Origin of the sequence: Streptomyces sp. NPDC048270, assembly GCF_040652335.1 — a bacterium.
In the GTDB taxonomy this organism is placed as follows: domain Bacteria; phylum Actinomycetota; class Actinomycetes; order Streptomycetales; family Streptomycetaceae; genus Streptomyces.
Window position 1 is genome coordinate 171767 of the sequence record NZ_JBEZLV010000004.1, and the last position, 55775, is coordinate 227541.

The 55775-nt window shown below is 72.7% G+C and carries 50 protein-coding genes, 4 tRNA genes and 1 pseudogene (2 of these 55 running past the window's edge); 31 read left to right on the forward strand and 24 right to left on the reverse strand.

Going from position 1 to position 55775, the window contains the following annotated elements; genetic code table 11:
* The 7 genes from AB0D66_RS05765 to AB0D66_RS05795 form a co-directional block, all read left to right on the forward strand.
* Positions 1–1089, forward strand: partial view of an acyl-CoA dehydrogenase family protein gene (locus AB0D66_RS05765; RefSeq protein WP_362297165.1) — the 3' portion only. Its footprint begins 72 nt before the window's first position; 1089 of the gene's 1161 nt are visible here — the last part of the coding sequence; its start codon lies off the left edge, out of view; its stop codon occupies positions 1087–1089.
* A 155-nt stretch (positions 1090–1244) separates the two neighbouring features.
* Positions 1245–2282 (forward strand): ABC transporter substrate-binding protein, encoded by a 1038-nt coding sequence (locus AB0D66_RS05770; RefSeq protein ID WP_362297168.1) that lies wholly within the window; start codon positions 1245–1247, stop codon positions 2280–2282.
* A gap of 41 nt (positions 2283–2323) precedes the next feature.
* Entirely contained in the window at positions 2324–3223 is a 900-nt protein-coding gene (locus AB0D66_RS05775; RefSeq protein ID WP_362297171.1) for a siderophore-interacting protein, read from the forward strand.
* 145 nt (positions 3224–3368) lie between these two features.
* Entirely contained in the window at positions 3369–4859 is a 1491-nt protein-coding gene (locus AB0D66_RS05780; protein WP_362297174.1) for an aspartate aminotransferase family protein, read from the forward strand.
* Positions 4843–6144, forward strand: coding sequence for a SidA/IucD/PvdA family monooxygenase (locus tag AB0D66_RS05785; RefSeq protein WP_362297177.1), 1302 nt, complete (start codon positions 4843–4845; stop codon positions 6142–6144). Before AB0D66_RS05780 ends, AB0D66_RS05785 begins: the two co-directional genes overlap by 17 nt.
* Positions 6141–6737 carry a GNAT family N-acetyltransferase gene (locus tag AB0D66_RS05790; RefSeq protein WP_362297180.1) on the forward strand — a complete coding sequence of 199 codons (597 nt, stop codon included), beginning with the start codon at positions 6141–6143 and terminating at the stop codon, positions 6735–6737. Before AB0D66_RS05785 ends, AB0D66_RS05790 begins: the two co-directional genes overlap by 4 nt.
* Positions 6734–8518, forward strand: a complete 1785-nt coding sequence (locus tag AB0D66_RS05795) for an IucA/IucC family siderophore biosynthesis protein (RefSeq protein ID WP_362297183.1) — start codon at positions 6734–6736, stop codon at positions 8516–8518. The genes AB0D66_RS05790 and AB0D66_RS05795 overlap by 4 nt, the downstream gene beginning before the upstream one ends.
* Positions 8519–8659: 141 nt before the next feature.
* Here the strand turns inward: AB0D66_RS05795 and AB0D66_RS05800 are convergent, their stop codons facing one another.
* Positions 8660–10246 (reverse strand): beta-N-acetylhexosaminidase, encoded by a 1587-nt coding sequence (locus AB0D66_RS05800; protein WP_362297186.1) that lies wholly within the window; start codon positions 10244–10246, stop codon positions 8660–8662.
* 51 nt (positions 10247–10297) lie between these two features.
* Between AB0D66_RS05800 and AB0D66_RS05805 the strand changes: the two genes are divergently transcribed.
* From AB0D66_RS05805 to glmS, 3 genes are all read left to right on the forward strand, one after another.
* Positions 10298–11230 carry a DUF4429 domain-containing protein gene (locus AB0D66_RS05805; protein ID WP_362297188.1) on the forward strand — a complete coding sequence of 311 codons (933 nt, stop codon included), beginning with the start codon at positions 10298–10300 and terminating at the stop codon, positions 11228–11230.
* Positions 11231–11327: 97 nt separating this feature from the next.
* Positions 11328–11603, forward strand: coding sequence for a hypothetical protein (locus AB0D66_RS05810; RefSeq protein ID WP_069920372.1), 276 nt, complete (start codon positions 11328–11330; stop codon positions 11601–11603).
* 72 nt (positions 11604–11675) lie between these two features.
* Complete coding sequence (glmS, locus tag AB0D66_RS05815; RefSeq protein WP_362297193.1) at positions 11676–13493, forward strand: glutamine--fructose-6-phosphate transaminase (isomerizing); 1818 nt, start codon at positions 11676–11678, stop codon at positions 13491–13493.
* Positions 13494–13565: 72 nt separating this feature from the next.
* Here the strand turns inward: glmS and AB0D66_RS05820 are convergent, their stop codons facing one another.
* On the reverse strand, positions 13566–14135 hold the full coding sequence (locus tag AB0D66_RS05820; RefSeq protein WP_362297196.1) for an acetate uptake transporter: 570 nt from the start codon (positions 14133–14135) through the stop codon (positions 13566–13568).
* Positions 14136–14233: 98 nt separating this feature from the next.
* Positions 14234–14767: a universal stress protein gene (locus tag AB0D66_RS05825; protein WP_215147414.1), complete on the reverse strand. Its 534-nt coding sequence runs from the start codon at positions 14765–14767 to the stop codon at positions 14234–14236.
* A gap of 440 nt (positions 14768–15207) precedes the next feature.
* Here AB0D66_RS05825 and AB0D66_RS05830 point away from each other — a divergent pair, with 440 nt between their 5' ends.
* The 4 genes from AB0D66_RS05830 to AB0D66_RS05845 all read left to right on the forward strand — a co-directional run bounded on the left by AB0D66_RS05830 (position 15208) and on the right by AB0D66_RS05845 (position 17982).
* Positions 15208–15546, forward strand: coding sequence for a hypothetical protein (locus AB0D66_RS05830; RefSeq protein WP_362297635.1), 339 nt, complete (start codon positions 15208–15210; stop codon positions 15544–15546).
* A 376-nt stretch (positions 15547–15922) separates the two neighbouring features.
* On the forward strand, positions 15923–17095 hold the full coding sequence (locus AB0D66_RS05835) for a helix-turn-helix domain-containing protein (RefSeq protein WP_069920377.1): 1173 nt from the start codon (positions 15923–15925) through the stop codon (positions 17093–17095).
* 105 nt (positions 17096–17200) lie between these two features.
* A complete protein-coding gene (orn, locus tag AB0D66_RS05840) occupies positions 17201–17812 on the forward strand; it encodes an oligoribonuclease (protein WP_362297201.1) in 612 nt (203 codons plus the stop codon).
* A gap of 97 nt (positions 17813–17909) precedes the next feature.
* Positions 17910–17982, forward strand: a tRNA-His gene (locus AB0D66_RS05845).
* Between the two features lie 92 nt (positions 17983–18074).
* On the opposite strand, the gene AB0D66_RS05850 is transcribed toward AB0D66_RS05845, so the two are convergent.
* Positions 18075–19103 (reverse strand): LacI family DNA-binding transcriptional regulator, encoded by a 1029-nt coding sequence (locus AB0D66_RS05850; protein WP_362297204.1) that lies wholly within the window; start codon positions 19101–19103, stop codon positions 18075–18077.
* A 102-nt stretch (positions 19104–19205) separates the two neighbouring features.
* On the opposite strand from AB0D66_RS05850, the gene AB0D66_RS05855 reads away from it, so the two are divergent.
* From AB0D66_RS05855 to AB0D66_RS05875, 5 genes are all read left to right on the forward strand, one after another.
* Positions 19206–20543, forward strand: coding sequence for an extracellular solute-binding protein (locus AB0D66_RS05855; protein ID WP_362297207.1), 1338 nt, complete (start codon positions 19206–19208; stop codon positions 20541–20543).
* 88 nt (positions 20544–20631) lie between these two features.
* Positions 20632–21537 (forward strand): sugar ABC transporter permease, encoded by a 906-nt coding sequence (locus tag AB0D66_RS05860; protein WP_362297637.1) that lies wholly within the window; start codon positions 20632–20634, stop codon positions 21535–21537.
* Positions 21534–22358, forward strand: a complete 825-nt coding sequence (locus tag AB0D66_RS05865; protein ID WP_069920382.1) for a carbohydrate ABC transporter permease — start codon at positions 21534–21536, stop codon at positions 22356–22358. Before AB0D66_RS05860 ends, AB0D66_RS05865 begins: the two co-directional genes overlap by 4 nt.
* Entirely contained in the window at positions 22355–23704 is a 1350-nt protein-coding gene (locus AB0D66_RS05870; RefSeq protein WP_362297211.1) for a GH1 family beta-glucosidase, read from the forward strand. The genes AB0D66_RS05865 and AB0D66_RS05870 overlap by 4 nt, the downstream gene beginning before the upstream one ends.
* 139 nt (positions 23705–23843) lie before the next feature.
* A complete protein-coding gene (locus AB0D66_RS05875) occupies positions 23844–24344 on the forward strand; it encodes a MarR family transcriptional regulator (RefSeq protein ID WP_362297213.1) in 501 nt (166 codons plus the stop codon).
* A gap of 302 nt (positions 24345–24646) precedes the next feature.
* On the opposite strand, the gene AB0D66_RS05880 is transcribed toward AB0D66_RS05875, so the two are convergent.
* The 5 genes from AB0D66_RS05880 to AB0D66_RS05900 all read right to left on the reverse strand — a co-directional run bounded on the left by AB0D66_RS05880 (position 24647) and on the right by AB0D66_RS05900 (position 28000).
* On the reverse strand, positions 24647–24946 hold the full coding sequence (locus AB0D66_RS05880; RefSeq protein ID WP_362297216.1) for a hypothetical protein: 300 nt from the start codon (positions 24944–24946) through the stop codon (positions 24647–24649).
* Positions 24947–25049: 103 nt separating this feature from the next.
* Positions 25050–25691 carry a disulfide bond formation protein B gene (locus AB0D66_RS05885; protein ID WP_362297219.1) on the reverse strand — a complete coding sequence of 214 codons (642 nt, stop codon included), beginning with the start codon at positions 25689–25691 and terminating at the stop codon, positions 25050–25052.
* A gap of 11 nt (positions 25692–25702) precedes the next feature.
* Positions 25703–25867: a DUF5993 family protein gene (locus tag AB0D66_RS05890; RefSeq protein WP_362297222.1), complete on the reverse strand. Its 165-nt coding sequence runs from the start codon at positions 25865–25867 to the stop codon at positions 25703–25705.
* A 67-nt stretch (positions 25868–25934) separates the two neighbouring features.
* Positions 25935–27314: a HAMP domain-containing sensor histidine kinase gene (locus tag AB0D66_RS05895; RefSeq protein ID WP_362297225.1), complete on the reverse strand. Its 1380-nt coding sequence runs from the start codon at positions 27312–27314 to the stop codon at positions 25935–25937.
* A complete protein-coding gene (locus AB0D66_RS05900) occupies positions 27311–28000 on the reverse strand; it encodes a response regulator transcription factor (RefSeq protein ID WP_079154168.1) in 690 nt (229 codons plus the stop codon). The genes AB0D66_RS05895 and AB0D66_RS05900 overlap by 4 nt, the downstream gene beginning before the upstream one ends.
* Positions 28001–28079: 79 nt before the next feature.
* Here AB0D66_RS05900 and AB0D66_RS05905 point away from each other — a divergent pair, with 79 nt between their 5' ends.
* Positions 28080–28607: a hypothetical protein gene (locus AB0D66_RS05905; protein ID WP_362297229.1), complete on the forward strand. Its 528-nt coding sequence runs from the start codon at positions 28080–28082 to the stop codon at positions 28605–28607.
* 4 nt (positions 28608–28611) lie between these two features.
* Here the strand turns inward: AB0D66_RS05905 and AB0D66_RS05910 are convergent, their stop codons facing one another.
* The 3 genes from AB0D66_RS05910 to AB0D66_RS05920 all read right to left on the reverse strand — a co-directional run bounded on the left by AB0D66_RS05910 (position 28612) and on the right by AB0D66_RS05920 (position 30961).
* On the reverse strand, positions 28612–29247 hold the full coding sequence (locus AB0D66_RS05910; RefSeq protein WP_362297232.1) for a class I SAM-dependent methyltransferase: 636 nt from the start codon (positions 29245–29247) through the stop codon (positions 28612–28614).
* Positions 29248–29597: 350 nt separating this feature from the next.
* On the reverse strand, positions 29598–30491 hold the full coding sequence (locus AB0D66_RS05915) for a fused MFS/spermidine synthase (RefSeq protein ID WP_362297235.1): 894 nt from the start codon (positions 30489–30491) through the stop codon (positions 29598–29600).
* A 17-nt stretch (positions 30492–30508) separates the two neighbouring features.
* A complete protein-coding gene (locus AB0D66_RS05920; RefSeq protein ID WP_362297238.1) occupies positions 30509–30961 on the reverse strand; it encodes a hypothetical protein in 453 nt (150 codons plus the stop codon).
* Between the two features lie 282 nt (positions 30962–31243).
* Here AB0D66_RS05920 and AB0D66_RS05925 point away from each other — a divergent pair, with 282 nt between their 5' ends.
* Positions 31244–32569 carry a tetratricopeptide repeat protein gene (locus tag AB0D66_RS05925; RefSeq protein ID WP_362297240.1) on the forward strand — a complete coding sequence of 442 codons (1326 nt, stop codon included), beginning with the start codon at positions 31244–31246 and terminating at the stop codon, positions 32567–32569.
* Between the two features lie 36 nt (positions 32570–32605).
* Here the strand turns inward: AB0D66_RS05925 and AB0D66_RS05930 are convergent, their stop codons facing one another.
* Entirely contained in the window at positions 32606–32947 is a 342-nt protein-coding gene (locus AB0D66_RS05930) for a VOC family protein (protein WP_362297242.1), read from the reverse strand.
* 278 nt (positions 32948–33225) lie between these two features.
* Positions 33226–33822: a histidine phosphatase family protein gene (locus AB0D66_RS05935; protein WP_362297245.1), complete on the reverse strand. Its 597-nt coding sequence runs from the start codon at positions 33820–33822 to the stop codon at positions 33226–33228.
* A gap of 158 nt (positions 33823–33980) precedes the next feature.
* Between AB0D66_RS05935 and AB0D66_RS05940 the strand changes: the two genes are divergently transcribed.
* From AB0D66_RS05940 to AB0D66_RS05950, 3 genes are read left to right on the forward strand one after another with little or no spacing between them, the layout of a single operon-like run.
* Positions 33981–35159, forward strand: a complete 1179-nt coding sequence (locus tag AB0D66_RS05940; RefSeq protein WP_362297248.1) for a hypothetical protein — start codon at positions 33981–33983, stop codon at positions 35157–35159.
* Positions 35147–36730 carry a hypothetical protein gene (locus tag AB0D66_RS05945; RefSeq protein WP_362297251.1) on the forward strand — a complete coding sequence of 528 codons (1584 nt, stop codon included), beginning with the start codon at positions 35147–35149 and terminating at the stop codon, positions 36728–36730. The genes AB0D66_RS05940 and AB0D66_RS05945 overlap by 13 nt, the downstream gene beginning before the upstream one ends.
* On the forward strand, positions 36727–38058 hold the full coding sequence (locus AB0D66_RS05950; protein ID WP_362297254.1) for an AAA domain-containing protein: 1332 nt from the start codon (positions 36727–36729) through the stop codon (positions 38056–38058). The genes AB0D66_RS05945 and AB0D66_RS05950 overlap by 4 nt, the downstream gene beginning before the upstream one ends.
* Positions 38059–38116: 58 nt before the next feature.
* Here AB0D66_RS05950 and AB0D66_RS05955 read toward each other — a convergent pair whose 3' ends face one another.
* A complete protein-coding gene (locus AB0D66_RS05955) occupies positions 38117–38596 on the reverse strand; it encodes a MarR family transcriptional regulator (RefSeq protein ID WP_362297257.1) in 480 nt (159 codons plus the stop codon).
* Between the two features lie 119 nt (positions 38597–38715).
* Between AB0D66_RS05955 and AB0D66_RS05960 the strand changes: the two genes are divergently transcribed.
* The 4 genes and pseudogenes from AB0D66_RS05960 to AB0D66_RS05975 all read left to right on the forward strand — a co-directional run bounded on the left by AB0D66_RS05960 (position 38716) and on the right by AB0D66_RS05975 (position 40514).
* A complete protein-coding gene (locus AB0D66_RS05960) occupies positions 38716–39285 on the forward strand; it encodes an NAD(P)H-dependent oxidoreductase (RefSeq protein ID WP_362297260.1) in 570 nt (189 codons plus the stop codon).
* 84 nt (positions 39286–39369) lie between these two features.
* Complete coding sequence (locus tag AB0D66_RS05965) at positions 39370–39717, forward strand: hypothetical protein (protein WP_362297262.1); 348 nt, start codon at positions 39370–39372, stop codon at positions 39715–39717.
* 111 nt (positions 39718–39828) lie between these two features.
* Positions 39829–40450, forward strand: a pseudogene (locus AB0D66_RS05970) (hypothetical protein).
* A tRNA-Lys gene (locus tag AB0D66_RS05975) sits at positions 40441–40514 on the forward strand. The pseudogene AB0D66_RS05970 and the gene AB0D66_RS05975 overlap by 10 nt, the downstream one beginning before the upstream one ends.
* 60 nt (positions 40515–40574) lie before the next feature.
* Here AB0D66_RS05975 and AB0D66_RS05980 read toward each other — a convergent pair.
* Positions 40575–41783, reverse strand: coding sequence for a M6 family metalloprotease domain-containing protein (locus tag AB0D66_RS05980; protein WP_362297265.1), 1209 nt, complete (start codon positions 41781–41783; stop codon positions 40575–40577).
* A 448-nt stretch (positions 41784–42231) separates the two neighbouring features.
* Between AB0D66_RS05980 and AB0D66_RS05985 the strand changes: the two genes are divergently transcribed.
* Positions 42232–44082 carry an EAL domain-containing protein gene (locus AB0D66_RS05985; protein ID WP_362297268.1) on the forward strand — a complete coding sequence of 617 codons (1851 nt, stop codon included), beginning with the start codon at positions 42232–42234 and terminating at the stop codon, positions 44080–44082.
* Positions 44083–44127: 45 nt separating this feature from the next.
* On the opposite strand, the gene AB0D66_RS05990 is transcribed toward AB0D66_RS05985, so the two are convergent.
* Complete coding sequence (locus tag AB0D66_RS05990) at positions 44128–45813, reverse strand: glycosyl hydrolase family 18 protein (protein WP_362297271.1); 1686 nt, start codon at positions 45811–45813, stop codon at positions 44128–44130.
* A 254-nt stretch (positions 45814–46067) separates the two neighbouring features.
* On the reverse strand, positions 46068–47180 hold the full coding sequence (locus AB0D66_RS05995) for an LLM class flavin-dependent oxidoreductase (protein ID WP_362297274.1): 1113 nt from the start codon (positions 47178–47180) through the stop codon (positions 46068–46070).
* A 229-nt stretch (positions 47181–47409) separates the two neighbouring features.
* On the opposite strand from AB0D66_RS05995, the gene AB0D66_RS06000 reads away from it, so the two are divergent.
* Positions 47410–48168, forward strand: a complete 759-nt coding sequence (locus AB0D66_RS06000) for an IclR family transcriptional regulator C-terminal domain-containing protein (RefSeq protein ID WP_266609609.1) — start codon at positions 47410–47412, stop codon at positions 48166–48168.
* 91 nt (positions 48169–48259) lie between these two features.
* Here AB0D66_RS06000 and AB0D66_RS06005 read toward each other — a convergent pair.
* The 5 genes from AB0D66_RS06005 to AB0D66_RS06025 form a co-directional block, all read right to left on the reverse strand.
* A tRNA-Lys gene (locus AB0D66_RS06005) sits at positions 48260–48333 on the reverse strand.
* Between the two features lie 58 nt (positions 48334–48391).
* Positions 48392–50071, reverse strand: coding sequence for an AMP-binding protein (locus AB0D66_RS06010; RefSeq protein ID WP_362297278.1), 1680 nt, complete (start codon positions 50069–50071; stop codon positions 48392–48394).
* Positions 50072–50097: 26 nt separating this feature from the next.
* Entirely contained in the window at positions 50098–50691 is a 594-nt protein-coding gene (locus AB0D66_RS06015) for a lytic polysaccharide monooxygenase (protein WP_362297640.1), read from the reverse strand.
* Positions 50692–50878: 187 nt separating this feature from the next.
* A complete protein-coding gene (locus tag AB0D66_RS06020; RefSeq protein WP_362297281.1) occupies positions 50879–53461 on the reverse strand; it encodes an SPFH domain-containing protein in 2583 nt (860 codons plus the stop codon).
* Positions 53458–54786 (reverse strand): peptidoglycan-binding protein, encoded by a 1329-nt coding sequence (locus AB0D66_RS06025; RefSeq protein ID WP_362297643.1) that lies wholly within the window; start codon positions 54784–54786, stop codon positions 53458–53460. The genes AB0D66_RS06020 and AB0D66_RS06025 overlap by 4 nt, the downstream gene beginning before the upstream one ends.
* Positions 54787–55014: 228 nt before the next feature.
* On the opposite strand from AB0D66_RS06025, the gene AB0D66_RS06030 reads away from it, so the two are divergent.
* A tRNA-Lys gene (locus AB0D66_RS06030) sits at positions 55015–55088 on the forward strand.
* Positions 55089–55163: 75 nt separating this feature from the next.
* On the opposite strand, the gene AB0D66_RS06035 is transcribed toward AB0D66_RS06030, so the two are convergent.
* Positions 55164–55775, reverse strand: the 3' portion of a protein-coding gene (locus AB0D66_RS06035) for a class F sortase (RefSeq protein WP_362297284.1). It continues 48 nt past the right edge of the window; the window shows 612 of its 660 coding nt (coding positions 49–660); its start codon lies off the right edge, out of view; it ends in the stop codon at positions 55164–55166.

The following is a 55775-nucleotide window of genomic DNA, read 5'->3' on the forward strand; positions in this document are numbered from 1 at the left end:
GTGATCGCGCCCAAGATCGGCGACCTGTACGAGCGCCACGAGTTCCCGTACGAGATCGTCGCCGAGATGGGCCGCATGGGCCTGTTCGGCCTGCCCTTCCCCGAGGAGTACGGCGGCATGGGCGGCGACTACCTCGCCCTCGGCATCGCCCTGGAGGAGCTGGCCCGCGTCGACTCCTCGGTCGCCATCACCCTGGAGGCCGGCGTCTCCCTGGGCGCCATGCCCCTCTACCTCTTCGGAACCGAGGAGCAGAAGCGCGAGTGGCTGCCGAAGATGTGCTCCGGCGAGGTCCTGGGCGCGTTCGGCCTGACCGAGCCGGGCGCGGGCAGCGACGCCGGCGGCACCCGCACCACCGCCGTCCGCGAGGGCGACGAGTGGGTGATCAACGGTTCGAAGTGCTTCATCACCAACTCCGGTACGGACATCACCGGCCTGGTCACGGTCACCGCCGTGACGGGCCGCAAGGCGGACGGCCGCCCGGAGATCTCCTCGATCATCGTCCCGTCCGGCACCCCGGGCTTCACGGTGGCCGCGCCCTACTCCAAGGTCGGCTGGAACGCCTCGGACACCCGCGAGCTGTCCTTCGACGGCGTACGGGTCCCGCTGGCCAACCTGGTCGGCGAGGAGGGCCGCGGCTACGCGCAGTTCCTCCGCATCCTGGACGAGGGCCGGATCGCCATCTCCGCGCTCGCGACGGGCCTGGCCCAGGGCTGTGTGGACGAGTCGGTGAAGTACGCCAGGGAGCGGCACGCCTTCGGCAAGGCGATCGGCGACAACCAGGCCATCCAGTTCAAGCTGGCGGACATGGAGATGCGCGCCCACATGGCCCGCATCGGCTGGCGCGACGCCGCTTCCCGGCTGGTGGCCGGGGAGCCGTTCAAGAAGGAGGCGGCGATCGCCAAGCTGTACTCCTCCACGGTGGCCGTGGACAACGCCCGGGACGCCACGCAGATCCACGGCGGCTACGGGTTCATGAACGAGTACCCGGTGGCGCGCATGTGGCGGGACTCGAAGATCCTGGAGATCGGCGAGGGCACCAGCGAGGTCCAGCGCATGCTCATCGCGCGCGAACTGGGCTTCTCCGCCTAGGCGCAGCGCCGGAGGCGGTACGGCACGCGGTTCGCCGGTGTGTCGGGGGTCCTAAAAAAACTTAGGGCCCCCTTACCGTTTCAGGCCAAGGTTAGGCTAACCTTCCCACCGAACGGCTCAGGCGCCGCCCGGCACGCACGAAATCGGACAACGACATGCCCAAGTCCCGCACCTCCTCCTTCACCCGCCGCGGCTTCATAGCGGCCGGCGGCGCCCTCGGCCTCGTCGCGGCGCTGGCCGCCTGCGGTGGCACCGACTCGGCGAAGGGCGACGGCGGCGCGGACAAGGGCGCCGCGGCGTCGGGCCCCTGGACCTTCAAGGACGACCTCGGCAAGGACGTCAGCACCAAGGCCAAGCCGAAGAACATCGTCGCGTTCACCGGCACCGCCGCCGCGCTGTACGACTACGGCGTCCCGGTCAAGGGCGTCTTCGGCCCGACCAAGACCGCCGACGGCAAGCCCGACGTCCAGGCCGGTTCGATGGACATCTCCAAGGTCGAGATCATCGGCAACGTCTACGACGAGTTCAACGTCGAGAAGTACGCGGCCCTCCAGCCCGACCTGCTCGTCACCAACACGTGGGACGGCAGCTACTGGTACGTGCCCGAGGCCTCCAAGGACAAGATCCTGCAGCTGGCCCCGGCCGCCGCGATCTCCGTGGGCGGCGACGCCACCCTGGACAAGGCGCTGGAGCGCACCGCCGAGCTCGCCAAGTCCCTCGGCGCCGACATGAACGACAAGAAGGCCGTCGACGCCAAGGCCCGCTTCGAGGCGGCCGCCGCGAAGGTCCGCGAGGCCACGAAGGCCAACCCGGGCATCAAGGTCCTCGTCGGCTCCGGCTCCGCCGACCTGTTCTACGTCTCCACCCCGGACACCTCGGCCGACCTGAAGTACTTCAAGTCCCTCGGCGTCGAGTTCGTCACCCCGGAGAAGCTGGACGAGGGCGGCTTCTTCGAGTCCCTCAGCTGGGAGAACGCCGGCAAGTACAAGGCCGACCTCGTCTTCCTCGACAACCGCACCGGCACCCTGCAGCCGGAGGACCTGAAGGCGAAGGCCACCTGGGCCGAGCTGCCCGCCGTCAAGGCCGGCCAGATCACCCCGCGCGTCACCGAGCCGATCTACTCGTACGACAAGTGCGCCACGATCCTCGAGGACCTCGCGAAGGCCATCCAGGGCGCCAAGAAGGTCGGCTGACCACCTTTCGTTCCGGCCGAATCCCAGGGGGGACTCTCCGCATGGCCGTCACCGCGTCCGACGTTCCGGCCGCCCTGCACTTCCGGTTCTTCGCACTGGACGTGCTGCGCACGCGCCGGCTCGGCCACTCGTTCCTGCGGGTGACGTTCGGCGGCGAGTCCCTCGCGGACTTCCGCTCGGGCGGCTTCGACCAGAGCCTGTCGCTCTTCCTGCCGCCGGCCGGCCAGGAGCACACCGTGCTCCCGTCCACCGACGCGGACACCTGGTTCGCCGCCTGGCGCGCGATGCCCGACGCGGAGCGGCCGGTGATGCGCTCCTACACGGTGCGCGAACAGCGCCGTACCGCCGGGGGTGTGGACGAGGTCGACATCGACTTCGTCCTGCACGGCTACGCGAGCCCCGCCTCCCACTGGGCGGGCCGGGCGGTGACCGGCCGCCGGATCCTGGCGATCGGCCCGGCCGTCGCCGAGAACAAGTCCGTCCGGTTCCAGCCGCCGGCCGGGGCCGACGCGGTCTGGATGTACGCGGACGAGACCGCCCTGCCGGCCGCGGCCGCGATCCTGGACCGGCTGCCGGCCGGGACCCGGGTCCGGGCCTGGTTCGAGGTCCCGCACGAGGACGACCGACTCGCGCTGTCGGCGCCCGCGGGAGCGGACATCACCTGGATCGTCCGCGAGGGCGACGGCCGGGAGCGCACGGAGCGGGTGCCGAGCGTGTTGCGCGCGGCGGGGCCGCTCGCCGCCGAAGCCCCGTACGTGTGGCTGGCCGGCGAGGCGGGCACGGTGCGCGCCGTACGCCGCCACTTCGTGCAGGAACGATCCGTCGACCGCCGCTCGGTGCGTTTCACCGGCTACTGGCGGCTCGGCGCGAGCGAGGAGCAGCTCCTCGCCGAGGCGTACGCGGGGCAGGCGCCGAGCGAGGATCCCGCATCCGAGCTCTAGTCAGATTGCTTACTCCGTACGGCAGTTGAGATGGGTCCTGGTTCCGGCCAGGGCCCATCTTCATTTGGCGTATTAGTTTAGGTTAGGCTAACCTAAGACTCACACACCCCACCCTCCCCTTCTCCCCCTGCCCGGAGGAAAGTTGATGCGCTCGCATCTGCTGAACGAGACGACCGCGGACCTCTACCGGCGTTCCGTCACCGAGGGCGTCGCACGCGTCGCCGCCAAACTCGCGACCACGGAGCGGCCCCACACCGGTATATCCGTCGACGAACTCGCCCCGGTCATCAACGGGATCGACCTGGACCGGCCGCTCGGAGACGCCGCAGCCGTCCTGGACGAGCTGGAGGAGGTGTACCTGCGCGACGCCGTGTACTTCCACCACCCGCGCTACCTCGGCCACCTCAACTGCCCGGTCGTCATCCCGGCGGTGCTCGGCGAGGCGGTCCTCGCGGCCGTCAACTCCTCCCTCGACACCTGGGACCAGTCCATCGGCGGCACGCTCATCGAGCGCCGCCTCGTCGACTGGACCGCGCAGCGCATCGGACTCGGCCCCGCCGCCGACGGCATCTTCACCTCCGGCGGCAGCCAGTCCAACTTCCACGCGCTGCTGCTCGCCCGTGACGAGGCCTGCCGCCTGGTCATGAAGAAGGAGCTGGACGCGGGCCGCGAGCTCACCAAGGCCGAACTCCTGCCGAAGCTGCGCATCTTCACCTCCGAGGCCAGCCACTTCAGCGTGAAGAAGTCGGCCGCCATGCTCGGACTCGGCTACGAGGCCGTCATCGCCGTCCCGGTCGACCGCAACCGCCGCATGGACACCTCGGTGCTCGCCCTGGAGCTCGAGGAGTGCGCCGCCGAGGGCCTCTTCCCGATGGCCGTCGTCGCCACCGCCGGCACCACCGACTTCGGGTCCATCGACCCGCTCCCCGAGATCGCCCGGCTGGCCGACGAGCACTCCGCGTGGATGCACGTGGACGCCGCCTACGGCTGCGGACTGCTGGCCTCCCCCACCCGCCGGCACCTCCTCGACGGCATCGAGCGCGCCGACTCGGTCACCGTCGACTACCACAAGTCGTTCTTCCAGCCCGTCAGCTCCAGCGCCATGCTGGTCCGCGACCGCGACACCCTCAAGCACGCCACGTACCACGCGGACTACCTCAACCCGCGCCGGATGGCCGAGGAGCGCATCCCCAACCAGGTCGACAAGTCCATCCAGACCACGCGCCGCTTCGACGCGCTCAAGCTCTGGATGACCCTGCGCGTCATGGGCGCCGACGGGATCGGCTCCCTGTTCGACGAGGTCATCGACCTGGCCGCCGCGGGCTGGGACATCATCGACGCCGACCCGCGCTTCGAGGTCGTCGTCAAGCCCCAGATCTCCACCCTGGTCTTCCGCTACGTGCCCGAGGGCGACGTTCCCGGGGAACTCGTCGACGAGGCCAACCTGCACGCCCGCAAGGCCCTGTTCGCCTCGGGTGAGGCCGTCGTCGCCGGAACCAAGGTGGACGGGGACCAGTACCTGAAGTTCACCCTCCTCAACCCGCAGACCACGACGGCCGACATCACGGCCGTACTCGACCTTCTTGCCGCACACGCCGAGCAGTTCCTGGGAGAATCCCTTGCCGTCCACCGTTAAGCCCCACGACTTCATCGGCATCGGCCTCGGTCCCTTCAACCTGGGACTCGCCTGCCTGACCGCCCCGATCGACGAGCTCGACGGCCTGTTCATCGAGTCGAAGCCGCACTTCGAGTGGCACGCCGGGATGTTCCTGGACGGCGCGCACCTGCAGACGCCGTTCATGTCGGACCTGGTGACCCTCGCCGACCCGACCTCGCCCTTCTCCTTCCTGAACTACCTGAAGGACCAGGACCGGCTGTACTCCTTCTACATCCGGGAGAACTTCTACCCGCTGCGGGCCGAGTACAACGACTACTGCCGCTGGGCCGCCGACCGGCTCGACAACGTCCTGTACTCCACCTCCGTCACCGAGGTCGCCTACGACGAGCAGGCCGGCCTCTACGAGGTCCGCACCGACCGGGGCGAGACCCACCTGGCCCGCCGCCTGGTCCTGGGCACCGGCACCCCGCCGTTCGTCCCCGAGGCCTGCGCCGGCCTCGGCGGCGACTTCCTGCACAACTCCGCGTACATGCAGAACAAGGCGGAGCTGCAGAAGAAGAAGTCGATCACGCTGGTCGGCTCGGGCCAGAGCGCCGCGGAGATCTACTACGACCTCCTCGCCGAGATCGACGTGCACGGCTACCAGCTCAACTGGGTCACGCGCTCCCCGCGCTTCTTCCCGCTGGAGTACACGAAGCTGACGCTGGAGATGACCTCCCCCGAGTACGTGGACTACTTCCACGCCCTCCCCGAGGACACCCGCTACCGGCTCGAGACCCAGCAGAAGAACCTCTTCAAGGGCATCGACGGCGATCTGATCAACGCCATCTTCGACCTGCTCTACCAGAAGAAGATCACCATGCCGGGCCAGGTGCCGACCACCCTGCTGACCAACACCTCGCTGAACAGCACGGCGTACGACACCACCACGGGCACCTACACCCTGGGGCTGCGCCAGGAGGAGCAGGAGCGGGACTTCACCCTCGCCTCCGAGGGCCTGGTCCTGGCCACCGGCTACAAGTACCGGGTCCCGGAGTTCCTCGCCCCGGTGCGCGAGCGGCTGAACTTCGACGGCCGCGGCCGCCTCGACGCCGCCCGCAACTACAGCGTCGACACCACGGGCCGCGGGGTCTACCTGCAGAACGGCACGACCCACAACCACTCCCTGACCTCCCCCGACCTGGGCATGGCCGCGTACCGCAACGCCTATATCGTCAGTGAGCTCCTCGGCCGCGAGTACTACAAGGTCGAGAAGTCCATCGCGTTCCAGCAGTTCGCAGCCCCGGAAGGCACGCACGCATGAGCACCACCGGCTCCACCGCCGAGATCCTGTACACGCGTACCGACGCGGATCTCGGCAGCTTCGCGATCCGCCCGCTGGACCCCTTCGCCGACGCGGAGCTCCTGCACGGCTGGGTCACGCACCCCAAGGCCTCGTTCTGGATGATGCAGGACGCCTCGCTGCCCGACGTCGAGCGCGAGTACATGAGGATCGCGGCCCACGAGCACCACCAGGCCTTCATCGGCCTGCACGAGGGCCGCCCGGCCTTCCTGATGGAGACGTACGACCCGGCCCGCCTGGAGCTCGTCGGCCTGTACGACGCCCAGCCCGGCGACGTCGGCATGCACTTCCTCGTGGCGCCGAGCGACCGGCCGCTGCACGGCTTCACCCGCGCGGTCATCACCACCGTCATGGCCGCCGTGTTCGCCGACCCGCAGGCCGAGCGCGTCGTGGTCGAGCCGGACGTCCGCAACACCGCCGTCCACGCCCTGAACGAGGCCGTCGGCTTCGTGCCCGACCGCCCGGTCCAGAAGCCGGAGAAGGAAGCCCTCCTCAGCTTCTGCACCCGCGAGCAGTTCGCGGCGGCCACCGGTCTCACGAAGGAGTCGATATGAGCCTCGCCGACGCCGTCTCCCACCTGTCCCCCGAGCTGTGGGCCCGCGCCAACCGCGCCCTGGTCCGCAAGGCCCTCGCCGAGTTCTCCCACGAGCGCCTGCTGACCCCCGAGCTCCTGGACTGCGGCCTCTACTCGGTCCGCAGCGACGACTCCTCCGTGGAGTACCGCTTCGCGGCCACGCGGCACGCCCTGGACCACTGGTCGGTGGACGAGGAGTCCATCACCCGCCACCAGGACGGCGCCGAGCTCCCGCTGGACGCCCTCGACTTCCACATCGAGCTCCAGCAGTCCCTCGGCCTCAGCGCCGAGGTCCTGCCCGTGTACCTGGAGGAGATCTCCTCCACCCTGGCCGGCTCGGGCTACAAGTACACGAAGCCGCAGATCTCCTCCGCCGTCCTCGCGAAGTCCTCCTTCCAGGACATCGAGACCGGCATGACCGAGGGCCACCCCTGCTTCGTCGCGAACAACGGCCGCCTCGGCTTCGGCGTGCACGAGTACCTCTCGTACGCCCCGGAGACCGCGAGCCCGGTCCACCTGGTGTGGGTGGCGGCCCGCAAGGACGTCTCCACCTTCACGGCGGGCGCCGGCCTGGACCACGACTCGTTCATGCGCGAAGAGCTGGGCGACGAGACGATCGCGGCCTTCTCCGCGAAGATGACCGGCCTCGGCCTGGACCTGGCGGACTACCACCTGTTCCCGGTCCACCCCTGGCAGTGGTGGAACAAGACGACCATCACCTTCGCCGCCGAGATCGCCAACCGCCGCCTGGTCCTGCTGGGCGAGGGCACGGACGCCTACCTGGCGCAGCAGTCGATCCGCACCTTCTTCAACACCAGCGCCCCCGGGAAGCACTACGTCAAGACGGCGATCTCGGTGCTGAACATGGGCTTCATGCGGGGCCTGTCGGCCGCGTACATGGAGGCCACCCCGGCCATCAACGACTGGCTCCACCAGCTGATCGGTTCGGACCCGGTGCTGCGGTCCGTCGACTTCTCGATCATCCGCGAGCGGGCGGCGATCGGCTACCACCACCGCCAGTACGAGCGCGCCACCGACCGGTACTCCCCGTACCGCAAGATGCTGGCCGCCCTCTGGCGCGAGTCCCCGGTGAACTCCCTCCAGGGCGACGAGCGCCTGGCCACCATGGCCTCGCTCCTCCACGTCGACGCCGAGGGCAAGTCCTTCGTCGGCGCCCTGATCGAGGAGTCGGGCCTCGCCCCCGCCGAGTGGCTGCGCTCGTACCTGCGCGCCTACCTGGTCCCGCTCCTGCACTGCTTCTACCAGTACGACCTCGCGTACATGCCGCACGGCGAGAACACCATCCTCGTCATCGAGGGCGGCGTGGTGAAGCGGGCGATCTTCAAGGACATCGCCGAGGAGATCGTGGTCATGGACCCGGACGCGGTGCTGCCGCCCGCGGTCGAGCGGGTCCGGGCGGACATCCCGGAGGACATGAAGCTGCTGTCGGTCTTCACGGACGTCTTCGACTGCTTCTTCCGCTTCCTGGGCCCGATCCTGGCGACGGAGGGCATCTGCGAGGAGGACACCTTCTGGCGGGCGGTCGCGGACTGCGCCCACGAGTACCAGGCCTCCATGCCGGCCCTGTCGGACCGCTTCGAGCGCTACGACCTGTTCGCCGAGGAGTTCCAGCTGTCCTGCCTCAACCGCCTCCAGCTGCGCAACAACAAGCAGATGGTCGACCTCGCCGACCCGTCCGCCGCGCTCCAGCTGATCGGCACCCTCAAGAACCCCGTCGCGCCGTTCGCCGCGCGGCGGTAGCCAGACCCGGGCGGCAGTCGATACGGTCCCTCGACTGCCGCCCGCCTTCGCCTGGCGGGCAGCACCAGCCAGAATCCAGCCCCGCCGGCGTTTGAGGCGCGGGGGTCTGGAGGCAGAGCCCCCGACAACGGCGCCGCGCCGCTAAGACCACGGCACGTCCGGCGCCTGGTAGTACGCGATGCCCTGCGCATCCAGACGCGGCCCCTGCGCGCCAAGCCGCCGACTGTACGACGCCCAGTCGAGGGCGGCGGCCGGCGACCAGCCGAGCTCCGCGAGGCCCAGCACCCGCGGGAACGCCATCAGCTCCCAGTCCGCCCGCGTGGCGATCGTCTCCGTCCACAGCGGCGCCTCCACCCCCAGGACGGCCGACTCCGGCACCCCGGCCAGGTAGTCCCCCGGGTTCCAGGAGTACGACCTCCGCACCGGGACGAGCCCGGCCCACGACAGCCCCGGCTTCGTCGCCGCCTCGTACTTCATGTCCAGGTACAGCCGGTCCGCCGGCGACAGGATCAGCGGATGCCCGGCCTTCGCGGCCGCCGCGACCCCGGCCTTCTCCGCGGCTGGCGTCCGGTCGTGCCCCCAGTACTGCAGCACCGCCCCCCGCGCCGGCCGCGCCGACGCCAGCTGGTGCCAGGCGACCACCGTCTTCCCGTACCGGCCCACCACCGCCTGCGCCCGGTCCATGAAGGCCGCGTAGTCCGCCGCGGGCGTCGAGTGCGCCTCGTCGCCGCCGATGTGCAGGTAGCGGCCCGGCGTCAGCTCCGCCAGCTCACCGAGCACCTGGTCGATGAACGCGTACGTCCGCTCCTTGCCGACGCACAGCGAGCTGAAGCCCACCTTGGTCCCGGTGTACCGCGCCGGCGCCTTCCCGTCGCAGTTCAGCTCCGCGTACGACGCCAGCGCGGCGTTCGTGTGCCCCGGCATGTCGATCTCCGGGACCACCTCCACGTACCGCTCCGCCGCGTACGCGACGAGCTCCCGGTACTCGTCCTTCGTCCAGTGGCCGCCGGGCCCGCCGCCGACCTCGCTGCCGCCCCCGTACTCCGCCAGCCGCGGCCAGGAGTCGATGGCCAGGCGCCACCCCTGGTCGTCGGTCAGGTGCACGTGCAGGGTGTTGACCTTGTACTGCGCGAGCTGGTCCACGTACCTCTTCACCTGCTCCACCGGGAAGAAGTGCCGCGCGATGTCGATCATCGCGCCCCGGTACGCGAAGCGCGGCCGGTCGGAGACCGTCCCGCCGGGCACCGTCCCGGGCCCGGCCACCGGTACGAGCTGGCGCAGCGTCTGCCCGGCGTGGAAGAGCCCGGCCGGGGTCCGCGCGGTGAGGGTGATCCCGGCCGGTCCGGACTCCAGCAGGTACCCCTCGTCCCCGACCCCCTCGGCCTCCTCGTCGATCCGGAGCCGGATCCCGTCCCCGCCGGCCCCGTCGACCACCGGCAGCGGCAGCCCGCTGGGGCCGCGCAGCTGCTCCGCGAGGAGCTCGCCGACCCGCCGGACCTCCTCGTCGGGCCGGCCCGTGCGGATGACCGTGCCCGCTCCGAAGGAGTACCCGGGGCCTTCGGCGCGGGCGGCCAGGGGCGCCGGCAGCAGCCGTTCGAAGGGGGCCAGGGCGGCGGGGGCGTCATCGCCGGGTCTGGCGTCGTCGCCCCGGGCGGCGGTGCAGGACACCGCCGTGCCGAGGACGGAGAGGACGAGGAGGGTGCCGAGCGTGCGTCGCAGGACTCTCATGGCTCAGGTATAGGCCAAGTGGGCCCCGACGGCCGGTGCGAGAATCGACGGATGGCGGAAATCATCCAGAAGGACGGCACTTGGACCTTCGACGGGGACACGGTGCGCATCGTGCCGGGCCGCGACAAGGGGGTGGGCCTGCTGCGCCAGACGCTCGGCGAAGTCGCCGTACCGCTGCGCGCGCTGGCCGGGATCAGCTTCGAACCGGGGCGCAAGGCGGGCCGGTTGCGGCTGCGCCTGCGCGACGGCGCCGATCCGCTGCTCCAGGTGACGGGCGGGCGGCTGCCGGACGCCTCCGACCCCTACCGGCTGACCGTGGAGACGGACCGGACGGGGGTGGCGGAGTACTTCGTGGACGAGGTGCGCGGCGCGCTCCTGCTGGAGCAGGTGGAGACCGGGCCGACCCGCGCGTACCTGCTGCCGGGCCCCCCGGTGCCGATCACGGCGGGTGCGGGCGACGGGACGGTGGGCTTCGACGGGGACCGGGTGTCCCTGGAGTGGAACTGGACGGCCGAGGAGGCCAAGCGGTCGGGCGGGACGCGGGAATTCCGGGTGGCGGACCTGCGGTCGGTGGAGTGGTCCCCGTCCAAGGGGCTGGCGAGCGGCTGGCTGCGCTTCCTCCCGGCGGGCACCGCGTCGCCCGCCTCGCCCAAGTACGACCCGTACACGGTGGAGCTCTTCGGTTTCAAGAACGACCCGCTGATGGCCCTGGTCGCGGCGGCCGTGGCGGCCCGGATGCCCCACCCGGCGGCGGCCGCGGCCGAGCAGGCGTCCCCCGCCATGGCCCTGGCCCCCGGGGCGGCCGGGCAGCCCGCGGCGGCCCTCCCGGGAGCCGCTGCCGGGTCCGCCTCGCCGGAGGAGACCGCGGCGGACCACGACGCGCTGCTGCGCCGCTTGCGCGAGCTCGGTGAGCTGCACCAGTCGGGGGTCCTCACGGCGGAGGAGTTCACGGCGGCCAAGCAGGCCGTTTTGCGCCGTTTCTGACCGGATCCATCCATTCCACTGGTCCAGACCATAAGGATCCTGCCCGATTTCGGGCAGGATCTTTGCGTTCGGCGCTTTGAGCCGCCAGTATCTACGGGTGCTCGATCGCCGCCCGTCGCATGACGACCTCGTCGACCACCTGGTGCGCAGCACCTCGCTGCAGCGGGGTGAGGCCGCCCGGGTGGTGCTCGACGTGCTCGCGTACTTCGACGAGACGACCGAGGAGTTCGTCCGCCGCCGCCACCGGGAACTGCAGTCCGGCGGAGCGGTCAACGCGGAGATCTTCGAGCGGATCGCGGCCGAGCTGCCGCACCGCGCCGTGGCGCCTCCGGAGCTCTCGCTCCGGCAGCTGCGCCGCATCGTCTACGGCTGACGCGCGGCGGCGCACCCGGCTGGGACCCAGCCACCGAGCACACGTACCGAACTTCAGGAGGGGCAGAACCGTATGTGCGGAATCGTCGGTTACATCGGCAAGCGTGACGTGGCACCACTGCTGCTGGAAGGCCTGCAGCGCCTCGAGTACCGCGGATACGACTCCGCCGGCATCGTCGTGAACAGCCCGAAGGCCTCGGCCCTGAAGGTCGTCAAGGCCAAGGGCCGGGTCCGCGAGCTGGAGTCCCGCGTCCCCAAGCGCTTCGCCGGCACCACCGGCATCGCGCACACCCGCTGGGCCACGCACGGCGCCCCGAGCGACATCAACTCGCACCCCCACCTCGACGCCGAGAACAAGGTCGCCGTCGTCCACAACGGCATCGTCGACAACGCCTCCGAGCTGCGCGCCAAGCTCGAGGCCGAGGGCGTCGTCTTCGTCTCGGAGACCGACACCGAGGTCATCGTCCACCTGATCGCCCGCTCCCTGGCCGACTCCCTCGAGGAGAAGGTCCGCGAGGCCGTCAAGGCGATCGAGGGCACCTACGGCATCGCCGTCATGCACGCCGACTTCGCCGACCGCATCGTCGTCGCCCGCAACGGCTCCCCGGTCGTCCTCGGCATCGGCGAGAAGGAGATGTTCGTCGCCTCGGACGTCGCCGCCCTGGTCGCCCACACCCGCCAGGTCGTCACCCTCGACGACGGCGAGATGGCCACCCTGAAGGCCGACGACTTCCGCACCTACACCACCAGCGGTGCCAGCACGACCGCCACCCCGGAGACCGTGGAGTGGGAGGCCGCCTCGTACGACATGGGCGGTCACGACACCTACATGCACAAGGAGATCTCCGAGCAGCCCGACGCGGTCGACCGCGTGCTGCGCGGCCGGATCGACGACCGCTTCAACACGGTCCACCTGGGCGGCCTGAACCTGGACCCGCGCGAGGCGCGCGGCATCCGCCGGGTCAAGATCCTGGGCTGCGGCACCTCGTACCACGCGGGCCTGATCGGCGCCGGCCTCATCGAGGGCATGGCCCGCATCCCCGCGGACGCCGAGCCGGCCTCCGAGTTCCGCTACCGCAACCCGGTCGTGGACCCCGACACCCTCTACATCGCGGTCTCCCAGTCCGGTGAGACGTACGACGTGCTCGCGGCGGTGCAGGAGCTCAAGCGCAAGGGCGCCCGCGTCCTCGGCGTGGTCAACGTGGTCGGCTCCGCCATCGCCCGCGAGGCCGACGGCGGCGTGTACGTGCACGCCGGCCCCGAGGTCTGCGTCGTGTCCACCAAGTGCTTCACCAACACGGTCGTGGCCTTCGCGCTGCTCGCCGTGCACCTGGGCCGCATCCGGGACCTCTCGGTCACCGACGGCAAGCGGATCATCGAGGGCCTGCGCAAGCTGCCCGCGCAGATCCAGGAGATCCTCGACGGCGAAGAGGACATCAAGAAGCTCGCGGCCCAGTTCGCCGAGGCCAAGTCGATGATGTTCATCGGCCGGGTCCGCGGCTACCCGGTGGCGCTGGAGGCCTCCCTCAAGCTGAAGGAGATCTCCTACATCCACGCGGAGGCCTACCCGGCCTCCGAGCTCAAGCACGGCCCCCTCGCGCTGATCGAGCCCTCGCTGCCGACCGTCGCGATCGTCCCGGACGACGACCTGCTGGAGAAGAACCGCGCCGCCCTCGAGGAGATCAAGGCCCGCAGCGGCCGGATCCTCGCGGTGGCGCACCGCGAGCAGGAGAAGGCGGACCACACCATCGTGGTCCCGAAGAACGAGGACGAGCTGGACCCGATCCTGATGGGCATCCCGCTCCAGCTGCTGGCGTACCACACGGCCCTGGCCATGGGCCGGGACATCGACAAGCCGCGCAACCTGGCGAAGTCGGTCACGGTCGAGTAGCCGCGGCCCGCCCGTCCCGGGCATGCGAAGACCCCCGTGCGCGGTGCGCACGGGGGTCTTCGCGCGGGCGGCTCAGCCCGCGGCGACCGCTCCGCGGCGCGAGCCCCTGCCCATGGCCATCGGCCAGTGCGCCAGGGCCGCGGTGGCTCCGTACCAGGCCAGCAGGCCGGACACGGCGGCGACCCAGCCGCCCACCTTGGCGAGCCCGTCGCTGCCGGCGAACGAGGCTATGGCCAGCAGGACGAGGGACAGGGTCAGCAGGGCGTAGACACCCTGGCCGAACACACCGCTCGCCGCGGCAACCGTGAGGCTCAGCGCGAGCAGGGCGAAGAGGACCAGAAACGTTCCGGCGGCTTCTTCGGAGACCGAGGCTCCCGCTCCCTTGGCCCAGGTGAACCAGAAGACGCCGAGGCCCGCGAACGCGGTGCCGTTGAACCCGTTCCCGCCGCGGTACTCGAGGAGCCCGAGGAGGAAGAGGGCCGCGCCGCCGACGTACATCGCGAGCGAGGCGGAGTTGGCGGCGGACACCCCGTCGATGATGCCGGTGTGGCCGATACCGAATGCGAGAAGGGTGAGACCCAGGGCGATGTGCCCGAGGGTCGAAGTCGAGGCCGTGCTTCCCGCAGAGACACCGTTGTCCACGGCGGGCTCCCTTCGATCTGCAGTTGTTTGCTGCGTCCCAGCAGCATTTATCTACCCTTTACACGGGGGCACAACCGCACAATCGGCTTAACAGAGGGTCACGGAATGACAACAACCGGTCGCTGCGCCCGCTTGGCGAGGCGACCCGCCACCGACCCGAAGATCCGGCCCACGATCCCGTGGGTGGAGCCGACCACGATGGCGTCGGCCGAATACTCCCGGCCGACCTCCTCCAGCTCATGGCAGATGTCACCGCCGCGCTCGACCAGGATCCATGGCACTTCGGCCAGGTAGTCCGCGCAGGCGAGCTCCAGCCCGAGCACCTCGGTGCGGTGGTCCGGCACGTCGACGAAGACGGGGGGCTCGCAGCCGGCCCAGACCGTGGTGGGCAGCCGGTTGGCGACATGGACGATGATCAGTCCGGATCCGGAGCGGCGGGCCATGCCGATCGCGTACGCGAGCGCGCGCTCACTGGACGTGGAGCCGTCGAATCCCACAACGACGCCGTGCCGGAAGGCCGGGTCGCAGGGTAGGCGTGTCTGTTCCACCGCGCGCAGATCGGCGGCCGACGCGGGGTCGGCGACGCGTTTGCGCTTGCGGTCCGCGGGTTCGGAGAATTCGTGACCGGCCATGGGTGTCTCGGCGAAGAGGTCCTTGGAGGAAGCAACAGGGGCGAAATTCGGCGACGCTGGGTGACGGAGCTCTGTCCGGGAAGCATCTTCCCAAGCCCATACCCACCAGGGTACGGCGACACTCCTGTCCTGCACAGGGCTTGCCGCCCTTGGAGAGCGTCCCAGGGAGCATGCCGGAGCGAGCGCGCCTTGGCAATGCCCGCTGCCCCCTACAGGCAGTGACGATCCACCCCGGCGCCACCCGTGCGCGCAGTGACCGAGCCCGGCCGAACGGCGTTGGACACGGGACCGACCGTCCAGGAAGAGCCCGCAGGGAGCACGCCGTGCCCGGCCATCCGGTACACCCCGTCCAGCCAGCTCAGCCGACGCAGCCCGTCCACCCGTACGCCGACACCGCCCCGCCGTACCCCCCTTCCCACCCGTCCGCCCTTCACCCGTCCGTGCACCCCTCGGGACGCCGTCAGGACGACCCCGCGGGTGACGTCGTGCGCTGGGCCGCCTTCAGCTGCCTGCTCGTCCCCGTGGTCCTCGTCGTCTACGGGACCTCCTTCGGCGGGGCGGCGGTCGCCACCCTCGGCCTGGTCGCCGTGACGGCCGCCTGCCGGGCGCTGCTGCGCTACTCGGAGCGTGCGGAGCGTGCGGAACGGGCCATGGCGCGGGTCCCGGCGCAGGAGCGGCCGCCGGTCGCCCCGCGCGGCCGGCACTCGCGCGGCGGGACAGGTGGACATCGCGTCTGCGGCGGCTCCGCCCCGCGTACGGCACCGTCCACGCAGGACTGACTCATTCGCACACCCACACCCGCATGTTTTCAGCCAACTTCCCGGCAGGATGCCCCTCTTGCCGGAATGTCCCCCCACCCCCCCTACCACCAGCGACGACAGACAGCGGGGGGCGCTTTGACCCTACGGGTACTGGCCACGAGCAGACCGGACGCCTTCCCCGCGGGTAGCGGAGCGGAACGCTTCCTGATCGAATGCTTTTCGCCAAGTTGAGAAGTCGACATAGCGCTGCGTGCTGAACTTGTCACGCCGACACCACGGGACGCAGTAGATTCGATCATGTATTTACGGCGGGGGATCCACGTGCAAGGCCGAGGGGAAACGTGCAGGTGCGACCAGACCAAGGAGTCGCGACACCCAAGGGGGGCTTAGCGCCATGAGCCAGGATTCCACCGCCGTCGTCGCAGACGCCGGCCGGAAGCTCGCGGGGCGTCGCCGCAGGGAGATCGTCGCGGTGCTGCTCTTCAGCGGCGGACCGATCTTCGAGAGCTCCATTCCACTTTCCGTGTTCGGCATTGACCGGCAGGACGCGGGAGTTCCACGCTATCGATTGCTCGTGTGCGCCGGGGAGGACGGTCCGCTCAGGACCACCGGCGGACTCGAACTGACCGCGCCGTACGGGTTGGAGGCGATCGCCCGGGCAGGCACGGTCGTCGTGCCCGCATGGCGTTCCATCACTTCACCGCCGCCTCCCGAGGCGCTCGACGCACTGCGTCTGGCGCACGAGGAGGGGGCCCGGATCGTCGGACTGTGCACGGGAGCCTTCGTGCTCGCCGCCGCCGGTCTGCTGGACGGCCGGCCCGCGACGACGCACTGGATGTACGCGCCGACGCTGGCCAAGCGGTACCCGTCCGTCCATGTCGATCCGCGCGAGCTGTTCGTCGACGACGGGGACGTGCTCACGTCCGCGGGCACGGCGGCCGGCATCGACCTGTGCCTGCACATCGTGCGCACGGACCACGGCAGCGAAGCGGCCGGGGCCCTGGCCCGCAGGCTCGTCGTCCCGCCGCGCCGTACGGGCGGACAGGAGCGCTACCTCGACCGGTCGCTGCCGGAGGAGATCGGCGCCGACCCGCTGGCCGAGGTCGTCGCCTGGGCGCTGGAACACCTCCACGAGCAGTTCGACGTGGAGACCCTGGCGGCCCGCGCCTACATGAGCAGGCGCACCTTCGACCGCCGGTTCCGCTCGCTGACGGGCAGCGCGCCGCTCCAGTGGCTGATCACCCAGCGGGTGCTCCAGGCACAGCGGCTGCTGGAGACCTCCGACTACTCGGTCGACGAGGTCGCCGGACGCTGCGGGTTCCGTTCGCCGGTCGCCCTGCGCGGGCACTTCCGGCGGCAGCTGGGGTCCTCCCCGGCCGCCTACCGCTCCGCCTACCGGGCACGGAGGCCGCAGGCCGACGTGGCCCAGGTGTCCCAGCTCTCGGAGAGCCCGGTCCCGCACCAGCGCACTCCGCAGCCCCAGCGGGCGGCGGCGGCCCTGGCCGCGGCGGGCCCGACGGTGACGGAGCTGTACGCCCCGGGCCGGGTCCTGCGGGAACACGCGTAACCCTCACAACGGGTACGGCAAGGGAGGTCCTCCATCGGTCACCGCCGATGGGGGACCTTCCGCATATGCGGTCCGGTCCCGAGGGGACCGCATAAGGTGGGACACATGAACGATCGCATGGTGTGGATCGACTGCGAGATGACCGGGCTCTCGTTGACGGACGACGCACTTATCGAGGTGGCCGCACTGGTCACCGACTCGGAGCTCAACGTGCTCGGCGAAGGCGTGGACATCGTGATCCGCCCGCCGGACGCGGCCCTGGAGACCATGCCCGACGTGGTGCGCGAGATGCACACCTCCTCCGGCCTGCTCGACGAGCTGGCCGGCGGGACCACCCTGGCGGACGCCGAGGCTCAGGTCCTGGCCTACGTACGGGAGCACGTGAAGGAGCCCCGCAAGGCGCCGCTGTGCGGGAACTCGGTCGGCACCGACCGCGGCTTCCTGCTGCGCGACATGGCCGCGCTCGAGAGCTACATGCACTACCGGATCGTGGACGTGTCCTCGGTCAAGGAGCTGGCGCGCCGCTGGTATCCGCGGGCGTACTTCAACAGCCCGCCGAAGAACGGCAACCACCGGGCGCTGGCGGACATCAGGGAGTCCATCGCCGAGCTGCGCTACTACCGGGAGGCGGTCTTCGTGCCGCAGCCCGGCCCCGACTCGGACACGGCCAGGAGCATCGCCGCCAAGCACGTGCTGCCCGCCGAGCCCGCCGAATAGCCGACCCGGAACCGAGGGCGCGACAGAAGGGGGGAGCGAGCACCCTCCCGGACCCTGTACCCTTTTCTTCGGCCGGTCGGTTCTCCGACCGGACATGGTGGGTGTAGCTCAGTTGGTAGAGCACCTGGTTGTGGTCCAGGTGGCCGCGGGTTCAAGTCCCGTCACTCACCCTGCACGGCAGAGGGGCCCCGGTCCGCGGAAGCGGACCGGGGCCCCTCTCCTCGTTCCGGGCCCACCTCCCGCGCTTCCGCCCCGTACGGGCTCACGAGGACTCCCGGACCACCAGCCGGTTCGGCAGCACGACGGCCGCCCCTCCCCCGTCCTTCCCGGCGATCCTGGCCAGCAGCACCCGCGCCATGGTCCGGCCCATCTCCTCGATCGGCTGGCGGACGCTGGTCAGCGGCGGGTCCATGTGGCGGGCCACCACCGAGTCGTCGAAGCCCACCAGCGCCACGTCCTCGGGGATCCGGCGGCCGGCCGCGCGCAGCTCCAGCCGGGCGCCCGCCGCCATGACGTCCGAGGACGCGAAGACCGCGTCGAGCCCCGGACGGCGCTCCAACAGCTCGCGCATGGCCCGGCGGCCGCCCTCCTCCGTGAAGTCGCCGACCGCGATCAGCCCCTCGTCGGCCCGGTGCCCGTCGGCGGCCAGGGCCTGCCGGTAGCCGTCGAGGCGGCACTGGGCCCCGTACACGTCCAGCGGACCGGTGATCGTGGCGATCGCCCGGCGGCCCCGGCCCAGGAGGTGGCGCACGGCCTCGGCCGCGCCGCCCAGGTTGTCGGAGTCCACCGAGGGCAGCGGCTCGGCGGCCGAGCGGCGGCCGCTGATCACGGTCGGGATGCCCAGCTCGGCCAGCAGCTCCGGCAGCGGGTCCCCGGCGTGGACGGAGACGAGGAGCACCCCGTCGACGCGGTGGCCCGACAGGTACTGGGAGAGGCGGCGGCGCTCTCGGTCGCTGCCGGCCAGGGTGAGGACGAGCTGCACCTCGGTCTCGGCGAGGGCGGCGCCGACCCCGCGGACCACCTCCGAGAAGTACGGCTCGGCGAAGAACCGGGCCTCCGGCTCGGGGATCACCAGGGCGATGGCGTCGGTACGGTTGGCCGCCAGGGCGCGGGCCGCGCGGTTGGGCACGTACCCCAGCTCGACGACGGCCGCCTCGACGGCGCTCCTGGTGTGCTCGCTGACCTTGGAGGAGCCGTTGATCACCCGGGAGACCGTGCCGCGCCCCACTCCGGCGCGCGCCGCGACCTCTTCCAGGGTCGGCCGTCCCCTACTGCCCCCGTGCGCCTTCATGGATTCCTCCCAGCTGTGAATCTACCCCTTGACGGCTGTGGGAGCGCTCCCACAGTGTGGCACACGACACCCGGCACGTTCCGTCCCTCAGGGAGGATGCACATGCGAGCCCACGCCCGAGCCCGAAGAACCCTTGCCACGGCAGTCACCGCGGTGGGAGCGGCGACCCTGCTGCTCGCGGGGTGCGCACAGGATCCGGCCGAGAAACCGCAAGGCGGCGCCCCGGCGGGCGACAAGGCGAAGACCACCCTGACCGTCGGGGTCTTCGGCGCGTTCGGCCTCCAGGAGGCCGGGCTCTACGACGAGTACATGGCGCAGAATCCCGGGATCCGCATCGAGCAGACCTCGATCGAGCGGAACGAGAACTACTACCCCCAGCTCCTCACCCACCTGGGGACGGGCAGCGGGCTCGCCGACATCCAGGCCGTCGAGGTCAACAACATCGCCGAGATCACCGCCACCCAGGCCGACAAGCTGGTGGACCTGGGCAAGGCGCCGGGGGTGGACAAGGCCGCGTACCTGCCGTGGAAGTGGGCGCAGGGCACGGCGAGCGCGGCGAAGGGCGGGGCCACGGTCGGGCTGGGCACCGACATCGGGCCGCAGGGGATCTGTTACCGCAAGGACCTCTTCGAGGCGGCCGGACTGCCCAGCGACCGGGCGGCGGTCGGGGCGCTGTGGGCGGGTGACTGGAACAAGTACCTGGAGACGGGCAAGGCCTACAAGGCGAAGGCGGGCGCGGGCAAGGCCTTCGTGGACTCCGCGTCGGGCGTGATGGCGGCGGTGACGGGCAGCAGCGCGCAGCGGTTCTACGACGAGCAGGGCAAGGTCGTCTACAAGGCCAATCCGGCGGTGCGCGGGGCCTTCGACCTGGCGGCCTCCTTCGCGGGCGAGGGGCTGAGCGCCAAGCTCCAGCAGTTCACCCCGGCCTGGGACCAGGGCTTCGCCAACGGCTCCTTCGCCACGGTCTCCTGCCCGGCCTGGATGCTCGGCTACATCCAGGACAAGGCGGGCCCGGCGGGCAAGGACAAGTGGGACGTGGCGCAGGCGCCGAAGCCGAGCAACTGGGGCGGCTCGTTCCTGGTGGTGCCGAAGGCGGGCAAGCACGCCGAGGAGGCGGCGAAGCTGGCGGCCTGGCTGACGGCTCCGGCGCAGCAGGCGAAGCTCTTCGAGAAGCGGGGCAGCTTCCCGAGCGCGAGCGCGGCCTACAAGCTGCCTGCGGTGTCGGGGGCGAAGCACGAATACTTCGGCGGGGCCCCGATCGGCGAGATCTTCGCGAAGGCGGCGGAGGGGGTGCCGGTGACGGTGGTCGGCCCGAAGGACCTGGTGATCTCGCAGAACCTGGCGGACATCGGCATGCTCCAGGTCGACCAGAAGGGCCGCAGTGCCCAGGAGGGCTGGGAGGCCGCGGTGAAGGCGATCGACAACGCCTTGGATCAGTGAGGCTCAGGTGACGGACGAGACAGCAGTCCTGTCCCCTTCCGCCGCCGGCTCGAAGCAGCCGGCGGCGGAAGGGGACGGCCGGGGCCAGGTGTGGCGCTCGCGGCGCTACCGCTGGGACCTGCGCTGGAGCCCCTACGCCTTCGTGGCGCCGTTCTTCCTCTTCTTCGCCGCCTTCGGGCTGTTCCCGCTGCTGTACACCGGCTGGGCGGCGCTGCACCAGGTGGAGCTGACCGATCCGGACAGCATGACGTGGGTGGGGCTGAAGAACTTCACCCGGTTGTGGGACGACGAGTTCTTCTGGAACGCCCTGCGCAACACCGTCACCATCGGGCTGCTGTCCACGGTGCCGCAGCTGGCGATCGCGCTGGGTCTGGCCCATCTGCTGAACTACAGGATGCGCGGCTCGGCCTTCTTCCGGGTCGCCGTGCTCACCCCGTACGCGACCTCGGTGGCGGCGGCCACGCTGGTGTTCGTGCTGCTCTTCGGCCGGGACTACGGGATGGTCAACTGGGCGCTGTCGGCGGTCGGTCTGGGGGCGGTGGACTGGCAGAACGGCACCTTCGCCTCCCAGCTGGCGGTCTCCACCATCGTGATCTGGCGGTGGACCGGCTACAACGCGCTGATCTACCTGGCGGCGATGCAGGCCGTGCCGGGCGAACTGTACGAGTCGGCCGCGCTGGACGGGGCCTCACGCTGGCAGCAGTTCCTGCACGTGACGGTGCCCTCGCTGCGGCCGACGATCTTCTTCACCTGTGTGGTCTCGACGATCGGGGCGACGCAGCTGTTCGGCGAGCCGCTGCTGTTCAACGGCGGGGCGGGCGCCACGGGCGGCTCGGAGCACCAGTTCCAGACGCTCGGGCTGTACCTGTACGAGCAGGGCTGGGTGAACCTGCACCTGGGGCGGGCCTCGGCCATCGCCTGGGCGATGTTCCTGATCCTGCTGGTCATCGCGGGCGCGGCACGGCTGCTGCGCGGACGGGGGGCTTCCCGATGAGATCCCTGCGCGCGGGCAGGCTCACCTACCTGGTGCTGGGCCTGTTCACCGTCGGCTCCCTCTTCCCCCTCGTCTGGACGGCGATCGCGGCCTCGCGGAGCAATACGCGCCTCGCGCAGACCCCGCCGCCGTTCTGGTTCGGCGGGAACCTGGGCCGCAACCTCCAGGTCGCCTGGACCGACGCGAACATGGGCACCGCCCTGCTGAACACCGTGATCGTGGCCGGCACCGTCGCCGCCGGGACTGTGGTGTTCTCCACCCTGGCCGGCTTCGCCTTCGCCAAACTGCGCTTCCGGGGCAGCAGGCTGCTGTTGGGGCTGGTGATCGGGACGATGCTGATCCCTCCGCAGCTGAGCGTGGTCCCCCTGTACATGCTGATCGCGGAGCTGTCGTGGACCGACCGGCTCCAGGCGGTGATCCTGCCGACCCTGGTGTCCGCGTTCGGCGTCTTCTTCATGCGGCAGTACCTGGCGCAGGCCCTGCCGATGGAACTGGTGGAGGCGGCGCGCACGGACGGGGCGAGCTCGCTGCGGATCGTGTGGCACGTGGTGTTCCCCGTCGCCCGGCCGGCGATGGCCGTGCTGGCCATGCTGACCTTCGTGATGGCCTGGAACGACTTCTTCTGGCCGATCGTCGCGCTGACCCAGAACGGCAGCCCGACGGTGCAGGTGGCCCTGACCGGGCTGGGCCGGGGCTACATACCCGACCAGTCGGTGATCATGGCGGGCGCGCTGCTGGGCACGCTCCCGCTGCTGCTGGTGTTCCTCCTCTTCGGCCGCCAGATCGTGGGCGGCATCATGCAGGGAGCTGTCAAGGGATGACGAGTGTGCCGAGGGAAAGCGTGCGTTTCCCGGAGGGGTTCCTGTGGGGCGCGGCCACGGCCGCCTTCCAGATCGAGGGCGGGGCCGCCCTGCGCGGGCCCTCCATCTGGGACACCTTCTGCCGTACGCCGGGGAAGGTGCACGGCGGTGACACGGGCGATGTGGCGGTCGACCACCTCCGGCTGTGGCGGGACGACGTACGGCTGATGGGCGAACTGGGGATCGGCGCCTACCGCTTCTCCGTGTCCTGGCCGCGGGTGCTGTCCGGCGGGATCGGCTTCTACGACGCCCTGGTGGACGAGCTCCTCTCGTACGGGATCCGGCCGTGCGTGACCCTGTACCACTGGGACCTGCCGCAGGAGCTGGAGGCCGGGGGCGGCTGGCCCGAACGGGAGACGGCCTACGCCTTCGCCGCGTACACCGAACAGGTCGCGAAGGTGCTGGGCGACCGCGTGGAGTTGTGGACCACCCTCAACGAGCCCTGGTGCAGCGCCTTCCTCGGCTACGCCTCGGGGGTCCACGCGCCGGGCCGCACCTCCCCCGCCGACTCCCTGCGCGCCGCCCACCACCTCAACCTGGCCCACGGCCTGGCCGCCGCCGCCCTGCCCGCCTCGGCGCAGGTCGGGATCGCGCTCAACCCGAGCGCGGTCCGGCCGCTGACCGGCTGCGCGGCCGACCTGGACGCGCAGCGCCGCATCGACGCCCTGGCCAACCGGATCTTCACCGGGCCGCTGCTGCACGGCGCCTATCCCCAGGACCTCTTCGCGGACACCGCCGCCGTGACGGACTGGTCCTTCGTCCGCCCCGGCGACGAGGCGCTGATCCACCAGCCGCTGGACTACCTCGGCGTGAACTACTACACCCCGGCGGTGGTTTCGGCGGCTCCGGCCGGCAGCGGCCCCCGCGCGGACGGCCACGGGGCCACGGGCCACTCCCCTTGGCCCGGCGCCGACACGGTGGCCTTCCACCAGCCCCCGGGCGAGCGGACCGGCATGGGCTGGTCGATCGACCCGACGGGCCTGTACGACCTGCTGATGCGCTTCTCCCGGGAGGCGCCGGACCTGCCCCTGCTGGTCACGGAGAACGGCGCGGCCTACGCCCCCGACCTGCACGACCCGGCGCGGATCGACTACCTGGAAGCCCATCTGGCCGCCCTGCACCGCGCCCTGGCGGACGGCGCCCCGGTGAAGGGCTACTTCCTCTGGTCGCTGCTGGACAACTTCGAATGGTCCTACGGCTACAGCAAGCGCTTCGGCATCGTCCACGTGGACTACGAGACCCAGACCCGCACCCCCCGTTCCAGCGCCCACTGGTACGCGCAGGTGGCGAGGACGGGCTCCTTCTGACCGCTGTCAGCTGGCATCGACATCGACACGGCCGGCTCCTTTCCATAGGATGAATACGTGACACAGATTCTGATGGGCACAGTCTCTGAGAGGCACAGCCTCTGCGTCACACACATAAATTTGGAGCATGGAGAAGTCGATGTCAACCAAGTCCCCCCGCAAGGGTGACGAGTGGAGCCGCGCCGAACTGCTCGCGCGCGTCGTCACCGAGAGCCGGCGCCACCACGCCGACTACTCGGTCTTCCACCAGGCCCTGGCCGACCACGTCGGACTGCACCCCACCGACATGCAGTGCGTCGCCCTCCTCGACATGGAGCCCGGCCCGGTCAGCACCGGCGACATCGCCCGCCTCACCGGCCTGACCTCCGGCTCGGCCACCCGCCTCGTCGACCGGCTGGTCAAGGCCGGCATCGTCGAGCGGAGCTCCGACCCGAACGACCGCCGCCGGGCCCTGGTCTCGCTCTCCCCCGCGGCCCGCGAGCGGATCGGGAAGGCCTGGGACACCCCCGGCCGGGCCTTCGGCGCCGTGCTGGAGGGCTACTCCGACGCCGAACTCGCCGTCATCGCCGACTACCTGCACCGCGCCGCCGAAGTCGGCCGCGCGCAGGCCAGGAGTCTCGCCTCGGGCGACGCCGGCTGACGGGCCCCGGCGGTCGGCGAGCCGGCCGATGGCGGGGCCGCCGAGGGCCTGGCCGAGCCAGAGGACGGCGGCGACGGCTCCCGCCTCGCCGATGCCGTCGCGTTCGTTGATGAGCAGGACCGGCCAACGCCGCCGTGCTGATCCTCGTCTTCGGCACCCTGTTCGCGCTGCACCCGACCGCGCCGGGCCCGACGCTGCGGGACCCCGGCGGGCGGGCCGCCGTACGGCCGTGGTGGACGATCGCCATGCAGGCGGTGCTGACGCTGCCGCTGCCGGCGGTGTCGGGCCCGCCGGCGACGCCCCTACGGCGAGGACTCCATCGCCGCCAGCCCCTTCGCCAGGTCCTCGGCGGTCATGACCGGAGCGACCTCGACCTCGGCGTTGAACTCCAGGAACAGGCTCTCCACCAGGGCGGGCATCCGCGAGCTCTCCTGGAGGTCGAAGACCATCCAGCAGGAGCGCACGCCCTCGTGCAGGCCGAAGTAGGCGGCCTCGGGCTTGGCCTTCTCCATGAGCGTCTTCATGGCCTGGGGCAGCGCCCCGGTCTTGATGCCCTCGTTGCTGGCAGCCGTGTCGAGGTGGGCGCGGAGCATGACTCTCATGCCGACTCCTTCCGTCACGCCCACCCTGTGCGGCGCCGGCAGGGGCGGCAACATCTCCGCCACCGTCCGGGGAGGCCGCCGCCGGCACGGCCTGGCGCGCCTCCTAGCCCAGAATTCCGACGTCGTAGAAGAACTGGTACCGGGTCGGGTCGTCCGGCAGGAACCAGTGGAAGCCCTCCTCGAAGAACACGGCCACGAGGTTGACGGCGATGACCAGGCCCAGGAACCCCAGCGCGAACATCCCCACCGTCCGCGGCGCCCCCGGCCCGTCCGCCGGGACCGAGCGGTCGGCCGTCGAGTGGGCGAAGGCCAGGGCGATGCCGATGGCCAGCACCGAGGCCTGGAACAGGATCCACGCCCAGACGTACAGGTGCAGGCCGAACACCTCGCTCCCGTACCCCTGGGCACCGGGCAGGACGTGCAGCATCGTCTGCCGCCAGGAAGCGAAGGAGCCGGCGATCACCGCCACCAGGGACAGGCCCCAGCCCGTCATGTAGTCCCGGCCGGTCACCGTGCCGTAGGCGAGCGCCGTGCGCACGATGTACGCCGCGCCCATCGCCGCCAGCAGCATGAACATCCGCTGCACGATGCAGAGCGAGCACGGGTACTCCCACAGCCCGAACTGGTAGAAGAGGCCGCCGCAGACCACGCCCGTCCAGCCGATCGCGAAGACGCAGGCGAACCAGAACTGGACCCGCCCCAGCAGTCCGCCGGTCGGCGCCTCCTCCGGGAGGAGGCTGTGCATCACGGCCACCGTCAGTAACTCAGGTTCAGGGCGAGGCTGCTGGTGATGTGGTGCGCCATCAGCAGGATCACGGCCAGCAGCACCACCCACCACGCTCCGAGCACCACCATCCGGGGCGACTCCCGGTACATGGCGACGAAGGTGGCGAGGAGGCCGCCGAAGATGAGGGTGTCCATGCCGCGGACCGTACCGATCCGCGCACACACCGCCCGCGAGGCGCGCCCCCGCCCCCGACCCGTTACGTCAGTTGCTGCGCCGCTTGCGCCGGCCGCGCCGGGCCCGCACCCCTGCGGCGCCGCCGCGGGTCCGGCCGTCCAGGCCGATCCAGACCCGCACCTCGGTGCCGCCGAGCACCGAGCGCCCCAGCCGGACGTCGCCGCCCGTCGACTCCGCGACCCGGCGCACGATGTCCAGGCCGAGGCCGGTCGAGCCGTCGCGTCCGCCGTCGTTGCCGCGGCGCAGGGCGGCGTCCGGGTCGGCGATCCCGGGGCCCGCGTCCGAGACGAGCACGATGACCGCGTCCGAGGCGTCGTGGACGTCCACCGCGAAGGGGGTGCCCTCGGGGGTGTGCCGGAAGACGTTGCCGAGCATGGCGTCGAGGGCCGCGGCGAGTTCGGGCCGCGCCACGGGGATCCGTACCGTACGGTCCACTCCCGCGAGCCGCACCTCGCGGCCCTCGTCCTCCGCGAGCGCCGACCAGAAGGCCATCCGGTCGCGGATGACCTCGGAGGCGTCGCAGCCGGCTCCGGCCCCCGCGGCGGCGGGCGGGCGCTGCTCGCGGGCCGTACGGATGATCGTGTCGACCTCCCGTTCCAGTTTCTCCACGGCCTCGCGGGTCTGCTCGGCGGCCGGGCCGTCGCCGAGCGAGGCGGCGTTGAGCCGCAGCACCGTCAGCGGCGTGCGCAGCCGGTGCGACAGGTCGGCGGCCAGCTCCCGCTCGTTGGCGAGGAGTTCCACCACTTGGTCCGCCATCGCGTTGAAGGCGGCCGCCGCCGAGCGGAGTTCCTTCGGGCCGTCCTCCGGTACCCGTGCCCCGAGCCGGCCCTCGCCCAGCTGGTGCGCCGCGTCCGCGAGCCGCTCGGCCGGGCGTACCAGCCGGGCGCCGAGCCGGTCGGCGACCCCGACCGATCCCACGATCAGCGCCGCCCCGACGCCCGCGAGGATCAGCCAGGCGGTGGTGACCCCGTTGCTGACCTCGCTCTCCGGTACGAACACCTCCACCACCGCGATGTCGCCGGACCCGAGCGCGGTCGGCTGGAGCAGCGCCGAGCCCCCGCCGGGCACCGAGGCCGTCGTGGCCCGGCCGATCCGCCGGGTCTCCGCCACGGCGTGCGCGCCCGCCCGGCCCTCGCCGATGTCCACCGGGGGGCTGTCCCCGATCGCGGGCACGTGGACGGCCATCCGCCGGGCCGCGCCCATCTGCGTGGACTCCACGGCCTTGCGCAGCTGCACCGGGTCGGTGGTGATGGACAGGGTCGGCCCGATGGTGGCCGCCTGCCGCTCGGCGTTGGAGAACGCCCGGTCGCTGGCCATCTCCTGCACCACCAGCCCCAGCGGTACGGCGAAGGCCACGACCACCATGGCGGTGACCGCGAGGCACACCTTGACCAGGGCCCACCTCACAGCGGCGGCTCCAGCTTGACCCCCACCCCGCGCAGCGTGTGCAGGTAGCGCGGGCGGGCGGCGGTCTCGCCGAGCTTGCGGCGCAGCCAGGAGAGGTGGACGTCGATGGTCTGGTCGTCCCCGTACGACTGCTGCCAGACCTCGGCGAGCAGCTCGCGCCGGGCCACGACCACCCCGGGCCGACCGGCGAGGAAGGCCAGCAGGTCGAACTCCCGGCGGGTGAGGTCCAGTACCGTCCCGTCGAGCTCGGCCTGGCGGCGCAGCGGGTCGATGGCCAGCCCGCCGACGCGCAGCACGCGCGAGGGCGGCTCGGCCCCGGCGGCGGCGCGGGCGCGGCGCAGGACGGCGGCCATCCGGGCCGAGAGGTGCTCCACGGAGAAAGGTTTGGTCAGGTAGTCGTCGGCGCCGTCGTTGAGCAGCCGGACGATCTCCGCCTCGTCGTCGCGCGCGGTCGCGATGATCACCGGCACGTCGGTGATGCCGCGCAGCATCTTCAGCGCCTCCGACCCGTCGAGGTCGGGCAGCCCCAGGTCGAGGATGACCACGTCGAACCGGTGGTGGGCGACCTCGCGCAGCGCCTCCAGGGCCGTGCCGACGCTCCGCACGGTGTGCGAGGCCTCGGTCAGGTGCCGGATGAGGGCGGAACGTACGAACTGGTCGTCCTCGACCACGAGCACACTTGCCATGGCCCGCACCGTAGTCCATTCGGGCGACCCGGGGAGGTGCCGGGCCACCTCTGTGACGGGTGGTGCAGTATGTCCCCTGATGCAGCGAGGTCTTGTACATGCCATGGCGTGGACGCTGGCGACCGGGGCAGCGGTGACGCTGTCGTGGTGGGGCGTGCACACCGTCATGTCCGGCACGGCCTACGACCGCCCGCTCGCCGTTCCGCTGACCACGCAGCCGCTGTCGTCCTCGACGCGGAACGCGCTGCCCCCGTCGCCGGAGGCCTCCCCGTCGGCCTCGCCGAGCCCGTCGGAGTCGGCATCGGCGCCGGCGTCGGCGTCCGGCTCGTCGCCGTCCGCCGGGCCCCCCTCCGCCAGGCCCTCGCCGAAGCCGTCCGCACGCGGGGGCAATGTGAAGGCGTACCCGGTGTCGGGCGGCCGGGTGGTCTTCGACCTGGGCGCCTCCGCGGCCGAGCTGGTCTCCGCGACCCCGGCCGCCGGCTGGCGGATGCAGGTGTGGAAGCAGGACTACTGGATCCGGGTCACCTTCACGCGGGACGGCCGCGAGGTGTCGGTCTTCTGCACCTGGCACGACCACCCGCCGGTCGTCGAGATCGTCGATCCCTGACGGCCTAGCGGGTGGCCCCCGGAACGGTTCCCACCAGCACGAACTCGTTGTACGGGAAGACCTTGCCCATCGGGCGGGGGAAGGGGAACGAGTAGGTGCGCCGCACGGCGACCCCGGCCCGGTCCGCCGCGGTCCGCAGCTCCTCGAAGCCGACCCAGCGGATGTGCGTGGCGTCGGAGCGGAAGCCGACCTCCTGCGGGGTGATGAGGACGAGCGAGCCGCCCGGCTTCACGAGCGGAAGGTACTGCTCCAGCAGCGAGGCCGCGGTCTCCTCGTCGACGTGCTCGAGCACGTGCGAGGCCAGCAGGCTGTCGAAGGAGCCGGGACCGCAGTCCGCGGCCTCGGCCAGCTGGTCGGGGGTGTAGGCGGTCAGCCCCCGCTCGCGGCAGGTCTGCACGGAGTGCGGGTTGTGGTCGACCCCGACGCTCTGGGGTCCGCAGTTGAGCAGGTTCCGACCCAGGCCACACCCGATGTCGAGGACCCGGCCGAGCTTCAGCCTCTGCAGGTTCCACCGGTAGGGAGCCTGGGTGGGCAGCAACCGCTTGATGCCGGACTGCTCGAGGCGGGCGAGCCGCCGTGTGTAGTCGGACGTGGCGGTGCTGGGGGAAGGGGTACCCGGGGTTGCTGGGGAATCAGACATCGTTGGCCGTCTCCTGAGCGCGTCGTAGGAGGGAGCGGGCCTCCTAGGGATCAACACACTACGCATCAGGACCGATTGTCGGGAGACCTCTTTGGCAGTCGGTGCCTCCCGGTGGCCGCGGGCCGCGCTCGGCGGCCGTCGGACGCGGCCGTACGCCCTCGGTGCCTGCGGGCCTCCCCGGGCCCTCGTCTAGTGCTGTGACCGCAGAGGTTCACCGGGTCGCGACGCCCGGCACGGCACCTCGCTGCGTTGTCGGACCGCGCACGTACGTCCGGTACGAGCCGTGGCCCTCCGCCTTGCGATGCACCGCACCGGACGCCGCGCCCCGGCAAACCTTTCCGGCCACAGCACTAGCGGAAGACCGACGGCGGCGGCTGCGGCGAGGCCACCGCCGAGGCGTCCGCCACCGGCGCGGCCCCGCCCGTGAAGTCCGCCAGGGCCCGGCCGTGCTCCACCCGGCCCGGATGCGGATCGCTCGCGACCCGCCGGGTGAACTCCGCGACGGGCAGTTCCCGGTCCGCGGCCACCAGGACCGCGTTGCCGAAGCGCTTGCCCCGCCACACCACGGGGTCGGCCGCCAGCGCCAGCTCCGCGAAGCGGGACGCGGCCGTCGCGATCTGGCCCCGCAGATGAGCCAGCGGCGGGCCGTCCGCGAGATTGGCCACGTACCAGCCGGTGGGCGCGAGGGCACGGCGTACGTCGTCCAGGAACTCCGTGCTGGTCAGGTGGGCCGGGGTGCGCGCGCCGCTGAACACGTCCGCGATGACCAGGTCCGCCCAGCCGTCCGGCACCTTGGCCAGGCCCGCCCGGGCGTCCACCGCGCGGACCCGGATCCGCGCCTGCGGGTCGAGCGGCAGGTGTTCCCGTACGAAGGCCACCAGCGCGGCGTCGATCTCCACGATCTGCTGGGTGGAGCGGGGACGGGAGGCGGCGGTGTAGCGGGCGAGGGTGAAGGCGCCGCCGCCCAGGTGCACCACGTTCAGGGGCTGCCGGGCGGGTGCGGCGAGGTCGATCAGGTGGCCGATCCGCCGCTGGTACGCGAAGTCCAGGTACCCGGGGTCGGCCAGGTCCACGTGCGACTGCGGGGCGCCGTCGACCAGCAGGGTCCAGGCGTCCGCGCGCTCGCGGTCGGGCGCCAGCTCCGCCCGGCCGCCGGCCACCTGCCCGACGACCGGCTCGGCGGCGCCGCGCCCGCGCTGCTGCTCGCCCTTGTTCCGGCCCTTGCCTCTGTCTTTGCCTGCCACCACCCCATTGTGGCCGGTCAGCGGCAGTTGTCGGCGGCCTCGATCAGCCGCGCCGCCTCCCCGAGCGCCTCGCGCAGCACCGCGGGGTCGGTGACCGGCTCGACGGCCTCGGGCGGGAGCAGCCAGCCGGTGTCTCCGGTGGCGGGCGGCACCGCGTCGCCGAAGCGCATCCCGCGCCCGTTGGTCTGGGTGCACGCGCTGCCCGGCAGGTCCCAGGCATCGGCGGTGCCGGGCGGGACGAGGAAGCCGAGCGTGTCGCCCGAGCCGTCGTGCAGGACGGGCCCCACCCCGCCGGCCCGGCCGGCGCGGCGGATGATGTCCACCGCCTCCAGCCCCTGCCGGGTGGGGACGGTCACCAGGTCCGGGGCGTCGCTCCCGGCCACCGCCACGGTCACGGTCGCCGTCAAGGTCGCCGTCACGGTCGCGGTCGCACCGGGCACGGGCGCGGTGTTCGTTCCAGTGCTCTCCATGCCGGCCTCCACCAAGGGAACCCCTCCTCGATCCGCGTACGAGCCGGGAGCGGGGAGTCGCCTCCCACTCCGCATGGGTTCAACGCCCCGGAACGTCAACGGGTGCGGCGGCAAGACGCTGCAAAGGATGGCAGTTCATGGCAGATCGCGGGTGAGATATCCGTTTTGTAAACAAACATCGCATGAAGGGACCCGTACTGGCGGTACGTTCATGCGCGCCGGGCCACTCCTCCGCACACCTCCCGTACCGGCGCTGCGTTCCTTGCCAGAGAGGCCACGTCCATGGCGGCGTCCCCCCACTCACCCAACTCCACGTTCCGGCGGCTGCGCGGGCAGCACTCCCCGGCCGAGTTCGCGGCGCTGGTGCGCCGGGCCGCGAAGGAGATCGGCGAAACGGTTTCCTGCGACGCGCGCTACATCGGCCGGGTCGAATCCGGCGAGATCCGCTGCCCGAACTACGCCTACGAGCGGGTCTTCCTGCACATGTTCCCCGGTCGCACCCTGGCCGACCTGGGCTTCTCACCGCGCGAGGCCGTCCGCGGCCGCTCCGCGCTGCGCGACCCGTCCGCCCGCTCCCCCCACCCGTCCCCCACCCCTTCCCGTTCCAAGGAGAGCGACGTGCTGCGTCGCGCGTTCATGGCGGGCGGCTCCGCGACCGTGGCGGCCGCGACGCTCAGCCTCACCCTGCTCGGCGACGCCCGCCGGCTCCCCTCCCGCGCCGGAGAGTCCGAGGCCGCGGCCGTCGAGGACGCCGTACGCCAGATCCGGCTGCTGGACGACCGGCACGGGGCGGACGCGCTGTACCGCAGGGCGGCCGGCCCCCTGCGCGCCGCGTACGCGCTGCTGGACGCGGGGGCGACCCGGCAGTCCACCGAGGACCGGCTGCACGCGGGCGCCGGGGAACTGGCCGTCTCGGTCGGCTGGCTCGCCCACGACTCCGGCCGCTTCGACGACGCCCGCTCGCACTACGCGGAGGCCCTGGCGACGGCCCGGGTGGCGGGGGACGCGGGCCTGGAGGCGCACGCGTTCAGCAACATGGCCTTCCTGGCCCGCGACTGCGGCCGCTCCCGCGAGGCGGTACGGGCGGCCCAGGCGGGCCGCCGCGCCGCCCGCTCCCTCGGTTCCCCGCGGCTGCTGTCGCTGCTGGCGCTGCGGGAGGCGGGCGGCTGGGCGGGGCTGGCCGACCGCAAGGCCTGCGAGGAGGCGCTGACCCGGGCCCACACCGAGTTCTCCCGGGGCGCGGCGGGCGCGGACCCGGAGTGGATGTCCTTCTTCGGCGAGGCCGAGCTGGAGTCCCTGGAGGCCAGGTGCTGGGCGACGCTCGGCGAGCACGCCCGCGCGGCCCGGCACGCCCGCCGCGCCGCCGACCTCCAGGATCCCCACTTCGCCCGGAACGTGGCCCTCTACACCGCCGAGCTGGCCGGCGACCTGGCCCACGCGGGGGCCCCCGACGAGGCCGCCTGGGCGGGGGGCCGGGTGCTGGACCTGCTGGCCGAGGTGCAGTCCACGCGGGTGCGCTCCCTGCTCTCCGAGACGGCCCGCACCCTGATCCCGCACCAGCGCGCCCCGCGGGTGGGCGCCTTCCTGAGCCGGCACGCCGCCGTCTGACCCGGGGCGCGGCGTGGGTTCCGGCCCGCCCCCGGGTCAGGCGCCGAGGTACTCGTAGACCCCGCCTTCGGGATGGCGCACCACCGCGCGGCGCCCGTTGGGCGTGGCCGCGGGGGCGGCGATCACCTCGCCCCCGGAGGCCGCGCAGTGCGCGACCGCCGCGTCGAGGTCGGCCACGGCGAGCGTGGCCGCCACGCCCGCGAACCGCTCGGCGATCGCGTCGGGCCCGCTGAACAGCAGGAACGGTCCGACGCTCGCCAGGTCCAGGCCGGCGAACCCGAAGCGGGTCGCCGGCTGGCCGGTCAGCCGTACGTAGAAGTCCAGAGCCGGACCGAGATCGTCCACGCGCCGCCGCAGCACCACGGAAGTAATCGTCATGGACCCATCCTCGCAGTCACTCAGCGAGACAACTCCCTTACGGAGACGGTCTTTTCGACGAACCTTCCGGATGTCCGGCAGCCTTGCGGCCGGGGCGGCCGGCCCGGGTGGCGGCTCCTAGTGCTGTGGCCGGAAAGGTTTGCAGGGGCGCGGCGTCCGGTGCGGTGCATCGCAAGGCGGAGGGCCACGGCTCGTACTGGACGTACGTGCGCGGTCCGACAACGCAGCGAGGTGCCGTGCCGGGCGTCGCGACCCGGTGAACCTTTGCGGTCACAGCACTAGGCGTCCAGGTGGCCGGTGTCGTTCCAGCGCTCGAGCGCGGGGGCCCCGTACGCCCAGCCGAGCACCGACAGCGAGGTGGGCTCCAGGCGGATGCGGGCGCCGAAGGAGGCCTCGAAGCCGAGCCAGCGGGCGGCCAGGGTGCGCAGGACGTGCCCGTGGGCGAAGACCAGGACGTCCCGCTCCGCCGAGCGGGCCCAGGCGACCACCTCGTCCGCGCGGGCCGCGACATCGGCGACGGACTCGCCGCCCGGGACGCCGTCGCGCCAGATCAGCCAGCCGGGGCGGACCGCCTGGATCTCGGCCGGGGTCATGCCCTCGTAGTCCCCGTAGTCCCACTCCATCAGCGCGTCCCACGGCTCCGCCCGGACGCCGAAGCCCGCGAGGTCGCAGCTCTCGCTCGCGCGGACCAGCGGGCTGGTGCGGACCTCCAGGCCGGGCAGCCCCTTCCACGGGTCCCGGGCCAGCCGCTCGCCCAGCAGCTTGGCGCCCCGCCTGCCCTCCTCCAGCAGGGGCACGTCCGTGCGTCCGGTGTGCTTGCCGAGCTGGGACCACGCCGTCTGGCCGTGGCGGGCCAGCAGGATGCGGGGGGCCATGAATTTCTCCCGTTACATATGTGTTCGTGCTCTTTTACGGCAATTCCGTCGTCCGTACATCATCCAACACATGCACGGCGGGCCCGCCCGACGGCCGCCCCCGGCCCGTTTCCGCCGTAAGTGCACGATTGTCAGTGGCGGATGGGACACTTCCGCGGGTGAGCTCCTACCCGCCCCGCAGCGCCCCGCAGACGACCCTGCGGCAGCGGCTCGCCGGCCTGCGCGGCCCGGCCGTGCCGCCCCGCCCGCTCGACGCCCGGGCCCTGGCCGCGCTGGCCGCCAACCCGGGCTGCGGCCGACGCGCCCTGCTCGACGGGGCGGGCGTGGACAAGACCGCCCTCGCCTCGGCCCTCGGCTCCCCCGCCCCCTTCGGGCAGTCCCAGTTCGCCATCGTCCGCGGGAACTCCTTCGAGGCCAAGGTCAAGGGAGACGGCGGCGCCGAGCTGCTGCGGCTGGTCCACGCGCACCTCGGCGCCGGGGCCGAGCCCCCCGGTGCGGGCGCCCTGGTGCCCGATCTGACCGCCGCCGGGCCCGAGGGCCGCGCCGCGCGCACCGCGCTCGCCCTGCGCGAGGCCACCGCCGCCGGCCGGGACACCGGGGCGTGGACGCTGCTGGACCACCCGATGCTGGCCCTGGAGGTCGCGGGCACCCCCGCCTACCTGGAGCCGGACGCCGTCGTCGTGCACCCCGACGGCCGCTGGACCGTGGTGGAGATCAAGTCGTTCCCGATGATCGACGGGGCCGCCGACGCCGCGAAGGTGGGCGCCGCCGCCCGGCAGGCCGCCGTCTACGTCCTGGCCCTGGAGAAGACCGCGGAGAAGCTGGCCGGCGCCGAGGTGGGGCACACCGTGCTGCTGGTCTGCCCCAAGGACTTCTCCAACCTGCCCACCGCCTCGCCCGTCGACGTCCGCCGCGAGCGCTCCGTGACCCGGCGCCAGCTGGAGCGGCTGACCCGGGTCGAGGAGCTGGCCGACGCGCTGCCCGAGGGGCTCAGCTTCGACCCGGCGCGCACCGCCGAGGAGCTGGCCGATGCCGTGGCCGCGGTGGACGCCTCGTACGCCCCCGAGTGCCTGGCCGCCTGCGAGCTGGCCTTCCACTGCCGGGACCGGGCCCGCGCCGCCGACGAGGTGACCGCGCTGGGCCGTTCCGTACGGGGCGAGCTGGGCGCGCTGACCACCGTGGAGCAGGCCCTGGCGGCGGCCTCCGGCGCCGGCCGCGCCGACGATCCGACGGCGGCCGCGCTGCACCGGGCGGCCCGGCTGCGCGCCGAGGCGCTGGAACTGGCCGCCGCCCTCCCGCCGCACCCCGTCCCGGAGACGCCCGAATGCCCCTGCTGAACACCCTGGCCCGGCTGGAGGCGGTCCGCGCGGGCCGCGCGCAGCCGCTCGCGACCGTGCGGCACCGCCACCTGTCCGAGACCCCGATGGTCCTCGTGCCGCTGACCACGGCCGGCGAGGCCGGGGCCCCGCTGGGCGCGCTGGTCGGCACCGACCGGCACGAGCCGCGGGTGTTCGTGATACCCCAGCCGCGCGACCGGGCCCTGCGCTGGGCGTTCCTCGCGGACCTGGCGGTCCACGTCCTGGCCCACATCGACTCCTACGCGGACGACGTGGAGCCGGCCGAGCGCACCGAGACGGACCCGGAGACGGGCAAGAAGGTCAAGGTCGAGGCCGAGCTGTGCCGGGACGCCCCGCAACTGATCGTGCCGAGCCGGGCGGGCATCGAGTACGTGCGCCTGCTGGGCCGGTCGATGCGGTTCCGGCGGACGGCCGAGGAGGATCCGGAGAATCCCTATCCGGCGCCGCCGAAGGTGCCGCTGCTGGGCCGCTGGTTCACGCACCTCGGCGAGCGGGCGCGGGTCCCGGGCTCCTCGATGCTCCTGTCGGCCACGGAGCTGCTCGGGCGGCACTGGGCGAGCGGCCAGAGCAACCTGGAGGACCAGCACCTGGGCGCGCTGCTCGCCTGGATCGACCCGCCCGAGGGCAGGTCCGGGGCCGAGGCCGCCCTGCGGACGGAGCTGGGCCGGGACAAGGACGGCCAGCTGCTGTGCCCGCCGGCCGGTCCGGCCACCGACCCGGCCTTCGACAACAAGCTGCTGGCACCGGCGATCGCCCGCTACGACGCGGCGCGCGCGGCCCTGGCGGCCGGTCCCGGGGACGACGGCCGCGACGCGCGCCTCGCCGAACGGGCGGTGCGCCGGCTGGTCGTGGAGCAGATGTCGAGCACCTGGTGGATGACGTGGGAGGCGATCGACCTGCTGCGCACCCTGCCGCCCGGCGAGCGCGCCGAGGAGCGCTGGACGCGCGACCGCTGGTCGTACACCGGCCACCGGGACCGGGTCCGGGCGGGCGAGCCGCCGCAGCCGCGCCGCGACGACGCGGTGACGGCGGCGCAGAAGCTGGCCACGCGGGAGACCGAGCAGGTGCGGCTCGACGCCCAGGAGGCGCTGGACGACCCCCTGGTGATGGCGGGCCGGCGGCTCTCGGGCGAGGCCTTCGCCGGTGAGGTCACCGAGGTGGTGATGGAGTGGACGGAGTCGAAGCGGCCGAGTCCGCGCCCGCTGGTGACGGTGGCGACCGAGGACCGCCCGCAGCTCTCGGAGGGCGGCGGCGGGAAGGTCTTCCGCTCGCTGGACGGGCGTCCGCAGAGCGCGCGGTTCGTACGCTTCGAGGAGGACGGCCGGATCGTGCTGCGGCTCCTGGACAAGATGGGCCGCGGCCGGGAGCCGGAGCCGGGATCGGTGCCGGAGAAGGGCGACCGGGTGTGCTGGACGCTCTTCGAGCACGACGCGCGCGGCGGGCCCAAGCTGCCGGACCCGGAGCGGACCCCGTGGACCCACGGCGGCCCGCCGGGGCACCTGGCCGCCCCCGTGCTGCCCGACGCCGTGACCGACGAGGACGTGCTGTGAACTCCTTCGACCCGGGGGCGGCGGCCGCCGAGGCGACCGCCGCCATCCTGCGCGACACCCTGCACGGGACCGAGCGGGGCGTGGTCGTCGACTCCCCGCCCGGGGCCGGCAAGTCCACGCTCGTCGTCCGGGCGGCCCGCGAACTGGCCGCGGCCGGGCGCCGGCTGATGGTGGTGGCGCAGACCAACGCGCAGGTCGACGACCTGGTGCTGCGGCTCGCCGACAAGGATCCGGAGCTGAAGGTCGGCCGGCTGCACAGCAGCGAGGGCGACGCGTACGACCCCGCGCTGCGCGAGCTGCCCTCGGTCACGCTCTCCGCCAAGCCGGGGGACCTCGCGGAGCTGCCGATCACCATCTCCACGGCGGCGAAGTGGGCCTACGTCAAGGACGCGGAGCCCTGGGAGCACGCCATCGTCGACGAGGCGTACCAGATGCGCTCCGACGCGCTGCTGGCCGTGGCCGGACTGTTCGAGCGGGCGCTGTTCGTGGGCGACCCGGGGCAGCTGGACCCCTTCAGCGTGGTGGGCGCGGAGCAGTGGGCCGGCCTGTCGTACGACCCCTCCGCCTCGGCGGTCAGCACCCTGCTGGCCCACAACCCGCGGCTGCCGCAGCACCGGCTGCCGGTCTCGTGGCGGCTCCCGGCGACCGCCGCGCCGCTGGTCTCCCGGGCGTTCTACCCGTACACGCAGTTCCGCAGCGGTACGGGTCCGGGCGAGCGGCGGCTGTCGTACGGGGTCCCCTCGGACGGGTCGGGGCCGGACCGGGTGCTGGACGAGGCCGCCGAGTCGGGCTGGGGCCTGCTGGAGCTGCCCGCGCGGCACACCCCGCGCACCGACCCGGAGGCGGTGGCGGCGGTGGCCCTGGTGGTCCGCCGGGCCCTGGACCGCGGGGCGGTGACCTCCGACGAGCGGTCTGCGGAGCCGTCGCCGCTGACCGCGGACCGCGTCGCGGTGGGCACCGCGCACCGCGACCAGGCCTCGGCGATCCGGGCGGCGCTGGCGGTGCACGGGGTCACCGGCGTCACGGTGGACACCGCGAACCGCCTCCAGGGGCGGGAGTACGACCTCACGGTGATCCTGCACCCCCTGTCGGGCCGGCCGGACGCGACGGCGTTCCACCTGGAGACGGGCCGCCTGTGCGTGCTGGCCTCCCGGCACCGGCACGCCTGCGTGGTGGTGGCCCGGGCCGGCATAGCGGAGCTCCTGGACGACCACCCCTCGACCGAGCCGGTGCAGCTGGGCGTGACGGTGAAGTTCCCGGACGGCTGGGAGGCGAACCACTCGGTCCTGGCCCACCTGGCGGAGCACCGGGTGGCCTGGCGGCCCTAGGGGTGTCCGGCCGATCACGCCGGACTCGCGGCGTGATCGGCCGGCCGCCCCAGGGGGTCTAGCCGCCCTTGCGCTCGGCGCCCAGGCGTTCGCGGAGCACCTCGCCGACCTCGGCCAGGGTGCGCAGCTGGTCCGGCGTCAGGACGTCGATCAGGTGGCGGCGCACCGACTCCACGTGGAGCGGGGCCGCGGCCGTGATGGTGTCCACCCCCGCCCCGGTGAGGACCACCTCCGCGCCCCGGCCGTCCCCGGCGACCTCCTCGCGGCGCACGATCCCGCGCTGTTCCATGCGGGTGAGCTGGTGGGACAGCCGGCTGCGCGACCAGTGCATCAGGACCGCGAGCGCGCTGATCCGCATGCGGTGGCCGTCGGTGGAGCCGAGCACCGACAGGACGTCGTAGTCCGCCTCGGAGAGGCCGCTGTCCTGCCCGAGGTCCCGCGCGATCCCCGCGTTGACCAGCGGGAACATCCGACGCCAGGCGTACCAGGCGTCCTGTTCGGCCTCGCTGAGCCAGCGGGGCCCGGATGGGGGGGTCATATCAGCACTGTAGCCAGGTCGGTGACACATCACCTAGATGGTTGACACGTCACCCGTATCCCCGCTTCCATAGGTGACACGTCAACAAATCCACGCACCGATGACCGGGAGTCCCCGCCGTGACCCGTCTGCACGTCCTCTCCGCCGCCACCCGCCCCACCTCCTCCGGCCGCCCCCTCGCCCGGTGGGTCGCCGAGCAGGCCCGCGCCCGCGGCGGCTTCGAGGTGACCCCCGTCGACCTCGCCGAGATCGCGCTGCCCTTCCTGGACGAGCCCGAGTACGCCTCCAGCGGCGTCTACGCCCACCAGCACACCCGGGACTGGAGCGCGCTGGTCGACGCCGCGGACGCCTTCCTCTTCGTCATGCCGATGTACAACGGCGGCTTCACCGCCCCGTTCAAGAACGCGATCGACTTCCTGTACCGCGAGTGGCAGGGCAAGCCGGTCGGCATCGTCAGCTACAGCGGGGGCGCCACGGGCGGCGCCCCGGCCGCCGAGATGCTGCTGCCGGTGCTCACCCGGGTCGGCATGCGGCCCGCCGGGCGGTCCGTCGCGGTCCCCGGCATCGCGGGCCTGGTCGGCCCCGAGGGGTTCGAGGCGCCCGCGGGCCTCGCGGACGAGCTGGCCGGCGTACTCGACGACGTGGCGCGTCTGGCGGCCGGGCGCGCCGCCGAGGCCGTCACCGTGTGAGCCCCGTCCCGGTGCGGTCTTGCGGGGCGTTGGACAATGGACGGTGGCCCGGAAGCACAGCACGCGCGCAGCAGGAGGACAGGCATGGCAGAGCCCGAGCGGACCGAGCGGAGGCTTCGGCCCGCACCCCTGCTCTTCGAGCCCTCCGCGGCCGCCACGGACCCGGAGCACTTCTTCGACCTGGAGTCCATCGAGGACCCTCGCGAGCTGCTGGCCCGCGCGACCGAGCTGACGCTGGCCTTCCGGGCCGCGCAGGAGCGGGCGGTGGAGTTCCAGGCCCTGGCGGCGGCGCAGCTGGCGGACCCGCGGCGGTTCGACCGGCTGTCGCCGGCGCTGATCGCGGAGCAGGCGGAGTGGACCGAGGACTACGCCCGCAAGATGATCGAGTTCGGCGAGTCCCTCCAGCGCGACGAGGGCCCCGAAGCCACCTGAGCCCGGGCGGCTGGCATATGCGGGGCGCAACATACCCCAGCGGTGCCCGCCGCGTCCCGGATTCCGGTAACTCGCGGAAACGGGAACGTTACGCCGGGTAGACCTGGAGGCATGACGACGCTGACGACGGCTCCCGGACGCCCCGCCCTCCCCGACGTACGCACCGCCTGCGCCACCCACGTCACCCCGCAGGGCGCCGCCTGGCTCGTCTCCGCCTGCGCGCGGCCGGGGAGCACCCTCGCCGCCTGGGAGGCCCGGCCCGCCGCGCCCGCGGTGCTGCCCTGCGGGAACGCCTTCGACGTCGTCAACGTCCCGGTGGTGTTCGGGCGCCGGATCCTGGACCTGCTCTGGGCCGAGGGGCCCGGCTGCGGCCCGGTCGCCGTGCACCGCGGCCGGATGCTCCTCTTCGCCGCCACCGGTACGGCCCACCGGCTCCCCGCCCTGCTGGCGTGGGTGGGGGACCCCCCGACGAAGTCAGGGGGAGAGTGGGGAGGCTCCCGCAGCGCCCCGGCGCCGCTGTGCCACGGGCTCGGCGACGCCGTCACCGTGCCGCCGCTGGCCGCCGTCCCCGGCCCCTCGCGCTGGCTGGTGGCCCCCGACGCGCGCAGGCCCTGGCTGCCCGGGCCCGAGGCCCTGCTGTGGGCGTTCGTCCGCGCGGCCCGAGCTGCGGATATCGATTTTTAGTTCCGCGGAACCTCCTGGTAATGTCTACGACGTCAGCAGGCGCCGCTAGCTCAGTTGGTTAGAGCAGCTGACTCTTAATCAGCGGGTCCGGGGTTCGAGTCCCTGGCGGCGCACAGACGGAAGAAGGCCCCCACTCCTCGGAGTGGGGGCCTTCTTCGTTCGGGAACGACCGGCTAGGTGGTGATCTTCACCGTGTACGCGCCCGACTGGGTCCGGTCGGCCACCTCGATGGTGATCCGCTCCCCCGGCACGGTGTACGTCTCGCCCACCTCCAGCGGCGCGTCCGCGAGCGGCGGGTAGACCGAGCGGTCCCAGCACGCCTCCGTCGACGGATGCGCGTCCAGGACCTCGATCGGTCCGCCGCCCGACGCCGCCTCGTTGCGCACCCGGTAGACCAGCACCCCTTCGGTGCAGGTGTCCCCGTCGTTGCCGGCGGAGCCGCGCGCCTCGACGGCGATCGCACTGCCGGGGCCGGTACGGATCACGGCGAGCCGGGTCCCTCCCGTGCCGCCCCGCACGGGGGCCTCGGCCAGCGGCTGGAGGGTGTGCAGCGAGGAGCCCGACTGGACGCAGTCCACCTGGCCGGGGTCCAGCCAGCCGAGCTTCCACTTGTGCCAGGCGAAGAGGTCCGGGGCCATGCCGAACTGGCTGCCCATCACGTCCCAGTCCCCGACGTGGGTGTCCCAGTCGCCCTTGCCGTCCGTCGGGCGGTGGTAGAGGTCGGGCAGGTCGAAGACGTGGCCGGTCTCGTGGGCGAGCACGTTGCGGTCCGGCGGGTGCCGTTCGAAGACGGTGACGATCCGCCGCAGGTCCGTGCCGTCGGCGCGGATCGGACGGTCGAAGTTGACGACCTTCGTGGCGTCGGAGTCCACCCCGGGCGCGTCCGGATCGGCCACGAAGTAGACGACGTCGTACTTGCCGAAGTCCACCTGGGCGTCGGCGGTCGTGACCGCGTCGCGCAGGTAGGCCGCCCGGTCCTCCGGGGCCCAGTCGCGCTGTATCCCGTACGCGGTGGACGGCTTGGGCATCCGGATCCACTGCTTCTGCGGATGGGGGACGAGGCGGAACCGGCCGTAGGAGGCCCGCTCGAAGAAGTCGCTGGTGGCGGGGAAGTAGTCGCCGGCGATCTCCTCGGGGGACAGGGCGGTCCGGTGGTCGGGGAAGGAGAGGAAGACCATGACCGCGTCGAGGGTGCGCTCGGGCCGCGGGTAGGCGCCGTTCCAGGTGTCCAGGCCCAGGGAATGGTGCGCGGCCGTGCGGGTCAGCGCGCAGGGACCGGCTCCGGAATCGGCCACCGCGGGCCCCGCGACGAGCGACATGGCGGCGAGCGCCGTCAGGGAGGTGAGGGCCGCACCCGTACTTCGGAGGCGGGGGCGGTCCACTCCCCCGGGTGTCACCTGTCGCGTCACATCGACCTCCGGTGGTGGATTAGTACCTGTTCGTCCACCTTGAGGTGCTTGTCTTACCAATGCCCTGTTGCCCTGCCCCACACGAGTGAGCAATCCGGCAAGCCAGTGACCCTCGGCCTTCACCCGGATGCCTACAGAACGTCACGACCGATCACACGAGATCAGCAGGGGCCTCCGCATGCTCACAGCCGCGCAGAAACGATCGCCCGGAGTGGGGCCGCCACTGCGTCATCACGCCGAACTCCCGCCCCCCGCACGGCGACGCCGCTGGATAGGGCCTCCCGGCAGCCTCTATGATCGGCACACTTTCCTGCACGGACACTCACGAGCACTGCGGGAGCCAACGGTGAGCGGAACCTCTGAAGGAACCGGTTCGGCGGCCGACAGCATCCGATCGGCCATTACGGAGCGTCACGCGACAGTGTCGGCAACGGCAGTTCCGCCGCGCGCCGAGTCCGAGCGGCGCGATTACCGGGCCGCGTTCAACGCGGCCCACCTCCCCATGGCCGTCGTCGACCGCGACGGGTACGTCGTCACCGCCAACGAGGCCTTCGCCGGCCTCCTGGGCGCCGAGCCGCACGCACTCGTCCACCGGCCGGCCGCCGACCTGGTGGACCTGGCCGCGGAGGCCCGCACCTGGGCCGCCTACCAGGAGGTGCTCCGCGGACGGCAGGCCCGGCTGCGCTGCACCCGACGCCTCAAACACCCCGACGGGCATTCGCTGTGGACCGAGGTCACCCTGGGGCCCGTACCGGGCACCGGCGACGTCCTGCTGTCCGTCGCCGACATCAGCGACCGGCGCGACCTCCAGGCGCGCCTGCGCCACCTCCAGATGCACGACCCCGTCACCCGGCTGCCCAACCGGGCGCTGTTCTTCGAGCGGCTCTCCGCGGCACTGGAGGCGTCCTCGTACGAACACGGCGGCGGGACCGGCCGGATCGGGCTGTGCTACCTGGACCTCGACGGGTTCAAGGCGGTCAACGACACCCTCGGCCACCGCGTCGGCGACCGGCTGCTGGCCGCCGTCGCCGCCCGGCTGACCCAGTGCGCCGACCAGTCCGGCTACGGGCGCACCAGCGGGCACCTGGTCGCGCGGCTCGGCGGCGACGAGTTCGCCGTGCTGGTCGAGGACTCCACGGGCACGGAACAGCTCGCGGACCTGGCGCGCAGCGTACTGGCCGCCGTCCAGGAGCCGTTCGACCTGTCCGGGCAGCGGCTGTCGGTCTCCGCGTCGATCGGGGTGGTGGAGCGGGCGACGGCCGGCACCTCGGCGACGGGGCTGATGCAGGCCGCCGACACGACGCTGTACTGGGCGAAGGCGGACGGCAAGGCCCGCTGGACCCTCTTCGACCCCGAGCGCAACGCGCACCGCATGACGCGCCAGGCCCTGTCCTCGACGCTGCGGCCGGCCGTGGAGCGGGGGGAGTTCGAGCTGGAGTACCAGCCCCTGGTGGACCTGGAGAGCGGGGCGGTGCGCGGGGTCGAGGCGCTGGTGCGCTGGAAGCACCCGCAGTTCGGCACGTTGACGCCGAATCGGTTCATCGGGATCGCCGAAGAGGACGGCTCCATCGTCCAGTTGGGGCGGTGGGTGCTGCGCACGGCCTGCCGGCAGGCGCGCCGCTGGCAGATCGAGCAGCCCAGCGACGCACCCGTCTTCGTCTCGGTCAACGTGGCCGTGCGGCAGGTGTGGGACTCGGACCTGGTGGGCGATGTCGCGGAGATCCTGGCCGAGACGGGGCTCGCCCCGCAGCTGCTCCAGCTGGAACTGACCGAGTCGGCCGTGATGGGCTCGGCCGGCCGGCCGCTGCAAGCCCTGCAGGCGCTCAGCGACATGGGCGTGCGGATCGCGATCGACGACTTCGGCACCGGGTACTCGAACCTGGCCTACCTCAGCCGGCTGCCGGTGTCGGTGCTGAAGCTGGACGGGTCCTTCGTACGGGGCTTCCGCTACGAGGAGGGGACGCACCCGAACCCGGCCGACGAGACGATCGTGGAGGCCCTGGTCCAGCTCGCGCACCGGCTGGGCCTGACGGTCACCGCGGAGTGCGTGGAGACGGCGGGGCAGGCGGCCCGGCTGCGGCGCGTCGGCTGCGACACGGGGCAGGGCTGGCTCTACTCCCGTGCGGTGGCGCCGGACGTGATCGCCCGCATGATCGGCCGCCAGGCCGCCGCGGCGTCCTCCGCGGCCGCCGCCCAGGCCCCGTCCGCCGCCACGGCGTCCGCCACCGCGTCCGCGCCGTCCGACGGACCTGCCCCGCACCCCCTCGTCTGAGGGGGATGCGGGGCAGGCCGCCGCTCGGCGCGGGGTGGGGGGAGATCAGCAGGCGCCGAGGTCCTTCCAGACACCCCATTCACCGGTGGTGCCCGGCGTCTCGTTCTGCGTCCACCACTGGGCCTTGTACTTGCGGCCGTTGTGCGAGACCTCGCTGCCGCCGGTGTAGACGGTGCCCGCGACGTAGGCCGGGGTCGTGCCGCAGCCCGTGGTCGGCGGGGTCGTCGGAGGCGTGGTCGGCGGGGTGGTGGGAGGCGTCGTGGGCGGGGTGGTCGGCGGCACGGTCGTCCCGCCGAGGGCGTCCGAGATCTGGTTCAGCAGCGTGGTGTTGCTGTCCAGGCCGAGGAGCGAGTACATCATCGCGCCGGCCAGGCCGCGCTGCTTGCCGTAGTCGACCCGGGCCTGGATGGACTTCTGGTTCAGGCCGGTGAAGAACTCGCCGTCCTTGTAGAAGTACGAGGACTTGGACTGGTCGTCCCAGAAGGTGGTCGCCGGGTTGTCGACGATCCCGCCGAGCTCCTTGTAGTGCGCGATGCCCGCCTGCTGGCTGAGCGGCCGGGCGGCTGAGCCGCCGGTGGCGCTCTGGGCGAGGCCGTTGGTGGTGCCCGCCGGGACGCCCTTCCAGCCGCGGTAGTAGAACTCGTAGCCCAGGGTCAGCTTGTTGGCGGGGAAGCCGCCCGCGATGCCGTAGGCCGGGTTGCCGTCGATCCAGGAGTCGATGGCCTTGTCGATGCTGTACTTCTCGGTGCCCGGCGCGATCGGGTCGGTCGGGTCGGCCGCCGAGGGCTGGAGCGGGGACTGGTGGTAGGTCGGCCCGTCGCCGTCCCAGGCGCCGTGCATGTCGTACGTCATGATGTTCGCGTAGTCGAGGTACGCGCCGATCTTGTCCGTCTCGATGTACTTGATCTTGTCCTGGCCGGCCGGGAGGGCCGCGGTCAGCATGTACTTCCTGCCGCCGTTGGCCGCGCCCTCGGCGTCGAGCTGCTTGCGGAACTCCGCCAGCAGCAGGGTGAAGTTCTGCTTGTCCTCGGGGCCGTAGTGGTTGCCCAGGTGGCCGCCGGAGGAGCCGGGGTACTCCCAGTCGATGTCGATGCCGTCGAAGATGCCGGCCGCGGTGCCGGGGCCGCCGTAGCCGCCCTCCACCGGGAGGTCGCCCTTGATGTACTGCTTGATGCAGGAGGCGACGAGCTTCTTGCGGGAGGCGTCGGTCTTGGCCGCGTCGTGGAAGAACTTGGAGTAGGTCCAGCCGCCCAGCGAGATGTTGATCTTCAGGTGGGGGTACTTGGCCTTCAGTTCCTTGAACTGGTTGAAGACGCCCACGATCGGCTGGTTCCACGTGTCGGCGACGCCGTCCACGCTGTCCGCCGCGCCGAAGGACTTCTGGTAGTCGGCGTAGGAGTCGCCCGCGCCGTCACCGGCGTTGGGGTTGTTGTCGTCACCCGCCGCTTTGTTCGCCTCGAAACAGGTGAGGTCGGTGGGGTGGATGTTGCCGAACGAGTAGTTGATCACGTCCAGCTTGCCGGCTATCCCCCGCGTGTCCAGGTGCTTGGGGTAGAAGGCGTTCCCGTACACGCTCCACTGGTCGTAGTAGGCGATGCGGACGCCGCCGGCCGCGGCGCCGGCCGCCGAGCCCGCGGCCTGGGCGGTACCGAGCCCGGCGAAGGAGGCGAGCGCACCGGCTGCCAGCGCGGCCGTGGCGGCGGCCGCGATGAGGGGTTTACGGATGTGCATGAACTGCCTCCGGGGGGTGGGAGGGGAGAGCATCAGCTTCAGGTGAGAGAAGTGATAGCGATCACGCCGCGCCCCAGTCAATGGTTTGGACCAAAGAAGGACTAGACCACTGAGCAGCCAAATGCGCTCGTCAGAGACCTGAAGGCACATCAGAAACCGCTCGCCACCCCGGGTGACGAGCGGTTTAAGGGTGGCTTAGGCCATCTTCCGGCAAGGTTTCGGCAACAAACCAGCCGAACCCCGTTTTCCTGCGGTCACCCCCGCGCCGACTCCTCCGCCGGCATCCCGTACGCATCTGCGACGAGCCCGTAGGACCTCAGCCGGGCCTCGCCGCTGTGGGCGTTGGCGGTCAGCATCAGCTCGTCCGCGCCCGTCCTCTTGGCCAGGCCGTCGAGTCCGGCGCGCACCTCGTCGGGGGTGCCGTGCACGATGTTCGCGAGCCAGCCGTCCACGAACTCCCGCTCCAGCGGTGAGAACGGGTACGCCGCGGCCTCCTCTGGCGTCGGGACCAGACCGGGGCGCCCGCTGCGCAGCCGCAGCATCGACAGCGCCCCCGTGAGCACCTGGGCGCGGGCCTCCTCGGCGCTGTCCGCGGCCAGCGCCCCGACCCCGATGAGGGCGTAGGGGGCGTCGAGGACGGCCGAGGGGCGGAAGCTCTGCCGGTAGAGGTCGAGCGCGGGCAGGGTGCCGGCCGCCGAGAAGTGGTGGGCGTAGGCGAAGGGCAGCCCCAGCTCGCCGGCGAGGCGGGCGCTGAAGCCGGAGGAGCCGAGCAGCCACAGCGGCGGCCGCCCCGCGGGCCCCTGGACCGGGCCCGGCACGGCGTGCACGCGGGCGTACGGGTGCCCGTCGGGGAAGTCGTCGTCGAGGAAGCGGGTGAGCTCCGCGAGCTGCCGGGGGAACTCCTCGGCGGCCTCGTCGAGGCGGCCGGGCCCGCGCAGCGCCATCGCCGTGCGCCCGTCGGTGCCGGGAGCCCTGCCGAGGCCGAGGTCGATGCGGCCCGGCGCGAGCGCCTCCAGGGTGCCGAACTGCTCGGCGACGGCGAGCGGGGCGTGGTTGGGCAGCATGACCCCGCCCGAGCCGAGCCGGATGCGGGAGGTGTGCGCGGCGAGGTGGGCCAGGATCACGGCCGGGGAGGAGCTGGCGACCCCGGGCATGGAGTGGTGCTCGGCGACCCAGTGGCGGTGGTAGCCGCGGGACTCGGCGAGCCGGGCGATGTCCACGCTGGTGCGCAGGGAGGCGCGGGCGGTGCTGCCGGCACCCACGGTGACCAGGTCCAGGACCGAGAGCGGTACGGGCGCACTGACCCGGGCCGCGCCCTGGACGGCGCCCCGGCCCTGCTGTCGATACGCGTCCCCGGTGTCACTCATCGTCGCTCCCGTCTCGTTCCGTCGTCCGTACGAAGAACTCGAACCGTGGGCGGCGCCCGGGCATTCCCGGCACACCGGGACAGTGAGCTTGACCATGGCATATGCCAATGGAGTAGATCCTGGCGGGGCGACGTGATTGAGCCATCAATCTCCCCAACAGGCGCTCCACATGGGCCTCTTGATGGCTATCGTGGTAGGGCAAGCGGTAACAACCTGCTAGGGGGAAACCGTGGCGCTGAAGCCCGAGCCGACCGCGCCGTTCCACTCGGTGCAGTACGCACTACGCGTACTCGAAACGATCGCACGGCACACCGGCGGTGTGACCGATGTGCAGATCGCGCGTGAGACCGGCCTGCCCGCAGTCCATCTCGCCCCGATGCTGCTCATGCTGCGCCGGGAGGGGTATGTCCTGCAGGTGTCCGACGGCGCCTACGCCATAGGGGATTCCCTGGTCCTGCTCGGCTCCGGCGTCGACCGCCAGCAGGCCCTGACGGACAAGCTCCAGGAGACCCTGGACCGGCTGCGCGATTCCGTGGGGGCGGCGGTCTACATCAGCCGGTACGTGGACGGCGAGGTCAGGATCACCCAGTTCGCGGACAGCCCGCGCACGCCGAAGGTCCACGAGTGGGTCGACTTCCGCTCCGCGGCGCACGCCAGCGCGGTCGGCAAGTGCCTGCTGACCCAGCTCGACCTGAACGGGCGGCGCGACCACCTGTCCCGCCACAAGATCGCGCGGCTCACGTCGAAGACGATCGTGAACGAGCGGATCCTGTTCTCCAAGCTGGACGCCCAGCCGGCCACCGTGCCCGTGCTGGACCTCCAGGAGTACGCCGTCGGCACCGTCTGCGCGGCCGTCCCGATCACGGCCGGGGCCTCGGTGGGCTGCCTGGCCCTGTCGATGCCGGTCGAGCACGCGCACCGGCTGCGGGCCGCGGCGGACACCCTCAACCGGAAGGCCGCGCCGCTGCTGCTGTCGCTCACCCTGTAGCGGGGGACGCCCCGGCCGGGCCCGCCCGCCAGCGGGGCCGGAAAACACTTCGGGCGGTTCCCGGTGAACCGGAAACCGCCCGAAGGACAGGTGCGCCGCCAGGGACTCGAACCCCGGACCCGCTGATTAAGAGTCAGCTGCTCTAACCAACTGAGCTAGCGGCGCCTGCTGACAGAGAAAATACTACCTGGTCCCCCGGGGTGCTCAAAACCATGACCGGCGGCTAGCGGTCCAGCAGGTCCGCTCGGCCCTGGGCCTCGTACTCCGACAGCAGCGCTGCGAGGTCGGACTCGGACAGCGGGCGGTAGGGCCCCGTGCGGGGGCGGTGCCAGACCGGGTCGGGGCACCTGAAGCCGGCCCGGCGCAGGGCCACCCGGTGGACCTTGTTGGTCGCGGTGACCGGCATCCCCGGCACGATCCTGATGTAGCGCGGCGCCATCTTCGTGCCGAGGTCCGGCTGCGCGGCCAGGAACGCCGCGAACGCCTCGGGGTCGAACCCCGCCCCCGCCCGCAGGGCGACGGCCGCCATCACCTGGTCCCCCGCGACCTCGTCCGGCACGGCGTAGACCGCGACCGCCGCCGCGTCGGACCACCGCGCCAGGATGTTCTCGATCACCGCCGCGGCCAGGTTCTCGCTGTCGACCCGCAGCCGGTCGTCCGTACGGCCCGCGAAGTACAGGAAGCCCGCCGCGTCGCGGAAGAAGAGGTCGCCGGTCCAGTACCAGCCGTCCCGGGTGCGGGCGGCCTCCGCGCCGGGGTTGCGCCAGTACCCCTCGAACAGGCTGCGGCCGCGGTTGACCAGCTCCCCGATCGCCGCCGAGCCGTTCAGCAGCCGCCCGTCCGCGTCCAGCACCGCCGCCGGGCACTCGGCCCCCGTCTCCGGATCGAGCACCGCCAGGTCGTCCCCCTCCCCGGCCCGGCCCAGCGCACCCGGCGGGGTGTCGGGCGTGTGCTGGACGGAGGCGCCGCCCTCGGTGGCCCCGTAGCCCTCCACCAGCGGGACGCCGAACCGTTCGGCGAAGCGCGCCGCGTCCACCGCCCCGGCCTCGGTCCCGAAACCGAGCCGCAGGGTGTGCTCCCGGTCGTCGGGCCGCGGCTCGGTGGCCAGCAGGTACTGGACGGCCCGCCCGACGTAGGTGAAGTACGTCGCCCCGTAACCGCGTACGTCGTCCAGGAACGCGGAGGCCGAAAAGCGTCGGCGCAGCGCCACCGACGCCCCGCCCGCGAGCGCCGGGAGCCAGTCGGCGATGACCGCGTTGCCGTGGAAGAGCGGCATGCAGACGTAGTGGACGTCCTGCGGGGTCACCGAGAACCGGCGGGCCAGCGCGGATCCGGCCGCCGCGAGCCGGCCCTGGGTGCAGATGGCGGCCTTGGGGGCGCCGGTGGAACCGGAGGTGAAGTAGAGGAGCAGCCGGGAGGCCGGGCCGGGGGTCCCCAGCGTCGCCTCGCCCGGCTTGGCGGCGGCGTAGGGGGCGAGCAGGGCCCCGTACTCCTCGGTGTCCGTGACCAGGAGGCGCACGCCCGGCAGGTCGAGGCCGCGCAGCAGCGGCAGGTGGGCCGTTTCGGTCACCAGGATCCGGCAGTCGGTGTGCAGGATGTCGCGGGCCAGCTCGGGGCCGCGCCGGGTGGGGTTGATCCCGGCGACGGCGGCCCCCGCGAGGGCCGCCGCGCCGAGCCAGAACGGGAACTCGGGGGTGTTGTCCAGCAGCACCCCGAGGTGCGGCTCGGCCCCCGGGGGCATGAGGTCGACGAGGAGCGCGGCGCGCGCGGCGGCCTCCTGGGCGGTCCGGTGGTGGCTGAGAACGGTGTGTCCGGTGTCCTCGTACTTCAGCCCGGGCCGGTGGTCGCCCCATTGGCGCGCCACGAGTTCCGCGACGGTCTCGGGTGCAGTCGTCGTCCGCATGCCGCCGGAGGTTAGCTGACGTTGCGTCAGAACTGAACGTCGGAGCAGGCGTAGAAGGCCATCGGGGTGTCGTTGACGGTCCAGACGGCCAGGATCAGGTGCCGGCCGGACTTGCCGCTCGGCATGGCGCCCTGGTGGACGGTGGTCATGGCGGGCCGTGCGCCGTTGTAGGCGACGGTGAGGAAGGGCTGGGGCTCGAGGTCCGCGCGGGTGAGGGCCTTGGTGCCGTTCCAGCCGTTCTTGGTGACGTAGTACTTGAAGTCGGTGGTGGAGTGGTTGGCGGTGAACTGCCACCGGAAGGCGTAGCTCTGCCCGCTGGTCACCTTGGTGGTGGGCCAGGCCCCGCCGCGCGGGTTGTCGAGCTCGGCGAACTGCGGGAGTCCGGCGGAACATATCTTGCCGTCGGCGGGGCCGGCGGCCGGGAAGCCCTTGAAGCCCTCGACGCTCTGCGGTTCCCACTGGATGGCACCGCAGTCGGCGACGGCCTTGTTGGCGCAGAGCTTCTGGCGGCTGATGGGGGTGTCGGTGTAGCCGTGGCTGCTGGCGCTGGGGGCGCCGAGCAGGGTGATTCCGGCGACGAGGCCGAGGCCGAGCGCGGCGGCGCCCGCCCGTCCGGGCATGCGGAAGTGACGCATGATGCTCCTTGAACGTGGGGGGAGTTCGGCGAGAGCGTGCGCACGCGTGGGGATGCGATCTCAGGTCTAGACCAAGTTCCAGACTATTGACGGCAGTTGGCCGTGTCCATACCAAAGGGAGAACGGGTGGTCCGGTCGAATCCGGCCACCCGTTCCCGTACCGCCGAGGGTGCTACTCGCTGCGCCCCGTGTAGAAGGCCACCGTGAGGTCCTTCACGAGCGCCTTGCGCTCGTAGTCGTCGAGCTCGACGAGCCCGCGCGAGGTCAGCCGGTGGACGGTGTCGTCGACGGCGTCCACGACCGAGGACAGCACGGCGTCCCGGTGCTTGGCGTCGATCGCGGCGACCCGGCGGCGGCGCATGGCCTCGGCGACCTCGGGCGCGTACTCGATCCGGGTCGGCTGGGCCGAGAAGACCTCGATCCCGACGGCCTCGGTCTCGGCCGCCAGCATCCGGGTCAGCGCGTCGCCGACGGCCTCGGTGTCGCGCAGGGTCGGGGCGTCCTCGTGGAAGGCGTCCGCGGGGAGCTGGGACAGGACGCGGGCCATGGCGGACTCGACCTGCTCGGCCAGGTACTCCACGTGGTCCTCGACGGCCAGGGCGGCCCTGGCCGTGTCCTTGACCTGCCAGACCACCTGGACGACGACCTGCAGGGCGAGGCCGCCGGAGTCCACGGCGGGCATGGGGTCGCTGCGCCAGTGCCGCAGGCGCACGTCGACCCGGCGGCGCAGGAGGAGGGGGCTGATCCAGGTGAGCCCGGTACGGCGGACCGTCCCCCGGTAGCGGCCGAAGAGGGTGAGCACCCAGGCGTGGCCGGCGCGGGAGCGGCCGAGGCCGCCGAGTGCGAGGAGGGCGACGATGCCGAGGAAGGCGAGCGGGGGCCAGTGGGTGGCGTGCAGGCCCCGGTAGGCGCGCGGGGTGGCGCCGAACGCGGCCACGACCGCGTCGGGGACGGCCCCGGCCCGCCAGAGCACGGCCGCGCAGCCGGCCAGGGCGAGCCCGCCGATGCCGACGCCGATCCAGCCGGGCAGCACCGGGCCGCGGTGCTCCCGGAGCCGTTCGTCGCCCCGCGGGACCCGTCGGCCGGGGGCGGGGCGGGCGGCTGCGGCCGGCCGGGGGGTGCGGGCCGGTGCCGGGGCCTGGGTCGGCAGGCTCTTCTTCTGCTCACCGAGGAACGGCAGGTGAACGGGCACCTCGGTGACGGCGGCGCCCCGGAGCGGGGTGCCGTGCGGGACCGGGGCGTCCTGGGCCCCGTCCTCCTCTTCCAGCCCGCGCGCCACGGCCTGCGCGACGATCTCGGCCACCCCGGGCCCGGGCACCCCGGACCGCACGGCTCCGGACCCGGTGGCGGACGGGGACCGCAGCTCACGGTCGGCCGACCCCTCCGGATCCCCGGCCGCCGCCGAGGCGGGCCGGGGTCCCGGCCGGGACCCGGCCGGGACCTCCGGCTCCGCGGGGGCGGGGGCGGGCACGGCCGCGGGCACAGACCGGGGACCCGCCTCAGACCCGGCTGCGGCGTGCTGCTGCGCGGGCGCGGGGCTGGACTGAGCCCCGGCCGGGGCCTGGTACTGCGCGGGGGCGGGGCTGGACTCAGGCCCGGCTGCGGCGTGCTGCTGCGCGGGCGCGGGGCTGGACTGAGACCCGGCCGGGGCCTGGTACTTCGCGGGGGCGGGGCTCGGGACCCGCTCGACCCCGGCCCTCGGCTCCGCGGGCGCGGGCCGGGGATCCGGCATCGACCCGGCTGCGGCCTGGTGCCGCGCGGGGACGGGGGCGGCAACCGGCGTCGGCTCCGGCTCCGGCTCGACCCTGGCCCCGGTTTCCGCGGGCGCAGGTGCGAACGCGTGCGCGGGGCGGGCGCTCGGCCACGTCGTGGGCGCGGGCGTTCGCGCGGACCGGGGGGCCGGTTCGTGCTGAGCCGCGACCGTCGGCTCCGCAGGCGCGGCCGACCCGGCGGCCACACCCGCCGGCGCGAACCCCGTTCTGGACCCGGCGATCGCCCGGGCGGACCCCGGGTCCGCCACGGGAGCGGGCGCGTACTCCCTGCGGGACTCGGCCGGCTGGGCGGGGCTCGGCTCCGCCGCGTACTCCCGGCGGGACTCGGCTGCCTGGGCCAGGCTCGGGTCCACCTCAGACTCGGGCTCGAACCCCCGGCGGGGCTCGGCCGCCCGGGCCGGCCTCGGGTCCGCCACGGACGCAGGCGCGTACCCTCGGCGGGGCTCGGCCGGGTTCGGGGCGCGGACGGTTGCGGGCTCCGGGTGTGGCGGGGTCGGGGACGGCACGGCCGCGGGCCTGGGGCTCGGCTCGGGATCGGGGGCGGGCCTGCGGGCGGCGGGCTCCGGGGTCGGCTGGGGTGGCGGCGGGGCGGCCCCGGTGTCGGTGGCGCGCAGGCGCAGGGTGGCCGTGCCGGCGTGGGTCGCCTCGGCCTGGGGGTGCGGGATGTCCAGGCCCGTGTGCACCGGCTCGGGTTCGTCGGCCTGGGCGCGGGCGGCCGGCACCTCGGGCGCCGCCAGGAGGACCGCCGGGACGGTGGCCCAGCCCGTCGAGGTCTCGCCCGAGAGCGAGGGCGTGGCCGGGTGGGGGGCCGCCGGGTACGGGGCCGCCGGGTACGGGGCGGCCTCGCGGGTCGGGGCCGCGCCCCGCACCGGCTCCGGGGCGGAGGCCGCGGCGGCGGCAGGGGCAGGGGCGGAGACCGCCGGCACTCGGAAGGTGCCCGTGGCCGAGGTGGTGTGCGTGGGGTACATCGTGTCCTCCGTCATGCGAACAGCCGGCGCCAGGTTTCCGGGCCCGGGTAGCCGTTGGCCGCGGCCCCGCGCCAGCCCTGCGCGCGCTGGAAGGCCTCGACGCTGCGGCGGTCCGCCTCGCTCCAGCGCGGTCCGGGGCCGGACGTGTAGTGCTTGCCGAAGCCCTTCTTGATCAGTTGGCGGCCGAGGACGGCGATCGCCTCGTGCGCGTTGCCCGGGCGGAACACCGAGGCCCCGGGGTACGCCCGTACCCCGCCCGGCCCCGGCGCCGCCCCCACCATCGGCGGGATGTTCCTGCCCTGGCGCTCGACCAGCAGCCGCCAGGTGTGCGCCCCCGGGATGCCGTCCGCGTCGGCGCCGGTCCACCCCTGGGCGGCCTGGAAGGCCTGGGTGGCCAGCCGGTCGTGCTCGCTCCACGCCCGGTCGGCCACCCCCTTGGGGTAGAAGCGGTACGCGCCGCGCTCGATCAGCATCCGGCCCAGCTGGGCCACGTGGTCGTTGGTCTGCCCCGGCCCGAACTTCGCGGCGCCCGGGAACACCGTCGGGGCCCCCGGCGCGGGCGCCGGCGGCGCCGGATCGTCGGGCACGATCCCGCCCGTGACCCCGTTGAACCGGTAGGGGACGTACTTCGACCCGTTGCTCCAGTAGCCGTAGGGAGTGGCCAGCTTCCGCGTCGTGGGCCGGGTCTGCTCGTAAGCGATGTAGTGCGTCTGCGTCTCGTCGGCCCAGCCGCCGAAGAGGACCACGTGCGAACCGTTGTTGGGGTCCGCCGGGTTGTGGAAGAGGAGCATGTCCCCCGGCAGCAGATCCGCCTTGGTGATCTTCGTGGCGAACTTGTCGAGGCTGCCGGTCCACTCGTTCGAGCCGAGGTTCCACACCATCGAGACGTAGCCCGAGCAGTCCTGCCGGTACCCGTCCGTCCAGTACTCGGACATGCTGTACGGGACCTTCGCGTCCAGCCACACCTTCGCCCGGTTGATGATCGTCGTCCGGTCGATCCGCTTCACCCCGGAGGGCGCGCCCGGCTTGCCGACCGGACCGCCCTTCGGCCCGTGCAGCGGGGTGCGGCCGCCCTGCGGGGTGCTAGGGCCCGGGTCGTCCGGCGCCACCGGCCCGGCGGCCGGGGCGGCCACCGCCACCGCGGCTCCGCCGCCCCCGCCCAGGACCACCCCGGCGGCGGTGGCCAGGACCAGCGCCCGGCGGGCCCCGCGCGCGGCGGGGTGTCCCCCGTCACGCAGCCGTATGGCCCGCGCGCGGGCGAGGGTGCGGCGGCGCTGGGCACACCCCCGGCACGCGCAGTCGCCCGCGGGCTCGTACTCCTCGAAGGCGGGCATCGGCATCGGCATCGGCGTCTGCACATGCGTCGGAGGCTGCATCGTCATGCGGTTCCGTCCACTCCCCTGCTCGTCCACTGGTCAGCCGGAACCGACATCTGGCGGGTCATCAGATGCGGCACGGCCAGACATATCGTGCACGACAAACCCCTTAAACATGGGTTAATCGGACAAGGCGGGCGTGGCTGGTCACGAGCACCTCTCGAGGTGGGGTAGAGTTTTCCCTGTCAGCAAGCGCCGCTAGCTCAGTTGGTTAGAGCAGCTGACTCTTAATCAGCGGGTCCGGGGTTCGAGTCCCTGGCGGCGCACAGACGGAGGAAGCCCCTCGCAGCGAAAGCTGCGAGGGGCTTCTTCGTGTTCCCTCGGGGGGAGCGGGGCGGAGGCTAGACCGCCGTGCCGGGCCGGACCCCGGCGCCCGTCAGATAGGCGGAGACCACCACGTTCGCCGTGTACTCCTTGGCCGCCTTGTCGTAGGTGCCGCCGCAGGTCACCAGCCGCAGCTCGGCCCGGCCCCGGACCCGCTGGCCGTACACCTTGTGCGCGTCGAAGGACGCGCGCTCGTAGACCCGTACGTCCTCGATGGTGAACTCGGCGACCGAGCCGTCCGCCCGCACCACCCGCACCTTCTCGCCCGGCTGCGCCGAGCTCAGCCCGTAGAACACGGCCGGCTTCGACTTCGTGTCCACGTGCCCCACCATCAGCGCGGCCCCGGCGGCCCCCGGGTGCACCCCGTTGCTCCACCAGCCGACCGTGCCGGGGCTGTCGTACGGGGGCGGCTCGATCGCCCCGTCCGCGTCCAGGCCCCGGGCGATCACCGGAGCCTGGACGCCTATGGAGGGCACGTCGACGCGCTGGGGCAGGGCCGCGGCCAGGGGTGCGTGGGCCGCGGGCAGGACCGGGCCCACCGCCCCGCCGGCCTGACCGGCGAGCGGGGCCGGGACCCCGGTGATCTGCCGGCCCCACAGCCACAGGCCCAGGACCAGCACCGACCAGGC

Coding starts and splice junctions, on each gene's coding strand:
- AB0D66_RS05825 (WP_215147414.1), bottom strand. CDS start 14,767: ATGGCCGGTCACGAATTCTCCGAACCCGCGGACCGCAAGCGCAAACGC.
- AB0D66_RS05880 (WP_362297216.1), bottom strand. CDS start 24,946: ATGAGAGTCATGCTCCGCGCCCACCTCGACACGGCTGCCAGCAACGAG.
- AB0D66_RS05790 (WP_362297180.1), top strand. CDS start 6,141: ATGAGCACCACCGGCTCCACCGCCGAGATCCTGTACACGCGTACCGAC.
- AB0D66_RS05990 (WP_362297271.1), bottom strand. CDS start 45,813: ATGCACATCCGTAAACCCCTCATCGCGGCCGCCGCCACGGCCGCGCTG.
- AB0D66_RS05905 (WP_362297229.1), top strand. CDS start 28,080: ATGCAGCGAGGTCTTGTACATGCCATGGCGTGGACGCTGGCGACCGGG.
- AB0D66_RS05995 (WP_362297274.1), bottom strand. CDS start 47,180: ATGAGTGACACCGGGGACGCGTATCGACAGCAGGGCCGGGGCGCCGTC.
- AB0D66_RS05855 (WP_362297207.1), top strand. CDS start 19,206: ATGCGAGCCCACGCCCGAGCCCGAAGAACCCTTGCCACGGCAGTCACC.
- AB0D66_RS05805 (WP_362297188.1), top strand. CDS start 10,298: ATGGCGGAAATCATCCAGAAGGACGGCACTTGGACCTTCGACGGGGAC.
- AB0D66_RS05945 (WP_362297251.1), top strand. CDS start 35,147: ATGCCCCTGCTGAACACCCTGGCCCGGCTGGAGGCGGTCCGCGCGGGC.
- AB0D66_RS05865 (WP_069920382.1), top strand. CDS start 21,534: ATGAGATCCCTGCGCGCGGGCAGGCTCACCTACCTGGTGCTGGGCCTG.
- AB0D66_RS05800 (WP_362297186.1), bottom strand. CDS start 10,246: ATGAGAGTCCTGCGACGCACGCTCGGCACCCTCCTCGTCCTCTCCGTC.
- AB0D66_RS05795 (WP_362297183.1), top strand. CDS start 6,734: ATGAGCCTCGCCGACGCCGTCTCCCACCTGTCCCCCGAGCTGTGGGCC.
- AB0D66_RS05770 (WP_362297168.1), top strand. CDS start 1,245: ATGCCCAAGTCCCGCACCTCCTCCTTCACCCGCCGCGGCTTCATAGCG.
- AB0D66_RS05900 (WP_079154168.1), bottom strand. CDS start 28,000: ATGGCAAGTGTGCTCGTGGTCGAGGACGACCAGTTCGTACGTTCCGCC.
- AB0D66_RS06020 (WP_362297281.1), bottom strand. CDS start 53,461: ATGACGGAGGACACGATGTACCCCACGCACACCACCTCGGCCACGGGC.
- AB0D66_RS06025 (WP_362297643.1), bottom strand. CDS start 54,786: ATGCCGATGCCCGCCTTCGAGGAGTACGAGCCCGCGGGCGACTGCGCG.
- glmS (WP_362297193.1), top strand. CDS start 11,676: ATGTGCGGAATCGTCGGTTACATCGGCAAGCGTGACGTGGCACCACTG.
- AB0D66_RS05925 (WP_362297240.1), top strand. CDS start 31,244: ATGGCGGCGTCCCCCCACTCACCCAACTCCACGTTCCGGCGGCTGCGC.
- AB0D66_RS05775 (WP_362297171.1), top strand. CDS start 2,324: ATGGCCGTCACCGCGTCCGACGTTCCGGCCGCCCTGCACTTCCGGTTC.
- AB0D66_RS05885 (WP_362297219.1), bottom strand. CDS start 25,691: ATGCACAGCCTCCTCCCGGAGGAGGCGCCGACCGGCGGACTGCTGGGG.
- AB0D66_RS05835 (WP_069920377.1), top strand. CDS start 15,923: ATGAGCCAGGATTCCACCGCCGTCGTCGCAGACGCCGGCCGGAAGCTC.
- AB0D66_RS05935 (WP_362297245.1), bottom strand. CDS start 33,822: ATGGCCCCCCGCATCCTGCTGGCCCGCCACGGCCAGACGGCGTGGTCC.
- AB0D66_RS05930 (WP_362297242.1), bottom strand. CDS start 32,947: ATGACGATTACTTCCGTGGTGCTGCGGCGGCGCGTGGACGATCTCGGT.
- AB0D66_RS05890 (WP_362297222.1), bottom strand. CDS start 25,867: ATGGACACCCTCATCTTCGGCGGCCTCCTCGCCACCTTCGTCGCCATG.
- orn (WP_362297201.1), top strand. CDS start 17,201: ATGAACGATCGCATGGTGTGGATCGACTGCGAGATGACCGGGCTCTCG.
- AB0D66_RS05955 (WP_362297257.1), bottom strand. CDS start 38,596: ATGACCCCCCCATCCGGGCCCCGCTGGCTCAGCGAGGCCGAACAGGAC.
- AB0D66_RS05780 (WP_362297174.1), top strand. CDS start 3,369: ATGCGCTCGCATCTGCTGAACGAGACGACCGCGGACCTCTACCGGCGT.
- AB0D66_RS06015 (WP_362297640.1), bottom strand. CDS start 50,691: ATGCCCGGACGGGCGGGCGCCGCCGCGCTCGGCCTCGGCCTCGTCGCC.
- AB0D66_RS05870 (WP_362297211.1), top strand. CDS start 22,355: ATGACGAGTGTGCCGAGGGAAAGCGTGCGTTTCCCGGAGGGGTTCCTG.
- AB0D66_RS06010 (WP_362297278.1), bottom strand. CDS start 50,071: ATGCGGACGACGACTGCACCCGAGACCGTCGCGGAACTCGTGGCGCGC.
- AB0D66_RS05850 (WP_362297204.1), bottom strand. CDS start 19,103: ATGAAGGCGCACGGGGGCAGTAGGGGACGGCCGACCCTGGAAGAGGTC.
- AB0D66_RS05965 (WP_362297262.1), top strand. CDS start 39,370: ATGGCAGAGCCCGAGCGGACCGAGCGGAGGCTTCGGCCCGCACCCCTG.
- AB0D66_RS05910 (WP_362297232.1), bottom strand. CDS start 29,247: ATGTCTGATTCCCCAGCAACCCCGGGTACCCCTTCCCCCAGCACCGCC.
- AB0D66_RS05875 (WP_362297213.1), top strand. CDS start 23,844: ATGTCAACCAAGTCCCCCCGCAAGGGTGACGAGTGGAGCCGCGCCGAA.
- AB0D66_RS05920 (WP_362297238.1), bottom strand. CDS start 30,961: ATGGAGAGCACTGGAACGAACACCGCGCCCGTGCCCGGTGCGACCGCG.